This window comes from Pseudomonas sp. MWU12-3088 (assembly GCF_023242405.1).
Lineage (GTDB): Bacteria > Pseudomonadota > Gammaproteobacteria > Pseudomonadales > Pseudomonadaceae > Aquipseudomonas > Aquipseudomonas kribbensis.
In genome coordinates, this window is sequence record NZ_JALJEA010000008.1 from 1 (window position 1) to 53,698 (window position 53,698).

Consider the following 53,698-nt stretch of genomic DNA (forward strand, 5'->3'; position numbering starts at 1 on the left):
AAAAATCATCGAGTGATCTCTTTGTTGAGATAGCTTTGATGAGTTGAAAAAGCCCCCGCTTAGCGGGGGCTTTTTTATTGGGTTGACACCTATCTGGGGCGTCTATAGAATTGCGCCTCCTTTTAACGGGCGTATTGCGCCCGGTGGGAATAGCAGCCGGAGTCTGAAATCCAATGCAAAATCAGCAAATCCGTATCAGGTTGAAGGCTTTTGACCATCGCCTGATCGACCAATCAACCCAGGAAATCGTGGAAACCGCGAAACGTACTGGTGCTCAAGTGCGTGGTCCAATTCCACTGCCTACCCGTAAAGAGCGGTTCACCGTTCTGGTTTCCCCGCACGTCAACAAAGACGCGCGTGACCAGTACGAAATCCGCACTCATAAGCGCGTTCTGGACATCGTCCAGCCAACGGATAAAACCGTTGATGCTCTTATGAAGCTTGATCTTGCGGCCGGTGTGGAAGTGCAGATCAGCCTCGGCTAAGACTCGGTCTTGGTCGTGTAACGCTCTGAAATGGGCGGCCATAGCGGGTGAAAGCCCCGTACACTCATGAGGTTTACAACATGACTATTGGTGTAGTCGGTCGTAAAGCGGGTATGACCCGTATTTTCACCGAAGAAGGTGTCTCCATTCCGGTCACGGTCATTGAGATCGAGCCGAATCGCGTCACCCAGTTCAAAACTGAAGAAACCGATGGCTATCGTGCAGTGCAAGTCACTGTCGGCGAGCGTCGTGCTTCCCGTGTTACAGCTGCTCAGGCTGGCCACTTCGCCAAGGCGAACGTTGCCGCTGGTCGTACCGTAATGGAATTCCGCCTTGAAGAAGGCGAGTACCAGGCCGGCGATCTGATCAACGCTGAAATCTTCGCTGCTGGTCAACTGGTTGATGTAACCGGTCAGTCCAAAGGTAAAGGCTTCCAGGGTACGATCAAGCGTTGGAACTTCCGCGGGCAAGATAACACCCACGGTAACTCCGTATCCCACCGCGTCCCAGGCTCTATCGGCCAGTGCCAGACTCCTGGTCGTGTATTCAAGGGCAAAAAAATGTCCGGTCATATGGGCGCTGAGCGCGTGACCGTGCAGTCCCTGGAAGTAGTGCGCGTGGACGCTGAACGCAATCTGTTGTTGGTCAAGGGTGCTGTTCCTGGCGCTACTGGCGGCAACCTGGTTGTACGTCCAGCAGCCAAGGCTCGCGGTTAAGGGGAAGCTGACATGCAATTAAATGTAAATGACGCTCAAGCGATCGAAGTTTCCGAACTGACATTTGGCGGCGAGTTCAACGAGACGCTGGTTCACCAAGCAGTCGTGGCCTACATGGCTGGCGGCCGTCAAGGTAGCAAGCAGCAAAAGACCCGTTCCGACGTTCGTGGTGGCGGTAAGCGCCCATGGCGTCAGAAAGGTACTGGCCGTGCTCGTGCCGGTACCATCCGTAGCCCAATCTGGCGCGGCGGCGGCACCACTTTCGCAGCTCGTCCACAGGATCACTCCCAGAAGCTGAACAAGAAGATGTACCGCGCAGCAATGCGTTCCATCCTTGCTGAGCTGGTGCGTACTGATCGTCTGGTCGTGGTTCAGGATTTCGCAGTTGAAACTCCGAAAACCAAAGACCTGCTGGGCAAACTGAACAACATGAGCCTGACCGACGTTCTGATCGTGTCTGACGCTGTTGATCAGAACCTGTACCTGGCTGCTCGTAACCTGCCACACGTAGATGTACGTGACGTGCAAGGTTCCGATCCAGTTAGTCTGATCGCATACGACAAGGTGTTGATCACCGTGTCGGCCGTGAAGAAATTCGAGGAGCTGCTGGGATGAACCAGGAACGCGTATTTAAAGTTCTGCTTGGCCCGCACGTTTCCGAGAAGGCTACGGTTCTGGCAGACAAGAAAGGCCAGTTCGTTTTCAAGGTTGCTACCGATGCAACCAAGCTGGAAATCAAGAAGGCCGTCGAAAGCCTGTTCAGCGTGAAAGTTGAGCGTGTTACTACCCTGAACGTTCTGGGTAAGAGCAAGCGCACCGCTCGCGGTCTGGGCAAGCGTAATGACTGGAAGAAGGCAGTTATCTCCCTTCAGCCAGGCCAAGATCTCGATTTCAGCAGCAGTGCTGAGTAAGGAAGGGGTGCATCATGGCAATCGTTAAATGCAAACCGACTTCCCCTGGCCGCCGTTTTGTGGTCAAGGTGGTCAACCAGGAGCTGCATAAAGGCGCTCCTCACGCACCGCTGCTCGAGAAAAAATCGAAGTCTGGTGGTCGTAACAACAATGGCCGCATTACCACTCGTCACATCGGTGGTGGTCATAAGCAGCATTACCGTATGGTCGATTTTCGTCGCAACGACAAAGATGGCATCGTCGCCACTGTCGAGCGTATCGAATACGATCCAAACCGTACTGCTCACATCGCACTGCTGTGCTACGCAGACGGCGAACGCCGCTACATCATCGCCCCTAAAGGCGTGAGTGCTGGCGACCAGCTGATCGCAGGCGCTCTGGCTCCAATCAAGCCAGGCAACGCTCTGCAACTGCGCAACATTCCAGTCGGTTCTACCGTACACGGCATCGAACTGAAGCCAGGTAAAGGCGCACAGATCGCTCGTTCCGCTGGTGCTTCGGCTCAGCTGATCGCTCGTGAAGGTGTGTACGTTACCCTGCGTCTGCGTTCCGGTGAAATGCGTAAAGTGCTGGCTGAGTGCCGTGCGACCCTGGGCGAAGTCTCGAACTCCGAGCACAGCCTGCGTTCGCTGGGTAAAGCTGGTGCCAAGCGCTGGCGTGGCGTTCGCCCAACCGTTCGTGGTGTTGCCATGAACCCGGTTGACCACCCACATGGTGGTGGTGAAGGTCGTACCTCTGGTGGTCGTCATCCGGTATCGCCATGGGGCTTCCCGACTAAGGGCGCGAAGACTCGTGGTAATAAGCGTACCGACAAAATGATCGTCCGTCGTCGCAAGTAAATAGAGGGATACGACAGTGCCACGTTCTCTGAAAAAAGGTCCTTTTATTGATCTTCACCTACTGAAGAAGATCGAAGTGGCGGCGGAAAAGAACGATCGCAAACCAATTAAGACTTGGTCGCGCCGTTCGATGATCCTGCCACAAATGGTCGGTCTGACCATCGCAGTACACAACGGTCGTCAGCACGTCCCAGTTCTCGTTAACGAAGACATGGTCGGCCACAAACTGGGCGAGTTCGCCGGTACCCGCAACTATCGCGGGCACGTGGCAGACAAGAAAGCCAAGCGTTAAGGGGTAAGGAAATGGAAGTAGCCGCTAAGTTGTCGGGCGCTCGAATCTCCGCCCAGAAAGCCCGCTTGGTCGCCGACCAGATCCGCGGGAAGAAGGTGGGCGAAGCGCTCAACCTGTTGGCTTTCAGCAGTAAGAAAGCCGCCGAGATCATGAAAAAAGTGCTGGAGTCGGCCGTAGCCAACGCCGAGCATAACGAAGGCGCAGACGTTGATGACCTGAAAGTCAGCACCGTTTTCGTCAACGAAGGGCGTTCGCTGAAGCGCATCATGCCACGTGCCAAAGGCCGTGCTGATCGCATCGTCAAGCGGTCTTGCCATATCACTGTCAAGGTTGCTGACAAGTAACGGAGTCGAAGAGATGGGTCAGAAAGTACATCCCATTGGCATTCGCCTGGGAATCGTCAAGGAGCACACCTCCGTCTGGTACGCAGACGGTCGGACTTATGCGGACTATTTGCTCGCAGATCTGAAGGTGCGTGAGTATCTCCAAGACAAACTAAAAAGCGCGTCCGTAAGCCGTATCGATATCCATCGTCCGGCTCAAACTGCACGCATCACCATCCACACCGCTCGTCCAGGTATCGTTATCGGGAAGAAAGGTGAAGATGTTGAAAAACTGCGTCAGGACCTGACCAAGCAAATGGGTGTGCCTGTGCACATCAATATCGAAGAGATCCGCAAGCCGGAACTCGACGGTATGCTGGTTGCCCAGAGCGTAGCTCAGCAGCTGGAGCGTCGTGTGATGTTCCGTCGCGCCATGAAGCGCGCCGTACAGAACGCCATGCGCATTGGTGCCAAAGGCATCAAAATCCAAGTGAGCGGTCGTCTCGGCGGTGCTGAAATCGCACGTACTGAATGGTATCGCGAAGGTCGTGTGCCACTGCACACCCTGCGTGCCGATATCGACTATGCCACCTACGAAGCTCACACCACCTACGGTGTGATCGGTGTAAAGGTTTGGATCTTCAAAGGCGAAGTAATTGGTGGTCGCCAAGAAGAACTGAAACCACAAGCACCAGCGCCTCGTAAAAAAGCTGCTAAGTAAGGGGTACGCCAAATGTTGCAACCAAAGCGTACGAAGTTCCGCAAGCAGATGACCGGCCACAACCGTGGTCTGGCACTGCGCGGTAGCAAAGTCAGCTTCGGCGAGTTCGCGCTGAAGTCTGTTGCTCGTGGTCGTCTCACCGCTCGTCAGATCGAGTCAGCGCGTCGTGCTCTGACCCGTCACGTAAAACGTGGTGGCAAGATCTGGATCCGTGTATTCCCGGACAAGCCGATCTCCAAGAAGCCTCTCGAGGTTCGTATGGGTAAAGGTAAGGGTAACGTGGAATACTGGGTTGCCCAGATTCAGCCAGGCAAAGTCCTGTATGAAATCGAGGGTGTTTCTGAAGAGCTGGCGCGTGAGGCTTTCGCCCTGGCTGCTGCAAAGCTGCCGCTCGCCACCTCCTTTGTTAAACGGACGGTGATGTGATGAAAGCGAATGAACTTCGTGAAAAATCCGCACAGCAGCTGAACGAGCAACTGCTCGGCTTGCTGCGCGACCAGTTCAATCTGCGCATGCAGAAAGCAACTGGCCAGTTGGGGCAGTCTCATCTGCTCTCGCAAGTTAAGCGTGACATCGCTCGCGTGAAGACTGTGCTCAACCAGCAGGCAGGTAAGTGATCATGGCTGAAGCCGAAAAAACTGTCCGTACGCTGACTGGCCGTGTTGTCAGCGACAAGATGGACAAAACCATCACCGTTCTGATCGAGCGTCGCGTTAAGCACCCGATCTACGGTAAATACGTTAAGCGTTCGACTAAGCTGCACGCGCACGACGAAACCAATCAGTGCCACATCGGCGACAAAGTCACTATTCGTGAAACTCGTCCGATGGCCAAGACCAAGTCTTGGGCGCTGGTTGATGTTCTCGAACGCGCTGTGGAAGTCTAAGGGCTAGGGGTCGGAGAAATTATATGATTCAGACTCAATCCATGCTCGATGTGGCCGATAACAGCGGCGCTCGCCGTGTTATGTGCATCAAGGTGCTGGGTGGCTCCCATCGTCGTTACGCTGGTATCGGTGACATCATCAAAGTTACCGTTAAGGAAGCAATTCCTCGCGGTAAAGTGAAAAAAGGCCAAGTGATGACTGCTGTTGTAGTCCGCACTCGTCACGGCGTACGTCGTGCTGATGGCTCCATTATCCGCTTTGATGGCAACGCTGCTGTTCTTCTGAACAACAAGCAAGAGCCGATCGGCACCCGTATCTTTGGGCCAGTGACCCGTGAACTTCGTACTGAGAAGTTCATGAAGATCGTCTCGCTCGCCCCAGAAGTGCTGTAAGGAGATCCGACATGCAAAAGATTCGTCGTGACGACGAGATCATCGTGATCGCCGGCAAAGACAAAGGTAAGCGCGGTAAGGTGCTGAAGGTTCTTGCTGACAACCGTCTGGTTGTTGGTGGTCTGAACCTGGTCAAGCGTCATACCAAGCCTAACCCGATGTCGGGCGTACAGGGCGGTATCGTCGAGAAAGAAGCGCCACTGCACGCTTCCAACGTCGCCATCTTCAACGGCGAAACCAACAAGGCTGACCGCGTTGGTTTCAAAGTAGAAGACGGTAAGAAAATTCGTGTCTTCAAGTCGACCCAAAAAGCGGTTGATGCTTGAACACTGCTAGGTAGAAGACCATGGCACGACTAAAAGAGATTTACCGGAAGGAAATCGCACCGAAACTTAAGGAAGAACTTAAGCTTTCGAACGTGATGGAAGTTCCGCGCGTTACCAAAATCACCCTGAACATGGGTCTGGGCGAAGCGATCGGCGACAAAAAAGTCATCGAGCACGCTGTTGCTGACCTGGAAAAGATCACCGGCCAGAAAGTCGTTGTGACCTACGCTCGCAAATCCATCGCTGGCTTTAAAGTCCGTGAAGGTTGGCCGATCGGCGTCAAAGTGACCCTGCGCCGTGAGCGTATGTACGAGTTCCTGGATCGTCTGCTGTCGATCTCCCTGCCTCGGGTTCGCGACTTCCGCGGCCTGAATGCCAAGTCCTTCGATGGTCGTGGCAACTACAGCATGGGCGTGAAAGAGCAGATCATTTTCCCGGAAATCGACTACGACAAGATCGATGCTCTCCGCGGTCTGGACATTACCCTGACCACCACTGCCAAGAACGATGACGAAGGCCGCGCTCTGCTGCGTGCTTTCAAATTCCCGTTCCGCAACTGATTGGAGTAGGAAAATGGCCAAGAAGAGCATGAAAAACCGTGAGCTGAAGCGTCAGCTCACCGTTGCCAAGTACGCCACCAAGCGTGCAGCGCTGAAAGCTATCATCGTTGATCTGAACGCAAGTCCAGAAGCGCGTTGGGAAGCTACCGTAGCTCTGCAGAAGCAGCCACGTGACGCAAGCGCTTCGCGCATGCGTAACCGCTGCCGCCTGACTGGTCGTCCGCACGGCGTTTACCGCAAGTTCGGCCTGGGCCGTAACAAGCTGCGTGAAGCTGCAATGCGTGGTGACGTTCCAGGTCTGGTTAAAGCCAGCTGGTAATTGCTGTCAAAGTCTCGATGGTCGGGGTCGCAAGAACCTGACCATCGGTGGCCTTGAACATGAATCAAGCCCCTTTTGGGGCTTGATTCATTTCTGGGGTGTGTCTAGAATGACCGGCTCGCCTGAGCCCGTGTTTTTCTGCCCGGAATTTCTCGGCGACAAGTAGTAGCCGCAAGGCTAATTTTTCTGTATTAGGAGCGTCTAGCCCATGAGTATGCAGGACCCGTTAGCGGACATGCTAACTCGAATCCGTAATGCCCAGATGGCTGAAAAGTCCGTCGTAAGCATGCCTTCTTCCACGTTGAAGGTGGCTGTAGCTAAAGTCCTGAAGGACGAAGGTTACATCGCGGGTTATCAGATCAGCAGCGAAACCAAACCACTGCTGTCTATCGAGCTGAAATATTTCGAAGGCCGTCCGGTTATCGAAGAAGTCAAGCGCGTTAGCCGTCCAGGCCTGCGTCAGTACAAGTCCGTCGAAGAACTGCCAAAAGTACGTGGCGGTCTCGGCGTGTCTATCGTCTCCACCAACAAAGGTGTGATGACTGATCGTGCTGCGCGCGCTGCCGGTGTCGGCGGCGAAGTTCTTTGCACTGTGTTCTAAGGGGGGATAAGCATGTCTCGCGTCGCTAAGAACCCCGTTAAGCTGCCAGCCGGTGTCGAAGTAAAATTCGCAGGCCAACAGCTTTCGGTGAAGGGTGCCAAGGGTACTCTTGAACTGAACGTCCATTCGTCCGTTGAGATCGTTGAAGAAGCCGGTGAGCTGCGTTTTGCTGCTCGCAATGGCGATCAGCAGACTCGCGCAATGGCCGGTACCACTCGTGCGTTGGTAAACAACATGGTCCAGGGCGTAAGCCAAGGCTTCGAGCGCAAGCTCCAGCTGGTCGGTGTTGGTTACAAAGCGCAAGCAAAAGGTCAGGTGCTGAACCTGGCTCTTGGCTTCTCGCACCCAGTGGATTACGAACTGCCGGAAGGCATCACCGCTGAGACTCCTAGCCAGACCGATATCCTGATCAAGGGCATCGACAAGCAGCTGGTAGGTCAAGTGGCCGCCGAGATCCGCGACTTCCGTCCACCAGAGCCGTACAAAGGCAAAGGTGTGCGCTACGCGGACGAAGTCGTCCGTCGTAAAGAAGCCAAGAAGAAGTAGGGCATAGCAAATGACCGACAAAAAAGTTACTCGACTGCGTCGCGCTCGCAAAGCACGCCTGAAAATGCACGAACTCGAAGTCGTGCGTCTCTGCGTGTTCCGCTCTTCGCAGCACATCTACGCCCAGGTCATTTCGGCCGACGGCAACAAAGTCCTGGCAAGCGCCTCGACTTTGGATAAAGAACTGCGTGATGGCGCCACTGGCAACATCGACGCGGCCACTAAGGTTGGCCAGCTGGTCGCTACGCGTGCTAAGGCCGCTGGCGTCTCGCAGGTGGCTTTCGACCGCTCTGGCTTCAAGTACCACGGCCGCGTAAAAGCGCTGGCTGATGCTGCTCGTGAAGCTGGGCTGGAGTTCTAAGTTATGTCAAATAACGACCAAAAGCGCGACGAAGGCTACATCGAGAAGCTGGTTCAAGTTAACCGCGTAGCCAAAACCGTTAAAGGCGGCCGTATCTTCACTTTCACCGCGTTGACCGTGGTTGGTGATGGTAAGGGCCGTGTTGGCTTCGGCCGTGGCAAGTCGCGTGAAGTGCCTGCTGCGATCCAGAAGGCAATGGAAGCTGCTCGCCGCAACATGATCCAGGTTGATCTGAACGGCACTACCCTGCAGTACGCAATGAAGTCCGCTCACGGCGCTTCGAAGGTGTACATGCAGCCTGCTTCTGAAGGTACCGGTATCATCGCTGGCGGCGCTATGCGTGCTGTCCTCGAAGTTGCTGGCGTTCAGAACGTTCTGGCCAAGTGCTACGGCTCGACTAACCCTGTAAACGTGGTTCACGCCACTTTCAAGGGTCTGAAGGCTATGCAGTCTCCTGAGTCCATCGCAGCCAAGCGTGGCCTGCGTGTTGAGGAGATCAAGTAATCATGGCTACCGTTAAAGTTACGCTGATCAAAAGCATGACCGGCCGCATCCCTAACCACAAACTGTGCGTTAAGGGTCTGGGTCTGCGTCGCATCGGTCACACTGTAGAAGTCCAGGATACTCCCGAGAATCGCGGGATGATCAACAAGGCTTACTACATGCTGCGTGTCGAGGGTTAATCGATGAAACTCAATGATCTGAGTCCAGCGCCGGGTTCCCGTCGCGAAAAGCATCGTCCGGGCCGTGGTATCGGTAGTGGTTTGGGTAAGACTGGTGGCCGTGGTCACAAAGGTCAGACCTCCCGCTCCGGTGGCACCATTGCTCCAGGCTTTGAAGGCGGTCAACAGCCGCTGCATCGTCGCCTGCCGAAGTTCGGTTTCGTTTCCCTGAAAGCCATGGACCGCGCAGAAGTGCGTCTGTCCGAGCTGGCTAAAGTGGAAGGCGACATCGTCACCGTGCAGTCCCTGAAAGATGCCAACGTGATCAACGTCAACGTACAGCGTGTGAAAATCATGCTGTCCGGTGAAGTGACTCGCGCTGTCACTATCGGCAAGGGAATCGGCGCCACCAAAGGTGCGCGTGCGGCTATCGAAGCAGCTGGCGGCAAGTTCGAGGAATAAATGGCTAAGCAAGGTGCTCTCTCTGCGCTCGGCAAAGGCGGTATGTCTGAACTCTGGGCTCGTCTGCGTTTTCTGTTCCTGGCGATTATCGTCTACCGAATAGGCGCACACATCCCGGTTCCAGGTATCAACCCGGACCGACTCGCGGACCTGTTTCGACAGAATGAGGGGACCATTCTTAGCTTGTTCAACATGTTTTCCGGCGGCGCGCTGGAACGGATGAGCATCTTTGCACTGGGGATCATGCCGTACATTTCGGCATCGATCATCATGCAACTGATGACCGCCGTCAGCCCGCAGCTGGAGCAGTTGAAGAAGGAAGGTGAAGCTGGCCGTCGCAAGATCAGCCAGTACACCCGCTACGGCACCGTCGTCCTCGCTCTCGTTCAGGCCATTGGCATGTCCATTGGTCTGGCAGGGCAGGGCGTTGCGTTCACTGGTGACTTTGGCTTCCATTTCGTCGCGGTATCCACGTTTGTGGCTGGTGCGATGTTCATGATGTGGCTGGGTGAGCAGATTACTGAGCGTGGTGTAGGCAACGGTATCTCGATGTTGATTTTTTCGGGAATCGTCGCCGGTCTTCCGAGAGCAATCGGGCAGTCTTTCGAGTCTGCGCGTCAGGGTGATATCAACATCTTCGCCCTGGTTGCCATCGGTTTGCTGGCAGTAGCGATTATCGGTTTCGTGGTGTTCATTGAGCGTGGTCAGCGTCGTATCGCTGTTCACTACGCCAAGCGTCAGCAAGGCCGCAAGGTTTTCGCTGCGCAGACTAGCCACTTGCCGCTGAAGGTGAACATGGCCGGTGTTATTCCGGCTATTTTCGCGAGCAGCATTCTGCTGTTCCCGGCTTCGTTGGGTGCCTGGTTTGGTCAGTCTGAAGGTATGGGCTGGTTGCAGGACATCTCGCAGTCGATCGCTCCTGGTCAGCCGTTGAATATTCTGCTGTTTAGTGCAGGGATTATTTTCTTCTGCTTCTTCTATACGGCGTTGATGTTCAATCCGAAAGACGTAGCGGAAAACCTGAAGAAGTCCGGTGCCTTTATTCCGGGCATCCGTCCAGGTGAGCAGTCTGCGCGCTACATTGATGGCGTTCTGACTCGCTTGACCATGTTCGGTGCTCTTTACATGACGGCCGTGTGCCTGTTGCCCCAGTTCCTGGTGGTTGCAGCAAACGTTCCGTTCTACCTTGGCGGGACCTCGTTGCTGATCGTGGTCGTGGTTGTGATGGACTTCATGTCCCAAGTACAATCGCACCTCGTTTCGCACCAGTACGAATCCCTGATGAAGAAAGCCAACCTGAAGGGTTACGGCAGCGGCATGTTGCGCTGAGTACCCATAAGGTTCGAGGAGTTGGTGATGAAAGTTCGTGCATCGGTGAAAAAGCTGTGCCGTAACTGCAAGATTATTCGCCGCGAAGGTGTTGTTCGAGTAATTTGCAGCGCGGAACCGCGTCACAAACAGCGCCAAGGCTGAGTGTGATTGTGCTTCAAGCCCGGCAGCTAGTGCGCTGCCGGGTTGATTATTTGTTATTACAGCGATATTATCTCGCGCCCTATTTCTTGGCTTCCGGGGCGTAGGTAGCTGTCAATTGGAGTCCCACTGAATGGCCCGTATTGCAGGCGTTAACATTCCAGATAACAAGCATACTGTTATCTCGCTGACCTACATCTATGGTGTTGGTCGCACTACTGCGCAGAAAATCTGTGCAGTGACTGGGGTAAACCCAGCAGCAAAGATCAAGGATCTGAGCGACGAGCAAATTGAACAGCTGCGTGGCGAAGTGGCGAAGTTCACCACTGAAGGTGACCTGCGTCGCGAAATCAACATGAAAATCAAGCGCTTGATGGACCTCGGTTGCTATCGCGGTCTGCGTCATCGTCGTGGTCTGCCAGTACGCGGTCAGCGTACCAAGACCAACGCGCGTACCCGTAAAGGTCCGCGTAAGCCGATCCGCAAGTAATCGCCCCAGCGAATCGACAGGAATTTAATCATGGCAAAACCTGCTGCTCGTCCTCGTAAAAAAGTTAAAAAGACAGTGGTTGATGGCATCGCCCACATCCATGCCTCTTTTAACAACACCATCGTGACCATTACCGACCGTCAAGGTAACGCTCTTTCCTGGGCTACCTCCGGTGGTTCGGGTTTCCGCGGTTCCCGCAAGTCCACCCCGTTCGCTGCTCAAGTAGCTGCTGAGCGTGCTGGTCAAGCTGCGCTGGAATACGGCCTGAAAAACCTCGACGTAAACGTCAAGGGCCCAGGTCCAGGTCGTGAATCCGCAGTCCGCGCTTTGAACGGCTGTGGCTACAAGATCGCCAGCATCACCGACGTGACGCCAATCCCGCACAACGGGTGCCGTCCGCCGAAGAAGCGCCGCGTGTAATCCAGGAGATTGTAAAGAATGGCTCGTTACATTGGTCCAAAATGCAAACTCGCTCGTCGCGAAGGCACCGATCTCTTCCTGAAGAGCGGCGTGCGCGCGATCGAATCGAAGTGCAACATTGAAGCAGCACCTGGTATCCACGGCCAACGCCGCGGTCGCCAGTCCGACTACGGCACCCAACTGCGTGAAAAGCAGAAGGTCCGTCGTATCTACGGCGTTCTCGAGCGTCAGTTCAGCGGCTACTACAAAGAAGCTGCTGGCAAGAAAGGTGCAACCGGTGAAAACCTGCTGCAACTGCTCGAATGCCGTCTGGACAACGTCGTATACCGTATGGGCTTTGGTTCGACTCGTGCCGAATCCCGTCAGCTGGTATCGCACAAGTCGATCAGCGTTAACGGTCAGACCGTAAACGTTCCTTCGTACCAGGTTCGTGCTGGTGACGTGGTCGCTGTTCGCGAGAAAGCAAAAAATCAACTTCGCATTGTCCAAGCTCTCGATCTGTGTGCTCAACGTGGCCGCGTAGAGTGGGTAGAAGTAGACACTGAGAAGAAGTCGGGCGTTTTCAAGAACGTTCCTGCTCGCAGTGATCTGTCCGCCGACATCAACGAAAGCCTGATTGTCGAGCTCTACTCCAAGTAAGGGCTAGAAAATAGGTGCATCCATGCAGATTTCGGTAAATGAGTTCCTGACACCCCGCCATATTGATGTGCAGGTTGTCAGTCCAACCCGCGCCAAGATCACTCTCGAGCCTCTCGAGCGTGGTTTCGGCCACACCCTGGGCAACGCGCTGCGCCGCATCCTGTTGTCCTCAATGCCCGGCTGCGCAGTAGTCGAGGCCGAGATTGACGGTGTGCTCCACGAGTACAGCGCCATCGAAGGTGTACAGGAAGACGTAATTGAAATCCTGTTGAACCTTAAAGGTCTGGCTATCAAGCTGCACGGCCGTGACGAAGTTACGCTGACCTTGTCGAAGAAGGGTTCGGGGGTGGTTACCGCTGCCGATATTCAGCTGGATCATGATGTCGAGATCGTTAATCCCGATCACGTAATCGCTAACCTGGCGTCTAACGGCGCCCTGAACATGAAGCTCACCGTAGCTCGTGGTCGTGGTTATGAACCAGCAGACTCGCGTCAGAGCGATGAAGACGAAAGCCGCAGCATCGGTCGCTTGCAGCTTGACTCTTCGTTCAGCCCGGTTCGCCGTATCGCATACGTGGTGGAAAACGCCCGTGTCGAGCAGCGTACCAACCTGGACAAGCTGGTTATTGATCTGGAAACCAACGGTACTCTGGATCCTGAAGAGGCTATCCGTCGTGCTGCAACCATCCTGCAACAGCAGTTGGCTGCGTTCGTCGACCTCAAAGGTGACAGTGAGCCAGTGGTTGTCGAGCAGGAAGACGAGATCGATCCGATCCTGCTTCGCCCGGTTGACGATCTGGAACTGACTGTACGTTCGGCTAACTGCCTTAAGGCGGAAAACATCTATTACATCGGTGACCTGATCCAGCGCACCGAAGTAGAGCTGTTGAAGACTCCGAACCTGGGCAAGAAATCCTTGACTGAAATCAAGGACGTTCTGGCCTCCCGCGGTCTGTCCCTCGGCATGCGCCTCGACAACTGGCCGCCTGCAAGTCTTAAGAAGGACGACAAGGCGACTGCCTGATCGTCGTAATCACCGAACGTAGTGTTTGGTAAGGAATGAACCATGCGTCATCGTAAAAGTGGTCGCCACCTGAGCCGCACCAGCTCGCACCGCAAGGCCATGTTCCAAAACATGGCAGTGTCGCTGTTCGAGCACGAGCTGATCAAAACTACTCTGCCAAAAGCCAAAGAACTGCGCCGCGTTGCCGAGCCGCTGATCACTCTGGCCAAGACAGACAGCGTTGCTAACCGTCGTCTGGCTTTCGACCGTACTCGTTCGAAGGCTATCGTTGGTAAGCTCTTCAACGACCTGGGCAAGCGTTACGCTACCCGTGAGGGTGGCTACCTGCGCATCCTCAAGTGCGGTTTCCGCGCTGGCGACAACGCGCCTATGGCGTACGTCGAACTGGTTGATCGTGCTGTCGGCGGTGAAGCTGTATCCGCTGAGTAAGACGTCAGTCTGAAACAAAGAACCGGGCCTAGTGCCCGGTTTTTTGTGCCCGTAAGAAAAGCGCCGTTCGTACAAGCTTCTACCCTGTTTGGGTCTGCACTATGTGCTGGGTTTTTATTGTTAGTTATTTTCTATTGATGACCATGAGTTAATGAATTTGTGGCTGTCATATTGATGATCGATACTCCCCAACAAGCCGATTAGCCGGCAGTTCAAGACTGACAGAGGAAGAAGATCGCATGAGCCAGAACAAGACGCTTACGACTGCCAGCGGTGCGCCAGTCGCCGATAACCAGAACTCTCGCTCCGCCGGGCCGCGCGGACCGTTGCTGCTCGATGACTTTCATTTGATCGAAAAGCTTGCTCACTTCAACCGCGAAAACATTCCTGAGCGCCGTGTGCATGCCAAGGGTTCGGGCGCCTACGGCACCTTCACCGTCACTCGCGATATCACGCAATACACGAGCGCCAAGCTGTTTTCCGCTGTGGGTAAGCAGACGCCGACTTTCCTGCGGTTCTCCACGGTGGGCGGTGAGCGTGGCTCGGCTGACACCGAGCGCGACCCTCGTGGTTTCGCTCTGAAGTTCTACACCGAAGAAGGCAACTGGGACATCGTTGGTAACAACACGCCCGTGTTCTTCATTCGTGATCCGCTGAAGTTTCCTGACTTTATCCACACCCAGAAACGCTTGCCGCAGAGCAACCTGAAAAGTGCACAGATGATGTGGGACTTCTGGTCGCATTCGCCCGAGGCGCTGCATCAGGTCACCATTCTGTTCTCTGATCGTGGCATCCCGGATGGCTACCGTCATATGCACGGCTTCGGTAGCCACACTTACAGCTTGATCAGTGCTCAAGGCGAGCGTCACTGGGTGAAGTGGCACTACAAGACCAAGCAAGGGATCAAGAACCTCGCGCCGGCAGATGCGGCACGCCTGGCGGGCACTGATCCGGATTACGCTCAGCGCGACTTGTTCGAGGCCATCGAGCGTGGTGACTTCCCGAAATGGCGCGTGTGCATCCAGATCATGACCGAGGCCCAGGCCGCGGCGCATTACGAGAACCCGTTTGACGTGACCAAGACCTGGTCGCAGAAGGAGTTCCCGCTGATCGAAGTCGGTGAGCTGGAGTTGAATCGCAATCCGCTGAACTACTTTGCTGAAGTCGAGCAAGCCGCGTTCGGCCCAAGCAACATGGTGCCAGGCGTCGGACTTTCGCCGGATCGCATGCTGCAAGGTCGCGTATTCGCTTATGCCGATGCGCATCGCTATCGCGTAGGCACCAATCACCAGCAATTGCCGGTGAATGCCCCGCGCAGCCCGGTGAATACCTACCAGCGTGACGGTTCGATGGCTTTTGGCAGCAATGGTGGCGCGGCTCCGAACTACGAGCCGAACAGCTACGTGGAGTCGCCGAAACAGGCTCCGCACTACGCCGAACCGGCACTGGCCCTGAGCGGTGCGGCTGATCGCTACGATCACCGCGAAGACACCGACTACTACAGCCACGCGGGTGCGCTGTTCCGTTTGATGAGCGACGAGCAGAAAGCCTTGCTGGTCAACAATATCGCCGGTGCGATGGCCGGCGTCTCGAATGACGTGGTGGACCGCCAGTTGCAGCATTTCTACAAGGCTGACCCGGCGTACGGAGAAGCAATCGCAAAGCTGCTCAACGTACAGCTTAACGAAGTCTAAACGAGAAGCAGAACCGCCCTCATTGGGGCGGTTTTTGCGTTATTTAACCTGCTTTTCTCAGAATATCTTCGCTTTTATTGCGCGAAGTAAGTGACCTTGCGGTCATGTTGGTTCAAACTACAGGCTTTCAAGAAGGGAGATGTAGGGCGATGCAAGGCCACCCAGACGTTATCGATTACCTCAACACGTTGCTGACCGGCGAACTGGCCGCGCGTGACCAATATTTCGTTCACTCGCGGATGTATGAGGACTGGGGATTCACCAAGCTCTACGAACGAATCAACCACGAGATGGAAGAGGAAGCCGGTCACGCCGATGCGCTGATGCGCCGGATTCTGATGCTCGAGGGCACCCCGCGCATGCGTCCGGATGACCTGGATGTCGGCACCACGGTGGAGACCATGCTCGAAGCGGATCTGCGCCTGGAGTACAAGGTGCGTGCCGCACTGTGCAAAGGCATCGAGCTGTGCGAGAAGCACGGCGACTACGTAAGCCGCGATATCCTCAAGCTTCAGTTGCACGACACTGAAGAAGATCACACCTACTGGCTCGAAAAGCAGTTGGGCCTGATCAAGTTGATCGGTATCCAGAACTACCTGCAATCCCACACATCCTGATTGCAACCGATACAAAAAAGTCCCTGTCACTGAGGAAGTGACAGGGGCTTTTTCATGGCCGGCAATCAGGCCCGGTCGCGGATCAGCAGTGGTTTGAGGTAATGGCCGGTGTGAGATTGCTTCATCTCGGCCACTTCCTCAGGCGTACCGGTCGCGATGATCTGCCCACCTTTCGAGCCACCCTCGGGGCCGAGATCCACCAGCCAGTCGGCGGTCTTGATCACGTCGAGATTGTGTTCGATCACCACCACGGTGTTGCCGTGGTCGCGCAGGCGATGCAGCACATCGAGCAGTTGCTGGATGTCCGCGAAGTGCAGACCGGTGGTCGGCTCATCGAGGATGTACAGGGTCTTGCCGGTGTCACGCTTGGACAGCTCGCGGGACAGTTTGACCCGCTGCGCCTCACCACCGGACAGCGTGGTCGCCGACTGTCCGAGCTTGATGTACGACAGGCCCACATCCATCAGCGTCTGCAGCTTGCGCGCCAGCGCCGGCACCGCGTCGAAGAATTCCCGCGCTTCCTCGATCGTCATCTCGAGGGTTTCGTGGATGCTCTTGCCCTTGTATTTGATTTCCAGGGTTTCGCGGTTGTAGCGCTTGCTCTTGCACACATCGCACGGCACGTAGATATCCGGTAGGAAGTGCATTTCCACCTTGATCAGGCCGTCGCCCTGGCAAGCCTCGCAACGACCGCCTTTGACGTTGAACGAAAAGCGCCCCGGGCCATAACCACGGGAACGGGATTCCGGCACGCCGGCGAACAGTTCGCGGATCGGCGTAAACAGCCCGGTGTAGGTCGCCGGGTTGGAGCGCGGTGTGCGACCGATCGGGCTCTGGTCGATATCGACGACCTTGTCCAGATGCTCCAGGCCCTTGATGCTGTCGTGAGCTGCCGCTTCCAGAGTGGTCGCGCCGTTGAGGGCCGTGGCGCTCAGTGGAAACAGCGTGTTGTTGATCAGCGTCGATTTGCCGGAGCCGGAAACACCGGTCACGCAGGTCAGCAAGCCGATCGGGATCTCCAGGTCGACATTGCGCAGGTTGTTGCCCCGCGCGCCCTTGAGCGACAGCACCTGCTTCTTGTTGCGCGGCGTGCGCTTGGCCGGCACTTCGATCTTGACCCGACCCGACAGGTATTTACCGGTGAGCGAGTCCGGGTGCGCCATGACTTCATCCGGCGTACCTTCGGCGACGATCTGCCCGCCATGAACCCCGGCGCCCGGGCCGATATCCACAACGTAGTCGGCCAGACGGATCGCGTCTTCGTCGTGCTCGACCACAATCACCGTGTTGCCGATATCCCGCAGGTGCTTGAGGGTGCCGAGCAGACGGTCGTTGTCACGCTGGTGCAGACCGATGGACGGCTCATCGAGGATGTAAAGAACGCCAACCAGACCGGCGCCGATCTGACTGGCCAGACGAATCCGCTGGGCTTCGCCACCAGACAACGTGTCCGCGCTGCGATCCAGCGACAGGTAATCCAGCCCCACGTTGACCAGGAACTGCAGACGCTCGCGGATTTCCTTGAGAATCTTGTCGGCAATTTCACCACGGCGACCGGTCATTTTCAGCTCGCCGAAGTAGTCGCAGGCATCACCGATCGGCAGGTTGGTCACCGCCGGCAGGGTTTTCTCGCCAACCCACACGTGTCGCGCTTCGCGACGCAGGCGGGTGCCGCGGCAATCCGGGCACGACTGGGTGCTGAGAAACTTCGCCAGTTCTTCGCGCACGCTCGCCGATTCGGTTTCGCGGTAGCGACGCTCGAGGTTCGGCACGATGCCTTCGAACGGGTGCGAGCGCTTGACGATGTCGCCCCGGTCGTTGAGGTATTTGAAATCGACGTTCTGCGAGCCGCTGCCGTGCAGGATGTATTTCTGTTGATCGGCCGGCAGTTCGTTGAACGGCTGCTCGAGGCTGAAGCCGTAATGCGCGGCCAGTGAACCGAGCATCTGGAAGTAATAGACGTTGCGCCGGTCCCAGCCGCGGATCGCGCCTTCGGCCAGGGTCAGTTCACCGTTGACCAGACGCTTGATGTCGAAAAACTGCTTCACGCCCAGACCGTCACAGGTCGGGCAGGCGCCGGCCGGGTTGTTGAAGGAAAACAGCTTGGGTTCCAGCTCGCTGATCGCATGGCCGCAGATCGGGCAGGCGAAGCGCGCGGAGAAGATCATCTCTTCACCCGGCTCGTCATCCATTGGTGCCACGAGAGCGATGCCGTCCGCCAGTTTCAGTGCGGTCTCGAAGGATTCGGCCAGACGCTGCTGCAGGTCGGCGCGAACCTTGAAGCGGTCGACCACGACTTCGATCGTGTGCTTCTTCTGCTTATCCAGTTTCGGCAATTCGTCCAGCTCGCAGAGCCGGCCGTTGACCCGGGCGCGGACGAAGCCCTGGGCGCGCAACTCTTCGAACACCGACAGATGCTCGCCCTTGCGCTCGCGGATCACCGGCGCCAGCAGCATCAACTTGCTGCCTTCCGGCTGTGCCAGTACCAGATCGACCATCTGGCTGACGGTCTGCGCTTCCAGCGGGATGTCGTGATCCGGGCAACGTGGCGTACCGACGCGCGCATAGAGCAGACGCAGGTAGTCGTAGATCTCGGTGATGGTGCCGACCGTGGAGCGCGGGTTGTGCGAGGTCGACTTCTGTTCGATGGAGATCGCCGGCGACAGGCCTTCGATGGTGTCGACGTCGGGCTTTTCCATCATCGACAGGAACTGCCGGGCATAGGCCGACAGGGATTCGACATAGCGGCGCTGACCTTCGGCATAGAGCGTGTCGAAGGCCAGGGACGACTTGCCGGATCCGGACAGGCCAGTGATGACGATCAGTTTGTCCCGTGGCAGGGTCAGGTCGATGTTCTTCAGGTTGTGGGTACGGGCCCCACGTATCAGGATCTTGTCCAAAGTGGCCTCGCTCGGCGGGCGTCGAAAACACAGGAGTATACGGCCAAATACTGGATGGATGCACACTATCGAATGAAGGGTTTTCCACCTTGCATGAAGAGAGTTTCATCTATACGCGTCATAGCGTCGCGATATACCCCGTCTTTCAATGGGACTGGTAGAATCGCCGCCGGTTCACACGAGGTTTTTCCATGCACGATCCCCACAGCGAACGCATGAGTGGCAGCGAGACCCGCGCGGCGAGCGGTCTGGCCCTGGTGTTCGCCTTCCGTATGCTTGGCATGTTCATGGTGCTGCCGGTACTGGCGACTTATGGCATGGATCTGGCGGGAGCGACCCCGGCCCTCATCGGGCTGGCGATTGGCGCTTACGGCCTGACCCAGGCGATTTTCCAGATTCCGTTCGGGATCATTTCCGATCGTATCGGCCGTCGTCCGGTGATTTACCTGGGGCTGATCGTCTTCGCCCTCGGCAGCGTGCTGGCGGCCCAGGCCGACTCGATCTGGGGCGTGATTGCCGGCCGAATTCTGCAGGGCGCCGGCGCAATTTCCGCAGCGGTCATGGCATTGCTTTCCGACCTGACCCGCGAACAGCACCGTACCAAGGCCATGGCGATGATCGGGATGACCATCGGCCTGTCGTTTGCGGTGGCCATGGTGGTCGGTCCGTTGCTGACTCGCGCATTCGGTCTTTCCGGCCTGTTCCTGGCCACCGGTGGCATGGCGCTGGTGGGGATCGTGATCGTGCTGTTCATGGTGCCGAAATCCACCGGGCCGCTGAGTCATCGGGAGTCCGGCGTGGCGCGGCAGGCGTTGATGCCGACGCTCAAGCACCCGGACCTGCTGCGCCTGGATCTGGGCATTTTTGTGTTACATGCGATGTTGATGTCGAGCTTCGTCGCGCTGCCCCTGGCCCTGGTGGAGAAAGCCGGGCTGCCCAAGGAACAGCACTGGTGGGTCTACCTTACAGCCCTGTTGATCTCTTTCTTCGCCATGATCCCGTTCATCATCTACGGCGAGAAGAAACGCAAAATGAAACGAGTTTTGCTCGGCGCCGTCATGACGCTGATGCTCACTGAGCTATTCTTCTGGCAGTTCGGTGACAGCCTGCGGGCTCTGGTGATCGGAACGGTGGTGTTCTTTACCGCGTTCAATCTGCTGGAAGCCTCGCTGCCGTCGCTGATCAGCAAGGTTTCACCGGCGGGTGGCAAGGGCACGGCCATGGGCGTGTACTCCACCAGCCAGTTCCTCGGTTCGGCACTCGGCGGGATTCTCGGCGGCTGGATGTTCCAGCATGGCGGTCTGTCGGTTGTGTTCCTCGGATGTGCCGGGCTGGCTGCCATCTGGCTGGCCTTTGCTGTTACCATGCGCGAACCACCCTACGTGACGAGCCTGCGCTTGCCGTTGTCGCCCGAGGCGATCCGCGAAGCGGGTCTGGTCGAGCGCCTCAGGGCCCTCGTAGGGGTAACAGATGCAGTGATAGTCGCCGATGAAGCGGCTGTTTACATCAAACTGGATAAAGAATTAGTGGATCGCGACACCCTCGAACGCCTGGTGAACAACCCGGCCGGGGCTGCTTGCGAAGCCTAGGAGAACGTTATGGCCCGTGGGGTTAACAAAGTCATATTGGTCGGCACTTGCGGCCAGGATCCCGAAGTTCGCTACTTGCCTAACGGTAACGCCGTGACCAACCTGAGTCTGGCAACCAGCGAACAGTGGACCGACAAGCAGACCGGTCAGAAGGTCGAGAAGACCGAGTGGCACCGCGTATCGATGTTCGGCAAGGTAGCCGAAATCGCCGGCGAATACCTGCGCAAGGGTTCGCAGGTGTACATCGAAGGCAAGCTGCAGACCCGCGAGTGGGAAAAAGACGGCATCAAGCGTTACACCACCGAGATCGTGGTCGACATGCAAGGCACCATGCAACTGCTGGGTGGCCGTCCGCAACAGGGCGACCAACAAGGCGGTGGCAACAACTATCAGCAGCAGGCGCCGCGCCAACAGGCTCCACGTCCGCAGCAGTCGGCTCCTCAGCAGCGTCCGGCCCCGGCTCCACAGCAGGCCGCGCCGCAGCCAGCTCCGGATTTCGACAGCTTCGATGACGATATCCCGTTCTGATCGAAGTCGCTGAACCAGGCCCGTTCTGGATTCGAAGCCCCCGCATTGCGGGGGCTTCGTCGTTTTGGCGGTTGCACTCGGCTTTTGGATGTTCGTGAACTGACTGATCAGTCCCGGCGCTCAGGGCGGTAAAGTTTCGCGAAGAGTCTTGAAGGCAGGGGCAAGCCGATCCATGATCGGTCCCGGCGCTTTCGAGCCCGTCCATTTTGCAAGAACGGGCTCCCCGGCGTCGGGCGTCAGTTCCATCACAAGAACAAGAGAAAACAATGAGCAGTAGCAAGAACAAGGAAATCGAGTACCTGCGCGGCGTGGCGATCCTGATGACGGTGTTGGCCCACAGCGCGCTGTTGCTGCCGTTCCATGACGAGTTCATGGTAAAGCTGTTCAGCGTCTATTCCCCTTGGTCGGGGGTGGATCTGTTCTTCTGTATTTCAGGTTTTGTCGTCAGCAAGGCTTATCTCGACTACTTCGACAAGAACCGCGAGCAGAACCGGTTCGGTCTTGCCGCCACTTCATTCTGGATTCGTCGCGCCTATCGTCTGCTGCCCACGGCGTGGCTGTGGGTGCTGATCCCGTTGGCGTTTTCGATCTTTTTCAACCAGTCGAATGCCTTCCAGTCGTGGTTCGAGAACCTGCGCAGCTTCACCGCCGTCGCGACATTCACGGGGAATCTGGCAAACCAGTACGGCGTACTGTTGGGGCCGAACTCGGTGTACTGGAGCCTGGCGCTGGAGGAGCAGTTCTACTTCATTTTCCCGCTGTTCCTGTTGCTGATCACCTCCACGCGCTGGCGGGTGATTACCCTGATCGCGCTGATTGCTTTGCAATTCCCCTTCAATCGCTATGCGTTTGGCGGACCATTGGCCGGCATGCTGTTCTCGTTCCGTCTGGATGCGATGATGTGGGGCATCTTGCTGTGCCTGTTCACGCGCACATCGCTGTACAAGGACATTGAACCCACGGCATTGGGTGCCAGCCTGTTCAAGCGGCTGGCACTCACGCTGTTCCTGCTTTACATGCTCGGTGCCATTGCCGGTCAGATGATCGCCATGCCGATCGCGGTGGGACTGATCGCAATCAATGCGTTGATTCTCGTGTGGCTTTCCAGCTACCAGAAGGGTTACATCTACTGCCCGGCGATTTTGAGCGGGATCGGACAATGGCTAGGGTCGCGCTCATATGCCTTGTACGTTGTGCATATGTTCGCCTACCACCTGAGCACCGAGATCTGGAGCCGGGTGGCCAGCGAACGGGGTGTCACGTTGGGCGCAGAGTTCACCGTGCCGATGTTGCTGACCTCGTTTGCAATCATGTTGTTGTGCAGCGAGTTGAACTATCGTTTTGTCGAAACCCCATTGCGTCGTCGCGGTGCGGAAATCGCGCGCCGGAGAATGGCCGGGGTCAGCACTGTCGAGCCGGTCAAGGAAAAGCCAGCGTCCGAGGTGCCGGCGCGTACGACCGAATTGTCTTGACTGACGCCGGAAACGAAAAACCCGTAGCGCGCAAACGCTACGGGTTTAATGAGATGGTCAGCCTCGAATCAGTCAAGAATCAGGTGCGGTAAAAACCGGCTCGAGTCCTTGGTGATCAGGCTGTTGTCCTCCCGCACGCCAATCCCCGCCGCCTGATCGCCGATGACCCAGGAACCGATCAGCGTGTAGCTGTCATCGAATTTCGGCAGAGGTGCGAATTCCTGCAGGATGAAGGGCGCATCCGTGTAGGGACCATCCTCTTTGACGATCAGACCGTCAGCAGTTTGCAGTTCGATGTTGGCACCTTCCCGGGAGAAGTACGGTTTGCGCACCCAGCCTTTCGGCACTGCGCTGGCCGGATTCGGATCGAGATGAGCGGCCAGCAGATTCGGATGGCCCTTGTGCAATTCCCAGAGCAGGGGCAGGGCGCCTTTATTGGAGAGAATGGCTTTCCATGCCGGTTCAAAAAACTGCGTATCGCAATCGGCAATGGCTGCACCGAACGGCTCGTGGAAGATGAACTCCCAGGCGTGCAGCTTGAACAGGTGCGGGATCCAGCGATCTTCGAGATCGACGAAACGTCCATCCGTTGTCAGGCCGATGTCTTCGATATCGATGTGCCGCGATTCGATGCCGACCTTTTCCGCAATCAGTCGCAGGTAGTCCGTGGTGCCTTTGTCCTCGACCGAGCCTTTCATTGAGGCGAAGTAGAACGGGCGCTTGAGTTTCAGCGCAGCAAAGGCTTCGTGCAGGCGGGTGTCGATGCTGTTGAACTGGTCGGCATGGCGCGGCAGCATCCCGCGCTCGATGCATTGCTCAAGCCAGCCCCACTGGAATGCCGAGGCTTCGTACAGGCTGGTGGGCGTGTCGTAGTTGAGCTCCAGCAGTTTCGCCGGGCCGTTGCCGCTGTAGGAGAAGTCCATGCGTCCGTACAGATGCGGATGACCTTCCAGCCAGGACGTTCGGATCATGTCGTAGTACGACGCAGGAATGCTCAGGCGATCGAGCAGTTCCTCACTGCGCACGACCCGGTCCACCAGATCCATGCACATCTCGTGCAGTTCGGTGGTCGGATCCTCGAGATCGTTTTCGATCTGCGCGAGCGTGAACTGGTAGTACGCGCGCTCGTCCCAGTAGGGCTCGTCGTCGATGGTGTGAAACAGAAAACCAAGGCTTTCGGCCGTCTGTTTCCAGTCGTGGCGCTCGGCGCAATGGATCTTCTTCATCAGCTGCTCGAACTGCCCCAGCCGCCCCAACCGCTGCGTGCGCTGGACTGGCTGCCGAAACCGCCACGGGAAGTGGAAGACGCCACGTTGACCGATTTACTACGGGAGCTGGTGTAGTCCGAATTGCTGCGAGTGGTCGGAGCCGATTCGATCCGCCGGTTCAGCGTCGAAGTGTCGTACGTCTGGCGCGTATCGCGGTCGCGATACACCGTCCGCGAGTTGTTGCTCATGGCATTGCCGATCAGCCATCCGGTCAGCCAGCCGTTGCTCGACCCTCCACCGCTGGAGACGTGGGTCGTGTTCTGGGTGGTCTGCACTGGCTCGGCATTGCCTTCCGGCATCTGCGCATTGGCAATCGCATCGAGGTTCTGTGCCGGCTCGGTATTTTGCGGCACCTTGAAACCACCGAGCTTCGGCACAAAGCGGCCGTCGGAATTCTTCTGACACCAGCCGGTGGCGAAGTCCGCGTCGCATTTGGTTTTGTCGTCATAAGCCGGGGCGATGCGCCGGTGTTCGGCCAGGGCCGCGACGTAGGCATTCGAGCAGGCATCGGCTGCCACTTCGGCGTCGACACACTGTTCCACGTTCTGGAAGGTGCGCTGTTGTTCCTGGGCGGCCGCTTCACCGGAAATCGCCAGGGCCACCGAAGCGGCGAGGGACAGTTGAACGTACTTGCTTCGTTTCATCTCGGGCTTCCTGCCGATCAGTAGGACGGGGTCATGCACGCGGCGTTGAGCATGCCGACGCTGATCGCCACCGCTGCCACGTAGATGCCGGCGGCAACTTCACCGTTGGCGATGCGCTGGGACGTGCCTTTGAGTACCAGCCCGGTGGCCAGGAATGCCAGCAGTTGCACCGCAGCGGCGATCACGGCCCAGAGGACGAAATCGAGGACGTTGATCGAGTGGGCGATGATGTTGCTCGCCGGAATCGCGAAACCGATGATCGCACCCGACAGGGCGATGGCAGCAGCATTGTTACCGCCGCGAATCAGTTCGAATTCCTTGTGCGGCGTGATGCGGGTGTAGACGAACTGAAACAGCATGAACAGCAGCACGGCGCCAATCAGATAGGCGGCGAAACCGACCAGCGCGGCCTTGTTCAGGGAAACGGACAGCACTTCCAGCATGGGGAACTTCCTTTTAAATGGTGCTCAGATCGGTGGTGTACAACGAGATGCCCAGCGATGTGCTCAGGCTGACGGTGCCTTCTTCGTCCTGTTCGACAGAGAACAGCAGCAGTTCGCGGCGGTCGGTCAGGCCGGTTTCCCGGGCGTACAGCATCGAATGGTGTTCGATGGTGTAGGACTCGTCGGGATTGGCCACTTGTTCGGTGAGCGGGACCAGTTCGGTCTGGCCGCGTTCGGTGCCCCATTCACGGGTGAAGGACACGCCGTCATGGGTGTAGGCCGGCAGGCCGATCAGGCTGTTAGGGCCCGCCAGACGCTGCAGTTCGGCGTCACTGTTGACCGTGACATAGCTGACGTAATTGAACAGCGTCACCGATTCGATCTGATCGTCGCCGGTGACGTGGACTTGCAGCCAGAAATCTTCGTTGTCCAGGTAGTAGCGATACAGCTTGTTCGACTGGCCGAGGTCGATCCAGCCGGCGCTCCAGATGGCCTGGGCATCGGGGACCCGTACCGAGGTGCTGCCGTCGAGCAACAGGGCGAGGGTCGTATCGAACCGGATCCCCTTGCCCTGCGCCAGGCCCAACGGGCCGCTGGCCGCCTCGCGTGCAGGTGCAGGTGCCGAACCGGTGCCGAGCAAGTTCTTTAACCATCCCATGGGTACATTCCTTGAAGCGGGTGGAGGTGTTCGTTGGCAAAACGCCGCTAGTGTACCGGCCTCGTGACAAACGAGCAGGCAAAAAAGAAGGGCACCCGGTGCCCTTCTTTTCTCTGGCGGCCCTTACTGGGCCGACTTCTGCTTCAGTCGCTCGAGGATCGCGTTGGCGCTGCCCTCGTTCGGCGTGATGCCGGCGTCGCGCAGTTTGCGCTCCAGATCGTTGCCGGTCGTGGCATCGGCCAATTCGTCCTGAGCGTTCAGCTCGGCGGCGCGCTGCTTTTGCTTTTCTTGCAGACGGTTCAGGGTGCCGACTGCAGTTTCCAGTTTGCCATTGGCACCGCCGCTGGCGATGGATGCGCTGACCTGCGCTTTCTGCACGCTTTCACGGGCCTTGGCCATGTCCACTTGCTGACGCAGGCTTTTGATCCGCGCTTCGGCCTTGTTGATGTCCTTGCGCATGTTGTCGGCGTAGGTGCCGAATTCGTCGCTCTGGGCTTTCTCGGTGCTCAGGTCGTTGGTCAGGGTCGAAATCGCTTCGGCCACTTCCATCGCCAGATCTTCACGGCCGGCGTTCAGGGCGGAGACTGCCTTGGCTTCCAGGTCCTTGATCTTGGCGTCGTACTCGCTCACGCGGTCGGCGGACAGCTTGTGCTTGGCCATGATGGTGACCAGTTCGCGACGGGCGTTGGACAGGGCGCTGTCGGCATCACGGATTTCCTGGTCGAGGATGCGCAGGGCCTGTTGGTCGACGATCGCTTCGCCGACTTCATTGGCGCCGCCGCGCAGTGCGGTGAACAACTTGCTCCAGATGGACTGAGTCATTGGATTTTCCCTGTTGATTACTTGAAGAAGTGTTCGAAGGCTTCGCTGGCGCGCTGCACGTTGTCGACCAGGGTTTTCACCTCGGTGACCACGTTGGTCAGGCTCGAATCCGCACTCAGCGCGCCGAACATGTTGTAAACGGTCTGGCCGTTGGGCATGGTCTCGATGCCGATCGATGACAGCGGGAACATTTCCCGGCTGCGCAGCACCGCGTCGTTGAAGGTGCGCACGTCGGTAATCGAATCGATGTCCACCAGCACGGTATCGACGATGATCTGCTGACCGGCGATGGCGATGTGAATCGGCAGGCCGCCGAATTCGTTCATTTCCAGCTTGAGGCTGGGTTCGGCGCTCTGGATCAGGGACAGCGTGATTTCGTGGGAAGCCACCTCGTCCAGTGCCTTGAAAGCGTTGTAGAGGCTATCGATGTTCCAGTTGTTGCCTGCGCTCATGTAATTCTCCGACATGAAAGAGCCAGCCAGAATCGGTTGGCGTAGCTGTTGCTCCATTTGCTTGAGCAAGCTTCGGTTTTCGGGAAGCACCCAAGTTTCGTGTTTCACATAACCGGCGGCAGCCAGGCCCGCGCGCATCTGCTTCATATAGAAGCTCGACGGTTTTTTCGCGGACGTTGTCGAGCGCACTCCCTTCGGGCTCTCCGATTTTGTTGCAGGGGAGTTGCTTTTCATGGCGATGACTCCGTTATGAACATCTCACGCGTGAGCCACACTACAACCAATTCAAAGTGCCATCAATGGCTCACGCGTGAGATTTTTTTCAGCGCACGAAAAAAGGCCCGCAACGGGGCGGGCCGGTCTTTCTTGCGGACGTTCGTGTATGAGGGTTAATGGGTGGCCGCGAGGAACTCGTCTGCCGAGACCACACTGGCGTAGGCGAAACCCAGCGAAGACATGAACGCCGCATGCACCTGGGCTGCCGGCACGATCAAACCATTGAATTCCAGGTCGCGGGTGGCGCAGGCATCGTGGATCACCGTGACGGTGTAGCCCAGATCCGCTGCTGCCCGGACCACGCCGTCGATGCACATGTGGCTCATGCTGCCGACCACCACCAGTTGCTTGATGTCTTGCTCATCGAGGATCGACTGCAATTCGGTTTCGCGGAACGCGTTGACGAAGTGTTTGAGCACCACCGGTTCATCGGCGCGGTTGAGCACCTTGGAATGCAATTTTGCGCCCTCGGAGCCGGGGGTGAAAAACGGCGCATCGGCCGAGGTGAATTCGTGGCGGATATGGATCACCGGATCACCCGCTTCACGGAACGCGGCGATTAGTCGGGCGGCGTTGTCGGCGGCGGCGTCGACGCCAGCCAGCGGCCACTTGCCTTGGGGGAAGTAGTCGTTCTGGATATCGACTACGATGAGCGCTTGCCTGGCCATGGGTGTTTCCTCGAAGTGTTTGTTGGGAGTGGAATCAGTATCGGCGCCCGCTACGTCTTCGAGGATTGGCCGCACCGACAATAGACAGGGGAAAACTGACAATGGGGGCTGAAAGGGCCGTTGCCGAGCTGGGCGTGCTGATTTATCCCGGCGCGCAACTGGCGGCGGTGCATGGTTTGACCGACCTGTTCGGCGTGGCCGACCGGATCGCGGTCGAACATCAGGCCGCGCAATTGCCGCGACTGCGGGTGAGTCACTGGCAGGTCGAGAACGAGCGGGCACCGGTCAGGGTTTACGACAGTCATCCTGCTGCCGAAACGGGTTTGCTGGCGGTGCTGATTCCGCCGTCGATCGCTGGATTCAGTGCAGAGCAGGCATCGCCGGGATTGCTGCAATGGCTGCGCGACCAGCATGGCCGTGGCGCGACGCTGGGCGGCGTCTGCGTAGGCTCGTGGCTGCTGGCCGAAAGCGGTCTGCTCAACGGTCGCAGCGCCACCACCCACTGGACCTCGGCCAAGGCCTTTGCCGAGCGTTATCCGCAGATCAGACTCAAGGCCGACACGCCGATTGTCGACGACGGCGACCTGATCACCACGGCCGGGCTCATGGCCTGGTCGGAGCTGGGGCTGCGGCTGGTTGATCGTTTGTTGGGCCCAAGCATCGCCAGCGCCACAGCACGGTTTCTGGTGATGGAACACAGCGACAGCGCCAGTGCCTGCGGCAGTAATTTCGCGCCGATCCTCGGCCATGGCGATGCAGCGATTCTCAAGGTCCAGCACTGGCTGCAAAGCACCGGCGCGACGGACGTTTCGCTGGCCTCGATGGCCGAGCGATCAGGACTGGAGGAGCGCACATTCCTGCGTCGTTTCCGGGCCGCCACCGGCCTGAAACCCACCGAATACTGTCAGCACCTGCGGGTTGGCAAGGCGCGGGAAATGCTCGAGTTCAGCAACAGCACCATCGATCACATTGCGTGGACGGTGGGTTATCAGGATCCGGGAGCCTTTCGCGCCATCTTCAAGAAAATCACCGGGCTGGCGCCGAGTGACTACCGCAATCGGTTCGGCGTGACCCCGCCGGCGGCGCTGACTAGATAACACCACGCGGTCGTGCAAAATGCCGTGGCCGTGGCGGCCATCGTGCAGATTGAAACGGGCGCAACGCCAGTACGAAAAGGCTAATCGACTGATCCGCAAAGGTTTTGGCGACGCCATCGTTTGGCCTGATCTCTGCACTCTTTGACCTACATTCACCGAGCCGCTGGAAGGGGGACGCATGACCCCGACACCCCGCAACAGGATAGTGGTCGCTCATTCCGTACGCCCCGACGCGCCGCAACACGAAGTGCAGACCAACAAGGCGCTGGCCCGCTGGCTGGCGCAGATTCTCGGACTGAAATTCGGCGGCAGCTACGACGCGCAAAAGCACCACGGTCGCGACCTGTATCTGTTGCCGACCCAAACCATCGTCGGCGCCGCCAAGGCCCATGAGCTGGGCATCAAGGGCCCCGAGGATCTGTGGGGCGGTTTCGTCGAGCACGATTTCATCTGCACCAAAGCCATCAGCCATGGTTTGCGCAGCCATCAGGCCCACGCGCCGCAAGGCTGGTCGCCGCTGTTTTCCGAACGCACGCGCAATGTCGTGCTCGACGGGCTCAGCGTGTTTGATCTGAAAGATGCACGACCTGCCGCCGAACATCTGTTGTACAGCGGCCCGATCCGTCTCAAACCGATTCATGCGTGTGCTGGTCGCGGTCAGGAAGTGATCAAGAGCCTCGACGCTTTCGACGAAATCCTCGCGCGTCCCGATATAGCCAGACAGTTCAGCGAAGGCGTGGTGCTCGAACAGGACCTGAGCCAGGTGATCACCCATAGCGTCGGTCAGTCGTTCATCGGCGACCGGGTGCTCAGTTACTGCGGTGATCAATACTTGACCGGAGACGCCCACGGCGAAGAAGTCTATGGCGGTTCGAACCTGCTGGTGGTGCAGGGCGGCTACGAGGAACTGCTGAAACTGGATCTGTCGGACGACGTGCAGCTCGCCATTGAACAGGCGCAGGTTTTCGACAGCGCAGCGGATGAAGCCTATCCACGGTTCTACGCTTCGCGACGCAACTATGACATCGCTCAAGGGCTGGACAGCAACGGCCAACGGCGTAGCGGCGTACTCGAACAATCCTGGCGCATGGGCGGCGCCAGCAGCGCGGAAGTGGCGGCGTTGCAGAGTTTCGTCAACGACCCGTCGATGCGCGCGATCCGCGTGTCGTCGGTGGAAACCTACATCGACCGGGCCCTGCCGGCGGATGCCATCGAGGTCTATCGTGGCCCGGCCGAGAACAGCGACTTTCTCCTCAAATACGTGACGGTCAAATCCTATGACGGCTAGAAGCGAAAGCATTCAAATCGACATTGATGACGAACAGATGAGCGGGACGTTCCTCAGTCCCAAATCGAAAGTCCCCGGCGTGTTGTTCGTGCATGGTTGGGGCGGCAGTCAGGAGCGGGACCTGGAACGGGCCAAAGGCATCGCCGGTCTGGGTTGCGTCTGTCTGACATTCGACCTGCGCGGGCATACCGGCGGCACCGGCATTCCGCTGAGCCGGGTGACCCGTGAAGACAACCTGCGCGACCTGCTCGCAGCTTACGACCGATTGCTCGCCCACCCGGCGCTGGACACTTCGGCCATCGCGGTGGTCGGTACCAGCTACGGTGGTTATCTCGCCTCGATCCTCACCTCATTGCGCCCGGTGCGCTGGCTGGCGCTGCGGGTGCCGGCGCTGTATCGCGACGAACAATGGCATACGCCCAAGCGCGATCTGGACAAGGCTGACCTGCGCGATTATCGCGGCACACTGGTACGGGCCGACAGCAACCGGGCGCTGCATGCCTGCTCGCAATTCACCGGTGACGTGCTGCTGGTGCAATCGGAAACCGACGACTATGTGCCTCACGCGACGATCATGAGTTACCGCGCCGCGTGCCAGCAGACCCACTCGCTGACCCACCGCATCATCGACGGCGCCGACCATGCCCTGAGCGATCCGACGTCGCAGCAGGCCTATACCTCGATCCTGGTCGACTGGATCACCGAAATGGTGGTGGGCGAACGCTTGAGCATCATTCAGTCGCGCTGATCAGGGCTTGGGCTTTTTCTCGATCCGCAACGCCTTGGCCTTGGCTTCCACCACCAGGTACATCACCACGGTGATCAACAGCGGCAGCAGAAAATAGATCGCCCGATAGGCCAGCAACCCCGCCACCAGACTGCCCCGGGAAGCCTCGTATTGCAGCAGGGCGACGAACACCGCTTCCAGCACCCCGAGCCCGGCGGGGATGTGAGTGATGACCCCGGCAATCGCGCTGATCAGCAGCACGCCGAGCACCAGCGGATAGTCGAGCTTGCTCGGCAGCAGGGTGAAAATCACCGCCGCCATCAACGACCAGTTCAGCGCGCCGAGCAGCAGCTGCAGGACCGCCATGCGCAGCGAGGGCAGATTGATTTCCACTCCGCGAATCGACCACTCGCGCCGTCGGGAAAAGCGGCAGGCGATCAGGTAACCGAGGCTGATCAACAGCAGCAACACGCCAATGCCCTGCAACGCTTCGCTGCTGACTTTCCAGCCCGGCGGCATGCTGACCAGGCCACTGCTGAACACCGCGCCGGCGATGGTCATGTAGCCGAACCAGTTGGTCGCCAGGCTCAGGCCAAGGATCTTGGCGATGTTGCCTTTGCTCACTCCGAGCCGTGAATACAGCCGATAACGCATGGCGATCCCGCCGACCCAGGCGCTCAGATTGAGGTTGAACGCGTAGCTGATGATGCCCACCGGCAGGATCTGTTTCCACGTCAGGTCCTGACGGATGTAAGTGCGGCCGATAAGGTCGAAACTGGCGTACACCAGAAAGCTCAACAGCGTCAGGCTGGAAGCGATGATCAGCGTGCGCACCTTGAAGTCGGCGAGGGTCTGCAGCACCTCGGTCCATTCGATGCGGCTGGCGAACATCGTCAGCAGGACGATCAGCGCGAGGAAAAACAGCAACGTCAGCGGGCGCTTCCAGCGGCTCCAGCGAGACGTTGCGGCTGGCAGCGAATGCGTTGCGGACTGAGCGTCGGAACGACTCATGACGGATCGCTCCCTCTCTTGCCGATGAAGGGTTTCAAACGAGGCTTATGCGCGGGCAGCCAACCGGCCATCGCTGGAAAGTGGCGCAGGAAGTGAAACACCAGAAAGCCCACGGTCATGTGCCAGATGCGCCCGCGCGGGGACTTGCTGGCATCCATCGCTTTGCAGTGGTTGTTGCTCAGATCTTCGAGACGTTCAAACAGATGAGCATTGAAGGCCCGGTCACGGATCAGCACGTTGGCCTCCAGATTCAGCGACAGGCTCAGCGGATCGAGATTGCTCGACCCGACGGTGCTCCATTCCTCATCCACCAGCGCGACCTTGCCGTGCAGCGGCCGTTGGCAATATTCGTGGATCTGTACCCCGGCCTTGAGCAGGTAGTCGTAGGTCATGCGCGCCGCGAGTTTGGCCACCAGCATGTCCGGCTGGCCCTGCAGGATCAGTCGCACATCGATGCCGCGCCGGGCCGCGTTGCGCATCTCGCGCAGCAAGCGATAACCGGGGAAGAAATAGGCATTGGCGATCACCACCCGGCGTTTCGCCCGGCGCAGGACCTGCAAGTAAACGTCTTCGATATCGGTGTGGTGCCGGTCGTTATCGCGGAATACCAGGCGCACCTGACCGTCGTGCTCGGTGAACGCCATCTCCGCCCGACGCTGGCGCCGGCGTTGCCACCAGAAGCGTGCCCGGCCGGGGCGACCGCTTTGTAGCAGGGCAAAGTGATGGATGTCGGCCACCGCCGGGCCCTGAACTTCCACGGCGTAATCCTGCTTCGCCTCGGGGCCGAAATCCGCCAGGTGATCGCCGGAAAAATTGATCCCGCCGATGAACGCAATCAGCCCGTCGACCACCACGATCTTGCGGTGCAGGCGGCGGAACCAGTTGGTGCGAAACCCCAGGCGTTTCGGTGCCGGGTCGAAGATTTGCAGATGCACACCGGCCTCGCTCAACGCGGTGAGATACCCGGTGCTCAATTCGCCACAACCGAAGCCGTCGAGGCTGACGGTGGTACGCACGCCACGCCGGGCGGCGTCGATCAGGATCTGCTGCAACTCGTTGCCGACCTTGTCTTCGAAAACAATGAAGGTCTCCAGCAGGATTTCACACTTCGCCGCACGCATCGCATCGAAGACTCGGGGGAAGTATTCCTCACCGTTTTCCAGCAGATCCACGCGGTTGCTGCCCTGCCAGCCATAGTCGACATCGACGTGGCCGGGTTCGCGAATCGGCGGGGTGATGGTGATCGGTTCCACAGCGGATTTTTCCAGCGGCGCGCTGCTCATAGTTCGATCTCCACGGACAGCGGCACGTGGTCGGAAAGGTGCGACCAGGGCCGGTTGGCAAGGACCTTCGGCTCGCTGGCCTTGAGGTTACGCACGTAGATCCGGTCCAGCCGCAACGCCGGCCAGCGCGCCGGAAAACTGCGCGCCGGTTTGCCCTGATGTTCGGCAAACACTTCCCGCAGACCGCAAGGTTCCAGCAGCGCATCGGCACGCTGGCGCCAGTCGTTGAAGTCGCCGGCAACGATCACCGGCACATCGTCGGGCAGATCGGCGAGGCGTTTGCGGAGCAGTTTCAGCTGTGCGTTGCGATGACTTTCGCGCAGGCCCAGGTGCACGCAGATCGCGTGCAGTTCGCGATCGTCTCCCGGCAGGCGCAGGACGCAGTGCAAGAGGCCACGGTTTTCGTGGCCGCTGATGGACACGTCGAGGTTGTCGTGGCGCACGATCTGGAATTTCGACAGCAGCGCGTTGCCGTGATCGCCCTCCGGGTACACCGCGTTGCGCCCGTAGGCGAACTGCGGCCACAGGCTGTCGGCGAGGAACTCGTACTGCGGCATGGTCGGCCAATTGTTGTAGCGCTTGGGATGGTGTTCGTGGGTGCCGTGCACTTCCTGCAGAAACACCACGTCGGCGGACACACTGCGCACCGCTTCGCGCAGTTCGGGGAGGATGAAGCGGCGGTTCAGCGCGGTGAACCCCTTGTGGGTGTTGACCGTCAGCACCGTGAAGCGGCGCACCGTCGTGATGACGGTGGCCTGTTCGTCGGTGACGCCGACCGGCTCGGGAATGCTCATGACGGCATGCCTGCCGAGGTGTGGCGCTTGCTGCGCCCAGGTGGGCCATCGATGTGAATCGCTGTCATGCCGTTCTCCCGTCGAAAGTCCTCGTACCGCCTCTGTCTGTTGGTGACTGCGGGCGGTTCGAGAAAGTTTCGACGGGACTACGGACGGTCGGTATTCGCCGGATCAGTGGCCGGCAACGATGCGGGTGGAGCCTTCAGCGGGTTCGGCATACACCCGGCCCAGTCGGTCGAGGCGACCGCTCAAGGTTGTCAGGGCCAATGCCACCAGCACCACCAGCCCGCCGATCCACGCGGTATGGATCAGGCCGATGTGTTCGACGATCAGCCCGCCGCCCCAGGCACCGCCGGCAATCCCGAGGTTGAACGCAGCAATGTTCAGTCCCGACGCCACATCCACCGCTTGCGGCGTGTGATGTTCAGCCTGGCGCACCACATACACCTGCAGGCCCGGCACGTTGCCGAAGGCGACCGCACCCCAGACCAGCACGGTGGCCAGCGCCAGCCACGGATTTCCTGCGGTGAAAGTGAGCACGAACAGCACGGCGGCGAGCAGGGCGAAGATGATTTTCAGCGCGCTGATCGGCCCGCGCTTGTCCGCCAGTCTGCCGCCCCAGATGTTGCCGGCGGCCACCGACACGCCGTACACCAGCAGCACCAGGCTGACCGTGCCGGCGCTGAAACCCGAGATGTCCTGAAGAATCGGCGCCAGGTAAGTGAAGGCGATGAACGAGCCGCCGTAACCGATGGCGGTCATGGCGTACACCAGCAGCAGGCGCGGTTGCTTGAGCACCTGCAGCTGTTGCAGCAGCGAAGCCGGTTTGCTGTGGGCGATGTTTTTCGGCACGTAGAGCAAGCTGCCGATGAACGCGATAACACCCAGCGCCGATACGGCGAGGAAGGTTTCACGCCAGCCGAAATGCTGACCGATGAAGGTGCCCAGCGGTACGCCGGTGACCAGCGCCACGGTCAGGCCGGTGAACATGATCGCAATCGCGCTCGCGGCTTTTTCCTTGGGTACCAGGCTGGTGGCGATGGTCGAGCCGATGGAGAAGAACACGCCGTGGGCCAGACCGGTGACGATCCGCGCCAGTACCAGCGATTCATAACTCGGCGCCAGCCACGCCAGCAGGTTGCCGAGGGTAAACAGCACCATCAGCGACAGCAGCAACAGTTTGCGCGGGACTTTGCCGGTGAGGGCGGTCAGCACCGGCGCACCGATGGCCACGCCCAAGGCGTAGAGACTGACCAGCAGCCCGGCGGACGGCAGACTGACGCCGAGATCGGCGCCGATGGTGGGAAGCAGGCCAACGATGACGAACTCGGTCGTCCCGATGGCGAATGCGCTGAGGGTCAGCGCGAGCAAGGCAATGGGCATGACGGCACTCCGGTAGAGGATTGAATGGAGCGCAGTGTCGGGGTTTGGTTGGGGTGGAAAAATACAGGGATGGGCATTTGATATTTGATCTGAGCGCAAAGATCAAAAGCCACCGTCAACGCGCTCTTGAACTTTGCCGAGCAAAAAACGCTCAGTTCCTTACAGGTTCAACCAAGGGAGCTCTGCGTTTTGACCAGGTTCAGGATCGCAATTCTATTGGGGGCGCTGCTGTTCTCCGGCGGCCAGATGCTGCAGGCCGCTACATTGCCAGGCGTCCCGGCGGCCACCACAAAAGCCGCCGAACCCGAGCCATTGGTGCAGGGCGGACTGCTCGGCGCCATCAGTTCCAGCATCGACGACGTGCAGGACAAACTCGACCTCAACGAGCATCTGGTCGATGCCTGGCGCCTGCGGGCCGACCGGGCGGCGGATGAAGTCGACAGGCTGGTCAATCAGCCGTCGGATCGCTCGGGGTGGAGAGTGGCCGGGGACTTCATGATGTTGTCCGGCGTATGGCTCGGCACCTTTGCCGTGTTGACCGTACTTGGCAGCGTTCTGGCCAAGCGGATGCGCGAGGGCCGCTGGCTGCGCACCCGCCAGCGCAGTCAGGACCTGATCGGTTATTTGCTGCCCTACACATTGCCTGCATTGATCTGCCTGCCGTTGACCCTGTACGTCAGCCACTTCCTGCCGGCCTCGGTCGGTCGGGCGCTGGCGCTGTGTTTTGCCTACGCCACCAGCAGCGGTATTTTTTCCACCTCGATGCTGTTGTGTGTGGTGGTGATGTTCAACACCGGCCACAAGCGACGCGCGGCGCAGATCATTCGCGACTACTGCCCGAAACCGCTGTTCCTGATCGGCTTTCTCGCCGCGTTGAGTGACGCGCTGACCAGTCCGCAGATCGCCCGGCAACTGGGTGGCAACATCACCAGCAGCATCGCGGTGTTTACCGGTCTGCTGGCGTCGATCATCTTTGGTCTGTTGGTAATTCGCTTGCGCCGGCCGGTGGCGCACCTGATCCGCAATCGCTCGCTGGCCCAACGTCTGAAACAACCTTCACTGCAGGAATCGCTGCGGATCTTTTCCGGGCTCTGGTACTGGCCGATCGTGTTGATGGTGCTGGTCTCGGCAGTCAATCTGATCGGCATCGGCGAGGACAATCAAAAGGCTCTGCGCTGCGCGCTGTTCACCACGGTGCTGCTGATCGGCACGGTGTTTCTCAGCACGGTTCTGCAACACCTGTTCAAGTCGCGGCGGGCCGAGGCGATCCAGCGCAGCAGCGCCTACAAGGAGCGTTTTCTCAGCCTGCTGCATGCGTTGCTGCGGATCGTCATCGCGATTGCGTTCATCGATATCCTCGGGCGGATCTGGGGCGTATCGCTGATCGATTTTGCGCAAAGCAGCACGGTCGGCCGGGCGATCAGCAATGCCTTGAGCAGCATCGGCCTGATCTTCCTCGTGACATGGCTGCTGTGGGTGGTGCTCGACACGGCGATTCAGGAAGCGCTGAAACCACCGGTCAGCAAACGCTCGGCGCGCCAGCCGAGTACCCGGGTGAAAACCATCCTGCCGCTGTTGCGCAACGCGATCAAAATCATCCTGGTGGTGATCTGCGCAATCACCACCATGGCCAATCTCGGGATCAACGTCGCGCCACTGCTGGCCGGTGCCGGGGTGGTCGGTCTGGCCATCGGTTTCGGTTCGCAGCAACTGGTGCAGGACGTGATCACCGGGCTGTTCATCATCATTGAAGACACGCTGTCGATCGGCGATTGGGTGGTGCTCGATTCCGGGCATGCCGGTACGGTCGAAGGCCTGACCATTCGCACCCTGCGCCTGCGCGACGGCAAGGGCTTCGTGCACTCGGTGCCGTTCGGTCAGATCAAGGCTGTGACCAACCAATCGCGGCAGTTTGCGTTCGCGTTCTTCTCGGTGCAGTTCACCTACGACACCGATGTCGAAAAAGCCATCGAGCTGATCCGCGAGACCGGGGATTCGATCCGCGAAGACCCGTTCCTCAAGTACAACCTGCAAGGACCGCTGGATGTGTTCGGCGTGGACAAGATGGACCTGAACGGCGTGGTGCTGACGGCGCAATTCCGTACGGTGTCGGGCGGGCAATATGCGGTGAGCCGCGCGTTCAATCAGCGTTTGAAAAAGCTTGTGGATAACAGCCTGTGGGTGCATTTCGCGCAGACTTATCCACAGCAGGTTTTACTGCCCAAACGACAGGAAGATGAGGTGGCGGCGCATTCGTCGGTGGTGTTGCCGGAGCAGGCGCGGACTCAGTGACGGGTCAGTTTGCTGCGGATTTCGCCCATGGCGGGTTGCTCCAGCTCCACCCAGAACAGCTGCTTGCCGGCAATCTCGGCGGCCACCGGCAAGCCGTCGCGATACACCAGGCGATTGCTCGCCAGCGCCGGTACTTTATCGCCGGGCAGCAAGGTGCCGGCGAGGTTCAGCGGATCGACCCCGCACACCGCGATCAGGCTGCCGTCATGAGGGCGGCGGCGCACTTCGCGCAGCAGCGGAATTGCCTCGGGCAGGGCGAACTGTTCGCCGGCCAGGCCACTGACAAACCGCCCGCCACGAATCTCGCCCCGTGCCTCCAGTCGATGGAAAGTGCGCAGCAATTCGCGCCAGCTCGGCAGCCAGTCGGCTTCGCGTTCCAGCAGGCGCCAGAACACCACGCCGTAACGGCGCAATAAGGTCATGGCGATGTGTTCGAGGGTTTCGGGCGACGCTGTCTGACTGTTCTCCACAACCGGCCTGCGACGCAGAAGCGCCCACCGACCGGCATCGTCCATACCTCCGACAAACGCCCCGCGCCCACGTCGACTGCTGCGTTGCTGGCGCTTGCTCGCCGGGGTGATCAGCGCGCGCAACCCGGCAAAGCTGTCGGCGTTCACCAGACCGGCGCCGACCAGTTCCTGCAAGGCGATTTCCAGTTCGGTGCGCAGCAGATGCGCTTCATGAATCAGCTCATCGAAAAACAGCGCGCCGTGTTGGCTGAGGGCCTCGAAGACTTTCAGCGTCTTGGGCGACAGTTCACTGATCGGCGTCTGTTCGGCCAGCGAACTCCACAACCCGACCTGACTGCGCGGCAATAGCACAACGGGCGTACTGCGCAGCGCCGTGCCGCTGGTTTTCTGCCGGGCGCTGAGGCGCGTCCACACCAGTTTTCCGCTGCGGCACAGATCATCCAGCCAGCTCGGTGAATAGTCCTTGAGCCGCGCCGGGAGGATGTCGCTGTCCCACGCCGAAGCGGCTGCCGGATAGCCTTCGAACTGACCGACAATCGCCGGCAACACGGCACTGCCCTGACCCCGGGTGGATGGAGACAGATGCTGCCAGTCGAACAGAAAACGCATGAAATCCTGCAACGCCACCGGTTCGATTTCCCGGCGCAGACGCTTGACCGTGTAGCGATGAATACGCGCCAGCAGATGCCGCTCGCACCATTCTTCAATCGTCAGCCCCGGGGTGAACCGACCGCGCAGCACGTAGCCTTCACGCTCCAGTCGGGCGAGAGCTTGATGGACCGGTGCAGCTGGCAATGACAGCGGCCGGGCAATGGCCTCCAGCGGCAGCGGGCCGAATGCACTCAGCCGTGCGCGGATGACTTCCACCAAGGCATCGTCGGTGGTCCAGACCTCATCGAAACCCGGTAGCGCTGGCAGTGCCGAATGCGCCTGTGGATAAAGCGCTTGCAGGCAGGTCAGGCGTTCCCGTGCCAGCCACAGCGAGTGCTCGGGATCGATCTGCAATCGGCAGGCTCGACCCGTGTCGGCCAGGGCATTCAGCCAATCGCGCCAATGCGGATTGGCCTCGACTTCGCGGTCGCTGATGCAGGCCAGACTCATCAGCGCTTCGTGCATTTCATCGGCGCTGTTTGGTGTCGGCCACGCCTCTTCGCGCACGGCGTTGATCGCGTCGGCGTCCAGCGCACCGAGGTCATCGGTGGATTGCGGATCGCTCCAGCGTCGGTTGAGCACGGCCTGGGTGCGACGCTCTTCCAGCGGTGCATCGTCGAGAAAGGTGTAGGGGCGGGCGCTGAGAATTTCCGCGGCCAGCGGCGAAGGGGCCGGAAGGTCACGGGCGATCAGCCGCACTTCGCCGCGCTCCATGCGCCGCAGCAGTTGCAGCCAGCCTTCGCTGTCCATCGCCTCGTGCAGGCAATCGTCGAGGGTCTGTTCCACCAGCGGATGCTCGGGAATTTCCCGTTCACCGGCGAGATTTTCCAGGCAGGCGATCTGATCGGGAAACACACTGGCGATCAGGTCTTCGCTTTTCATCCGCTGCAATTGCGGCGCGACTTTGCGCCCGCCCGTGTAGCGCGGCAGGGCCAGCGCCACCCCGGCGTTCCAGCGCCAGCGCACACCGAACAACGGCGCATCCAGCACGGCTTGAATCAGGATGTGTTCGGCGCTGTTGCTGTGCAAGTAACGCCAGACTTCGTCGAGCTCGAAACTGTGGCTGGTGGACAGCGACAGCACGATGGCGTCTTCGCTGGCGGCGGCCTGCAATTCGAAGTTGAAGGTGCGGCAGAAGCGCTTGCGCAGAGCCAGGCCCCAAGCACGGTTGATGCGGCTGCCGAACGGCGAATGGATGATCAGTTGGGTGCCGCCGGACTCGTCGAAAAACCGTTCCATCAGCAGCGTGTCCTGGGACGGCAAGGCGCCGAGGGCGAGGCGGGCGCGGGCCAGATAATCCACAAGCTGTTCGGCGCTGGCCAGATCCAGTCCCAGGGTTGCGGTCAGCCAGTGGAGGGCCGGTTGCAGATTGCCGGGGCTGGCGCTCAACAGTTGATCGAGCTGTGCCTGCAGGCGGGCCACAGCCATCGACAATTCGGCGCTGCGTCCGGGCGCTTCGCCAAGCCAGAACGGAATGGTCGGCGGCTGGCCCTGGGCATCTTCGACCCGCACCTTGCCGGTTTCTACCCGCAGGATTCGGTAGGAGGTATTGCCGAGCTGGAACACATCGCCGGCAATGCTTTCCACCGCGAAGTCTTCGTTGACGCTGCCGATGTTCAGCCCCTGGGGTTCCAGAAGCACGCTGTAGTCGGCGTTGTCCGGGATGGTGCCGCCGCTGGTGACCGCTGTCAGTCGCGCACCGCGCCGTCCACGCAGGGTTCGGCTGACGGCGTCGCGATGGAGGTAGGCACTGCGGATGCCCTGACGACCGTTGTAGCCCTCGGCGAGCATGGTCAGCAGCGCCTGATAATGTTTTTCGTCGAGGCGAGCGTAGGGCTCGGCCCGGCGGAACAGTGCGAGCAAATCGTCTTCCGCCCACTCCTGACAACTGACCTCGGCGATGATCTGCTGGGCCAGCACATCCAGCGGCGCTTCGGGGATGTGCAGGGTGTCGAGTTCGCCCCGGCGTACGCAGTCGAGCAGGGCGGCGCATTCGATCAGATCGTCGCGGGTGGTGGCGAACAGGCGTCCCTTTGGCGTGCCGCCGACCTGGTGCCCGGAACGGCCGACCCGTTGCAGGAATCCGGCAATCGAACGCGGCGAGGCGATCTGGCACACGAGGTCGACTTCGCCGATGTCGATCCCCAGTTCCAGCGACGCGGTGGCGATCAGCACTTGCAGTTCGCCGCGCTTGAGTCGTTGTTCCGCATCAAGGCGAAACTCCTTGGCGAGGCTGCCGTGGTGCGCGGCTACGGCGTGTTTGCCGAGGCGTTCGCTCAGGTGCCGGCTCAGGCGTTCGGCCAGACGCCGGGTGTTGACGAAAATCAGCGTCGTGCGGTGTTCCCGGGCCAGTGCGGCGAGGCGGTCGTAAACCAGTTCCCAGACGTCATTGGCCATGACCGCCGACAACGGCACCGGCGGCACTTCGATGCCCAGATCCCGTGGGCGCGCATGGCCGATGTCGATGATTTCGCAGGGGCGCTCATGGCCCACCAGAAAGCGTGCGACGGCTTCGATCGGCTTCTGCGTGGCCGACAGACCGATGCGGGTCAGCGGCTCGGCGCACAAGGCCTGCAGGCGTTCGAGGCTCAAGGCCAGGTGGCTGCCGCGTTTGCCGGCAGCGATGGCGTGGATTTCATCGACGATCACCGTGCGCGTGGTGCCGAGCATCTTGCGGCCGGACTCGGAACCGAGCAGCACGTAGAGCGATTCCGGGGTGGTCACCAGAATGTGCGGCGCGCTTTTGCGCATGGCGGCGCGGTCTTTTTGCGGAGTGTCACCGGTGCGCACGGCGGTGGTGATTTCCAGCGGCGGCAGATCCATCTGGCGCAACTGCTCGGTGATTCCCGCCAGCGGGTTCTGCAGGTTGATGCGGATGTCGTTGGACAGCGCCTTGAGCGGCGAGACATAGACCACCAGCGTCTCGTCCGGCAGGCCGTCCGGGGTTTCCAGGCCACGGTGGACCAGATCGTCGAGCACCGCGAGGAATGCGGTAAGGGTCTTGCCGGAGCCGGTGGGCGCGGCGATCAGCGTCGAGCGGCGCTGGCGGATCAACGGCCATGCGCGGGCCTGGGCGGCGGTGACCGTCGCGAATGTGCGGCTGAACCAGGCGCTGACGGCGGGGTGAAAGCCTGCCAGGGCCACGTCCTTGGGGATGGGCAGATTCATGTCTGCAGTTATGCGGGCGGGCGGGCGAAGTTGCAAGTACCGCCGGGGATCTACACTTTACGGGTGACGGTTGCGCACTAAACCCGCAAAATGCAACGATTCCGGCAATTATCGACGACGGTGCCCCGAGCATCGTCGCTAAAGCCATCGTTCCAATCAGACTGGGCCTGCTGACTCTATGCGAATGCGCCTTATGTTACTGGGCGGCGGAAATGCCCTTGGGCAGGCGCTGATTCGCCTCGGTGCGGAGGAAGACATCGGTTTCCTCGCCCCCCGCCCGCCCGAAGACGGCTGGGATGCCGCGAGCCTGACTCAACTGCTCGACGACACCCGTCCCGATGCATTGATCAACCTTGCCTACTATTTCGACTGGTTCCAGGCCGAGACCGTCAGCGAAAGCCGTCTGTCGGGGCAGGAACGCGCCATCGAGCGTCTGGCCGAACTGTGCCAGCACCACAACATTGTGCTGGTGCAGCCGTCCAGCTACCGGGTATTCGACGGTTCCCGCGCCACCGCCTACAGCGAAAAGGACGAGCCTGTGCCGTTGGGCCTGCGCGGTCAGGCGCTGTGGCGGATCGAGCAGAGCGTGCGGGCCACTTGCCCGCAGCACGTGCTGCTGCGCTTCGGCTGGCTGCTCGACGACAGCCCGGAAGGCACCCTCGGACGCTTCCTCGCTCGCGCGGAAAAGCCGGACGAATTGCTGCTGGCCGACGACCGTCGCGGTAATCCGACGCCTGTCGACGATGCGGCCCGGGTGATCATCTCGGTGCTCAAGCAACTCGATTGCGCGGCGCCGCTGTGGGGCACTTACCATTACGCCGGCCACGAGGCGACCACACCGCTGGCGCTGGGGCAGGCGATTCTCACCGAGGCCCGCAGCCTGCATCCGCTTGCGATCGAAGAGCCGACCGCCCAGGCCCACGCCGCGCGTGAGGATGCCGCCGAAGAACCGCAACACGCGGTACTGGCCTGCAAGAAAATTCTGCACACTTTCGGGATCAAGCCGCGCGCCTGGCGTGCCGCGCTCCCGGGCTTACTGGATAGGTTTTATCGTCATGGCTGAAGGCCCTGTTTTAATCACTGGCGGCGCCGGTTTCATCGGTTCGCACCTGACGGACGCGTTGCTCGCCAACGGCCATTCGGTACGGATCCTCGATGACCTGTCGACCGGCAAACGCAGCAACCTGCCGCTGGACAATCCCAAGGTCGAACTGATCGTCGGCGACGTTGCCGATGCCGCGCTGGTCGCCCGGGCGATGCAAGGTTGCAGCGCCGTCGCGCACCTGGCCGCCGTGGCTTCGGTGCAGGCGTCGGTGGATGATCCGGTGAAGACTCACCAGAGCAATTTCATCGGTACGCTCAACGTCTGCGAAGCCATGCGCGAGGCCGGCGTGAAGCGCGTGCTGTTCGCTTCCAGCGCAGCGGTCTACGGCAACAATGGCGAGGGCGAGTCGATCAGCGAAGACACGCCGAAAGCGCCGCTGACGCCGTATGCATCGGACAAACTGGCCGGTGAGCAGTACTTCGATTTCTATCGTCGCCAGCACGGTCTGGAACCGGCGATCTTCCGTTTCTTCAACATATTCGGCCCGCGCCAGGATCCGTCCTCGCCGTACTCCGGCGTGATCAGCATCTTCAGCGAACGCGCGCAGAAAGGCCTGCCGATCACCGTGTTCGGCGATGGCGAGCAGACCCGGGATTTCATGTACGTCGAAGACCTGGTCGACGTGCTGGTGCAGGCCCTGGAAAAACCTGAAGTGCAAGTCGGCGCGGTGAACGTCGGTTGGAATCAGGCGACCAACCTCAAGCAGATGCTGGCCGCGCTGGAAGCGGTGGTCGGTGAGCTGCCGCCCGTCAGCTACGGCCCGGCACGCTCCGGTGACATCCGTCATTCGCGGGCGAACAACAGTCGGTTGCTTGAGCGATTCAAGTGCCCGACGCCAACACCGATGAACGTCGGCCTGGCGCGTCTGCTCGGTCGCTGAGCTTCTCGCGGACATGAAAAAGGCGCCTTTTGACAGGCGCCTTTTTCACGGCCGGAAATCGGATTTCAAACACATTTCCTGTAGCGAGGGAGCTTGCTCCCCGGTCGATTGCGTAACATCGCCGTCAGTTCTGAGTCTGCCCGCCACCAAGCCTCATTCACCACCACGTGAACGTTCTTTGATTGCTCGCTTAGAACTTGTAGCCCAGACCGACCATGTACACAAATGGATCGACGTCGACATTCACTTTTGCGCGAGTACCCGGGGCCACGGCGTTGTTCTCGACGGTGGCGCGGGTGTCGATGTCGATGTAGCGCACCTGGGCGTTGAGCATGATGTTGTCGGTCAGCATGTAGTCGGCGCCGACCTGCCAGGCCAGGCCCCAGGAGTTTTTCGCCTTGAAGTTGCTGAAGCCGTTGGACTGGGCTTCGCTGCCGACGTGCTCGTCGTAGATCCAGGTGTAGTTGATGCCGCCGCCGATGTACGGCTGGAAGGCCGACTTCGAATCCAGCGGGTAGTAGACGACGCTCAGGGTCGGCGGCAGGTGTTTCAGGGTGCCGAGCTTGCCGTTGGCGGCCGGCAGGGCAGTGCCCTTGATCTTCACGTCATGCTCGAACGGCGATGCGGCCAACAGCTCGATACCGATGTTGTTGGTCAGCATGTAGGCGAAGTTCAGACCCAGTTGGGTGTCGCTGCTCATGGTCGCCTTGCCGCCCAGGTTGGTGCCGCTCAGCGGACCCTGATCGACCTTGACGCTGGAGCTGTCGGCCTTCGGGTTGACGGTGATCGCACCGGCACGAACGATGATGTCGCCGGCTTCGTGGGCGTGGGCGAGCGGGGCTGCGAGCGCGAGGGCAAACAGCGAAGCGCTGAGCAAGGACTTGTTCATGGAAGCTCCCAAAGGACGTTAAAAATGTTTGATGTCCTATGGTACGAATCCGTCTGATACGGTCTTTTGACTCAGCTCAATGAAACAGTGATGGGCGTTTTTTTTGTGGAACCTTTGCTCGCGAAGCCGATTGGCCGGGCTATAACTGATTGCCGGAATTACTCCGGCAGCTCATAGACGTAAATCTTGTCCGCCTCCATCTGATAGCCGGCATCCGCCAGCTCGCTGGTGGACGGTTTGACCTGCAACGGCCCTTCGACCCAGTACGGCTGATACAGCTCGTCGAGTTTCACGCCGACTTCACTTTTCACATGCACGATCTGGTTCGACGGCGGTGGCGGCACGTGGATGCAGGCACCGAAATACGGCACCAGCAGGAAGTCCGTGGTGCGGCCTTCCTCGCTGACTTCCAGCGGCACGATGTAGCCCGGCAGGCGGATGTTCTGCCCGTCGAGGCTCTGCACCACCGGCGCGTTGGGCATGTCCTGCTTGGCTGCCGGCGCCGATTCGGCGGACAGCGCATCGCTCATCTTCGACAGGTCATGCAACGGCGTCATGTTCGGCACTTCGGGCGCCGCGTCCGGCGGAATCATCTCCGACCAGGTCAGGTCTTTCGGTGCCGCTGCCCACACGGGCAGGGCGACCAGCATCAGCAGCGCAAGGACAGCGCGGGGCATGGTGAACATCCTCATAAACGGATCGACAGGCCATCGGCCAATGATTGGCGATACGCGCGCCAGGCCGGCACGCTGCCCATCAGCAGCGCGGCAGCCAGAATGCCACCGAGCAGCGTCCATTCATACTCGCTTGGCCATGCCAGCGGCAGATACAAGCCGTAATTGGCCTGCACATAACCCTGTGCCGCAGCGATGCCGATGTACAGCAACGCCAGCCCGGCGATCACCCCGGTCAGCGCCAGGGCGAAGGCTTCCAGCACCAGCAGGCTTGCGATGTGCCACGGCCGCGCGCCCACCGAGCGCAGAATCGCCATTTCGCGCCGACGCTCGTTGAGGCTGGTGAGAATCGCCGTGAGCATGCCAATCAACCCTGTCAGCACCACGAACAGCGAGACTACGAACAGCGCTTTTTCAGCGGTGCTCATCAGGCTCCACAGTTCCTGCAAGGCCACGCCCGGCAGGATCGCCAGCATCGGCTCGCCACGGAATTCGTTGATTTCCCGTTGCAGCGCGAAGGTGGAAATCTTGCTGTTGAGGCCGAGCATGAACGCGGTGATCGCCTGCGGCGTCAGGTCCATGTTGCGCGCCTGATCGGCGCTGATCCGCCCGTTGCCACGGGCCGGCACACCGTTGTGCCAGTCGATGTGGATCGCCTCCATGCCGCCGAGGCTGATGTGCAGCGTGCGGTCCACTGGGGTGCCGGTGCGCTTGAGAATGCCGACCACGGTGAACGGTTTGTCATCGTGCTTGACCAGACTGATCGCCGCCACGCCGTGGGCCAGTACCAGTTTGTCGCCGAGCTTGTAATGAAGCGCCTCGGCCACCTCGGCCCCGAGCACCACTTCAAACGGATCGGTAGCAAAGGCACGGCCGTCGGCCAGTTCCAGATGCTGCTGGCGGCCGTACTGGTAATGCTCGAAATAGGCTTCGGTGGTGCCCATCACCCGGTAGCCACGATGGGAATCGCCGAGGGACATCGGAATCGCCCACTTCACTTTCGGATTGCTGGCGAAGTGTTCGAAGCTGTCCCAACGGATGTTGTTGGTGGCGTTGCCGATGCGGAACACCGAATACAACAGCAGGTTCACCGAACCGGAACGGGCGCCGACGATCAGGTCGGTGCCGCTGATGGTGCTGGCGAAACTCGCTTTGGCTTCAGTGCGCACCCGTTCCACTGCCAGCAGCAGGCAGACGGAGAGGGCGATGGCGAATGCAGTAAGCAGGGCGGTGAAACGGCGGTTGGCGAGGCTGGCCATGGCCAGACGGAACAGATACATCTCAGACCTCGGCAGACGTGGCGGCGCGATTGAGTTCGGCCAGGGACAGGTGACGGTCGAACAGCGGCGCCAGGCTCTGGTCGTGGCTGACGAACAACAGGCTCGAACCGGCCTCACGGCATTCGGCGAATAACAGGCGAATGAAATTTTCCCGGGCGTCGTAGTCCAGCGCCGAGGTCGGCTCGTCGGCGATCACCAGTTCCGGCTGACCGATCAATGCGCGCGCAGCGGCAACCCGTTGCTGCTGACCGATCGACAGCGAATCGGCGCGGCGCCCGAGAATGCCTTCGTCCTTCAGACCCAGGTGGGCGAGCAGGGTGGCGGCGGCCTGATCGACGCTGCCATGACGTTGCTTCGCACGGTCTGCCCGCAGCTTCGAAAAGTGGCAGGGCAGCTCGACGTTCTCGCGCACCGAGAGAAATGGCAGCAGGTTGAATTGCTGAAAGATGTAGCCGGTGTGATCGACGCGAAAACGGTCGCGAGCGCCGGCACCCAGTTCGGTCAGTTCCTGGCCGAGCAGGCGAATGCTGCCGCGACCGGGCTTCTGCACCCCGCCGAGCAGGCCGAGCAGGGTGGTCTTGCCGCTGCCGCTGGGGCCCTTGAGGAACAGGGTTTCACCCGGTTCCAGACGAAACGCCGGGATGTCCAGCAGCGGCGGGTGACCGGGCCAGTTGAAGCCCAGGTCGGACAGTTCGATGAGTGCTTGGGTCATGGTGCCGGTTCGTGATCAGAATTTCAGGGCGGCGGATTTGGCCGTCACTTCCGTGCCTTGCTGGCCGTTCGGGCTGATCAGTTGTACCTGAATTTTCTGGGTCGCCGGGAAGGTATTGAAAATGTTCGCCAGATCCAGAGTCGTCAAGGCGCCCGGAGCTGCGCAGGTGAACTGGTAGTGAGCGTGGATTTCGCTGTGGTCGTGGTGATGCGCTTCGCCGCCCTTGGCGTCTTCGTCGTGGTCATCGTCGTCGTGATCGTCGGCATCCGGCTTGTCACCGAACAGCGGGCTTTCCAGTTTCTGACTGGCGACTTTGCAACCGGCGGCGGGCGGCAGGCTGAACAGCGCCAAAGGTTTTTCCAGCTGTGCACGGGCGGCAGCGACCTTGGCCTTGTCGGCATCGCTGGTGGCGACGTGCTCGAAGCCGACCAGGTTCATCGCCGGGCTTTCCAGCTCCAGCTCCAGGGTCTGGCCGTCGAGCGCAGCGTTCAGGCGACCGACGCCATGCTCGTGGGCACCGAGGCTGCCATGTTCGTGATCATGATCGTGCTCATCGGCGGCCTGGGCGATGGCCAGCGGCAACAGGGCAAACGGCAAAGCGAGCAGCAGACGACGCATGGCGGACTCCGGGAAGTAAAGTGAAGAGTTTGTTATGTAATCTTATAACGAAAGTGCGCAGAGTTTGCCCGCCCGCTTGGCGTTACACAAGTCCCATGGGAGCATGCAGGTCAGAAATGTGCGGGAGCGAAGTTATGTTGCGGATACGCGGAACCGTCGGTGAGTTGCCGGTGGATTTGACCCTGGAACTGGATGAAAGCGACTGGGCGCGGCTCGGTGCGCAGTTTGGCGTGCAGGTGCAAACGGCCCAGCCGCAAGCTGCCGCGGCGCCTGTGGCGAAGCCGGTCAATCAGGATGACGCGGTGTGGCAGGTCGCCAGGGATTTGCTGCGCAAGGCCGGGCAACTCAGCGGGCCGGAGCTGCTGGATCAGCTCGAAGGACTGACCGGCAGCGCGGCGGCGGGCAAGCGCTTGCTGGTGCGCCTGCGGCATTCGTCGGACGTGAAAGTGGCGAGCGGCGGGGACACGCCGCTCTACAGCTGGATCGAGTAAGCGCTTAGTAAAGCGCGGCAAACACCTTGCGCCGGTAAGCGGTCACCAGCGGGTGATCGTTGCCCAGCAGTTCGAACACTTGCAGCAAGGTCTTGTGCGGCAGGCCTTCACCGTAGCTGCGATTGCGGATGAACAGCTTGAGCAGCGCGTCCAGCGCCGCTTCGTATTGCTGGCGGGCCAGTTGCTGGATCGCCAGTTGATACACCGCTTCGTCGTCTTGCGGGTTTTGCGCCAGACGGCTTTTCAGGTCGGCGGCATCCGGCAGGTCGCGGGCCAGGCCGAGGAACTTGATCTGCGCCTTGGCACCGGCCAGCGCGGCTTTGTGTTCGTCGCTCTTGACCGCGTCGAGCACGGTTTGCGCTTCACCCAGTTCACCGCGTTCGGTCAGGCAACGAGCGTAGAGAATCAGCGCCTTGGCGTTGGTGTTGTCTTCGTTGAGCATCACCACCAGCGCGGCTTCGGCATCGGCGTAACGGCCTTCGTCGAACAGCGTCTGGGCTTGCTCGAACGGATCAGCCGCTGCCGGCGGTGGCATTTTTACGTGAGGTTCAAGCAGGGCACGCACGGCGGATTCCGGCTGGGCGCCGGCAAAACCGTCCACCGGTTGACCGTCCTTGAACAGCACCACGGTCGGCAGGCTGCGGATACCGAAGCGGGCAACGATGTCCTGCTCGACGTCGCAGTCGACCTTGGCCAGCAGCAACTCGCCCTGATAGCTCTCGGCGATGCCTTGCAGCATCGGCATCAGCGCCTTGCACGGCGCACACCATTCGGCCCAGAAATCCACCAGCACCGGTTTTTGAAAGGAAGCCTCGATCACCGACTGGTCGAAGTCGGCCGTCGTGGCGTCGAAAATGTACGGCGTTTGCTGACTCATGGGGTATCTCGTAAAAGCGTGAATGGGGCAACTATACGGTCAGGCGCGGGCCGCGTGGTAGAGGCTGACATGGCGAAACTCTTCGGGCTCGGCCAGATCCGGCAGGGTCATGGCTTCGAGCATTTCAATGCGCCGGTACAGCGGGTGACGGAAATCCCTGACCCGGGAATCCGCCACCAGCGCCTCCCGGCCGCGACTGAGAAAGGCGTCGAGCAGCGGCAGGTTCTCGCGGTCGTACAGAACGTCGGCCACCAGGATCAGATCGAAGCGATCCGCCTCGGCGAAGAAGTCCGTGGAATAGCTCATCTGCACATCATTGAGTTCGGCGTTGGCCCGGCACGCGGCAATCGCCAGCGGATCAAGGTCGCAGGCCACCACTTCCAGCGCGCCGGCCTTCACGGCGGCAATCCCGGCGATCCCGGAACCGGCACCGAAATCCAGTACGCGTTTGCCACGCACCCACTCGGGAAATTCCGCCAGATAACGCGCCACCGCCAGACCACTGGCCCAGCAGAAACTCCAGTACGGCGGCTCGTGCAGGATCCGCCGGGTTTCGTCCGGGCTGAACTCCCGGGCCATGTTGTCGCCGTCGATAAGCCACAGTTTCAGGTCAGTGTCCGGCAGCGGGCAGGCCATCAGCCGGGCATCACCAAGCAGCTCGCCCAGCGCCTGTTGCAGGTCCAGCGGTGCATTCATGGCGCTTTTACAAACTGCAGCTGGCCCAGGGCCTGGGTGGTCGGCTGGCTGATGGTCTGCGACGGCAGGTGCAGGATCAACTGACCGGATTGCGTGGCGCGGCCACGCAGTTCGACCCGTGCGCCGACCGGGAAGGCGTCAGGATTGAAGCGCAGGCGAAATGGCAGAACCTGGTTGTTGCCGATCAGGCTGGAACTGGCGAGCAACTGCTGCGGGCGACCTTTCTCGTCGATCACCAGCAGCGCCAGTTCAACTTCGGCGCCCGCCGGCACACCCTGCAAGGTGCCGCTCAGTTCCCGTTGATACGCGGGCAACGGGCCGAGGTCGGCTGCTTCCCTGGCCTTTTTCTGTGCCTGTTGCGGCGCCGGCCCCGGCGTTGGTGGCTGCGGCTTTGGCTTATCGCTGCCACAGGCCACCAGCAGGGCGAAAACACTGAGCAAAACGAGCGGTCGTAGCGACATTGGTGGCTCCGTCAAAATGAAATCCATGGATCAAACGATCATGGCAGTCTGTATACCGCAAAGCCTATGGCTTGTCTTGCCACCGGGATGCGCTACCATGGCCCTCCCTTTTTTTGTTGCCAGCCACCATGCACTGTCCCTTCTGCGGTGCCAACGACACCAAGGTCATCGACTCGCGTCTGGTCGCCGAGGGCGAACAGGTGCGCCGCCGGCGTGAATGCCTGGCCTGCGGCGAACGTTTCACGACGTTCGAGACGGCCGAACTGGTGTTGCCGCGCCTGATCAAAACCGACGGCAGCCGCCAACCGTTCGACGAAGAAAAACTCCGCGCCGGCATGCAGCGCGCCCTGGAGAAACGTCCGGTGAGCGTCGAGCGTCTCGAGTCCTCGCTGGTGCACATCAAACACAAGCTGCGCGCCACCGGCGAACGCGAGGTCAAATCCCTCGTGGTCGGCGAACTGGTGATGGCCGAGCTGCAAAAGCTCGATGAAGTCGCCTACATCCGTTTCGCTTCCGTGTACCGCCGCTTCCAGGACCTCAACGAGTTCCGCGAAGAGATCGACCGTCTCGCCCGTGAGCCGGTGAAAGAATGACCGCCGCCGAACAGGCCATCCTCGACGCCCGTTTCATGGCCCGGGCCCTGGAACTGGCGCGCAAGGGGCATTACACGACCCATCCCAATCCACGGGTCGGCTGTGTGATCGTGCGCGACGGGCAGATTGTCGGCGAAGGCTGGCATGAGCGTGCCGGCGAACCCCACGCCGAAGTCCACGCTCTGCGCGCCGCCGGTGAACTGGCCCGGGGCGCCACGGCTTACGTGACCCTCGAACCTTGCAGCCACCACGGCCGTACACCGCCCTGCGCCGATGCGCTGGTGAATGCCGGTGTCGGTCGGGTGGTCGCGGCGATGCGCGATCCCAATCCGCAAGTCGCCGGGCGCGGTCTGCAGCGTCTGGCCGATGCCGGCATCGCCACTGAAAGCGGCGTGCTGGAAAGCGAGGCGCGCAAGCTCAATCAAGGCTTTCTGAAACGCATGGAGCACGGCTTGCCGTTCGTGCGGGTGAAGTTGGCCATGAGCCTCGACGGTCGCACCGCGATGGAAAGCGGCGAGAGCCAATGGATCACCGGCCCTGCCGCGCGTTCGGCGGTGCAGCGGTTGCGTGCCCAGGCCAGTGTGGTGCTGACCGGGGCCGACACAGTGCTGGCTGACGGCGCACGGTTGACCGTGCGCGGCGATGAGCTGGGGCTGGATGCCGAACAAACCGCGCTGGCCCTGAGCCGTCCACCGCTGCGGGTGCTGATCGACGGACGTCTGCGAGTGCCGCTGGATGCACCGTTCTTCAAGGCCGGCCCGGCGCTGGTTGCCACCTGTGTGGCCATCGAAGAACAGTACGCCCATGGCCCGGAATGCCTGATCGTGCCGGGTGATGACGGTCAGGTCGATCTACGCCAATTGCTGATCGAGCTGGCCAGTCGCGGCGTCAACGAAGTGCTGGTCGAGGCCGGCCCGCGACTGGCCGGCGCGTTTGCCCGGCTTGGTCTGGTCGACGAGTTCGTGATCTTCATCGCCGGCAAGTTTCTCGGCTCCACGGCGCGTCCGTTGCTGGACTGGCCGCTAGCCTATATGAAGGATGCGCCGGAGCTGAAAATCACTGAAATTCGCGCGGTTGGCGATGACTGGCGAGTCACTGCAATCCCTGTCTCATCGGCGAGCGTATAATTCCCGGCCATCGCGTTAGCGCTGGCTTCGTTCTCAAGGAGAACCCCATGTTTACCGGCATCATCGAATCCATCGGCAGTATCCGCGCACTGACCCCAAAGGGCGGCGATGTGCGGGTGCATGTCGAAACCGGCAAGCTCGACCTGAGCGACGTCAAACTCGGCGACAGCATCGCAGTCAACGGCGTGTGCCTGACCGCCGTGGAACTGCCGGGTGACGGCTTTGCCGCCGACGTCAGTCGCGAAACCCTCGACTGCACCGCCATGAATGACCTGAAAAGCGGCAGCCCGGTCAACCTGGAAAAAGCCCTGACCCCGACCACCCGTCTCGGCGGGCATCTGGTCAGCGGTCACGTCGACGGTGTCGGCGAAGTGGTCTCGCGCAGCGACAATGCCCGCGCCGTGGAATTTCGCATCCGCGCGCCGAAGGAGCTGGCCAAGTACATCGCCCACAAAGGCTCGATCACCGTCGACGGCACCAGCCTGACCGTGAACGCGGTCGATGGCGCCGAATTCCTGCTGACGATCATTCCGCACACCCTGAGCGAAACCATCATGGCGTCCTACAAGCCAGGTCGCCGGGTGAACCTGGAAGTCGACTTGCTGGCGCGTTATCTGGAGCGCCTGCTACTGGGTGACAAGGCCGCAGAGCCAACGTCCGGTGGCATCACCGAAAGCTTTCTGGCCGCCAACGGCTACCTCAAATCCTGACTGAAGGGGGTGCCTTGTGGCGCTCAATAGCATCGAAGAACTGGTTGAAGACATCCGCCAAGGCAAGATGGTCATCCTCATGGATGACGAAGACCGCGAGAACGAAGGCGACCTGATCATGGCCGCCGAATGCTGCAAGGCCGAGCACATCAACTTCATGGCCAAGCACGCCCGTGGCCTGATCTGCATGCCGATGAGCCGCGAGCGCTGCGAAACCCTGAAGCTGCCGCTGATGGCGCCGCGCAACGGTTCCGGTTTCGGCACCAAGTTCACCGTATCGATCGAAGCTGCCGAAGGCGTGACCACCGGCATCTCCGCCGCTGACCGCGCGCGCACCGTGCAAGCGGCTGCGGCAAAAGACGCGAAAGCCGAAGACATCGTCAGCCCCGGCCACATCTTCCCGCTGATGGCCCAGGCCGGCGGCACCCTGGCGCGTGCCGGTCACACCGAAGCGGCTTGCGACCTGGCGCGCATGGCCGGTTTCGAGCCGAGCGGCGTGATCTGCGAAGTGATGAA

At 60.1% G+C, this 53,698-nt stretch carries 65 protein-coding genes (1 of these 65 cut by a window edge); 44 read left to right on the plus strand and 21 right to left on the minus strand.

Annotated features, from left to right (window positions below; translation table 11 throughout):
• Positions 1–173 precede the first annotated feature (173 nt).
• The 30 genes from rpsJ to bfr all read left to right on the plus strand — a co-directional run bounded on the left by rpsJ (position 174) and on the right by bfr (position 16,185).
• Complete coding sequence (rpsJ, locus tag M5B98_RS18730) at positions 174–485, plus strand: 30S ribosomal protein S10 (protein WP_003186070.1); 312 nt, start codon at positions 174–176, stop codon at positions 483–485.
• A gap of 80 nt (positions 486–565) precedes the next feature.
• Positions 566–1,201, plus strand: a complete 636-nt coding sequence (gene rplC / locus M5B98_RS18735) for a 50S ribosomal protein L3 (protein WP_007955641.1) — start codon at positions 566–568, stop codon at positions 1,199–1,201.
• Positions 1,202–1,213: 12 nt separating this feature from the next.
• Positions 1,214–1,816, plus strand: coding sequence for a 50S ribosomal protein L4 (gene rplD, locus M5B98_RS18740; protein WP_003228735.1), 603 nt, complete (start codon positions 1,214–1,216; stop codon positions 1,814–1,816).
• On the plus strand, positions 1,813–2,112 hold the full coding sequence (gene rplW / locus M5B98_RS18745; RefSeq protein ID WP_002555488.1) for a 50S ribosomal protein L23: 300 nt from the start codon (positions 1,813–1,815) through the stop codon (positions 2,110–2,112). The genes rplD and rplW overlap by 4 nt, the downstream gene beginning before the upstream one ends.
• A gap of 14 nt (positions 2,113–2,126) precedes the next feature.
• Positions 2,127–2,951, plus strand: coding sequence for a 50S ribosomal protein L2 (gene rplB / locus M5B98_RS18750; protein ID WP_016772943.1), 825 nt, complete (start codon positions 2,127–2,129; stop codon positions 2,949–2,951).
• 16 nt (positions 2,952–2,967) lie between these two features.
• On the plus strand, positions 2,968–3,243 hold the full coding sequence (rpsS, locus tag M5B98_RS18755) for a 30S ribosomal protein S19 (protein ID WP_011336172.1): 276 nt from the start codon (positions 2,968–2,970) through the stop codon (positions 3,241–3,243).
• Positions 3,244–3,254: 11 nt separating this feature from the next.
• A complete protein-coding gene (gene rplV, locus M5B98_RS18760; protein WP_003103908.1) occupies positions 3,255–3,587 on the plus strand; it encodes a 50S ribosomal protein L22 in 333 nt (110 codons plus the stop codon).
• A 13-nt stretch (positions 3,588–3,600) separates the two neighbouring features.
• A complete protein-coding gene (gene rpsC, locus M5B98_RS18765) occupies positions 3,601–4,287 on the plus strand; it encodes a 30S ribosomal protein S3 (protein WP_085688068.1) in 687 nt (228 codons plus the stop codon).
• 12 nt (positions 4,288–4,299) lie between these two features.
• The gene (gene rplP / locus M5B98_RS18770) at positions 4,300–4,713 is read left to right on the plus strand and encodes a 50S ribosomal protein L16 (RefSeq protein ID WP_003228729.1); all 414 of its coding nucleotides are present in this window, start codon (positions 4,300–4,302) and stop codon (positions 4,711–4,713) included.
• Positions 4,713–4,904, plus strand: a complete 192-nt coding sequence (gene rpmC / locus M5B98_RS18775; protein ID WP_002555481.1) for a 50S ribosomal protein L29 — start codon at positions 4,713–4,715, stop codon at positions 4,902–4,904. Before rplP ends, rpmC begins: the two co-directional genes overlap by 1 nt.
• Before the next feature lie 2 nt (positions 4,905–4,906).
• The gene (rpsQ, locus tag M5B98_RS18780) at positions 4,907–5,173 is read left to right on the plus strand and encodes a 30S ribosomal protein S17 (RefSeq protein WP_003194644.1); all 267 of its coding nucleotides are present in this window, start codon (positions 4,907–4,909) and stop codon (positions 5,171–5,173) included.
• A 23-nt stretch (positions 5,174–5,196) separates the two neighbouring features.
• Positions 5,197–5,565: a 50S ribosomal protein L14 gene (gene rplN / locus M5B98_RS18785; RefSeq protein ID WP_002555479.1), complete on the plus strand. Its 369-nt coding sequence runs from the start codon at positions 5,197–5,199 to the stop codon at positions 5,563–5,565.
• 11 nt (positions 5,566–5,576) lie between these two features.
• On the plus strand, positions 5,577–5,891 hold the full coding sequence (gene rplX / locus M5B98_RS18790; protein ID WP_003186046.1) for a 50S ribosomal protein L24: 315 nt from the start codon (positions 5,577–5,579) through the stop codon (positions 5,889–5,891).
• Positions 5,892–5,911: 20 nt separating this feature from the next.
• Positions 5,912–6,451 carry a 50S ribosomal protein L5 gene (gene rplE, locus M5B98_RS18795; protein ID WP_003210069.1) on the plus strand — a complete coding sequence of 180 codons (540 nt, stop codon included), beginning with the start codon at positions 5,912–5,914 and terminating at the stop codon, positions 6,449–6,451.
• Positions 6,452–6,464: 13 nt separating this feature from the next.
• Positions 6,465–6,770, plus strand: a complete 306-nt coding sequence (rpsN, locus tag M5B98_RS18800; protein ID WP_003228726.1) for a 30S ribosomal protein S14 — start codon at positions 6,465–6,467, stop codon at positions 6,768–6,770.
• 208 nt (positions 6,771–6,978) lie between these two features.
• Entirely contained in the window at positions 6,979–7,371 is a 393-nt protein-coding gene (rpsH, locus tag M5B98_RS18805) for a 30S ribosomal protein S8 (protein ID WP_011336171.1), read from the plus strand.
• A 12-nt stretch (positions 7,372–7,383) separates the two neighbouring features.
• On the plus strand, positions 7,384–7,917 hold the full coding sequence (gene rplF, locus M5B98_RS18810; RefSeq protein ID WP_065259511.1) for a 50S ribosomal protein L6: 534 nt from the start codon (positions 7,384–7,386) through the stop codon (positions 7,915–7,917).
• A gap of 10 nt (positions 7,918–7,927) precedes the next feature.
• The gene (gene rplR / locus M5B98_RS18815; protein WP_003186037.1) at positions 7,928–8,278 is read left to right on the plus strand and encodes a 50S ribosomal protein L18; all 351 of its coding nucleotides are present in this window, start codon (positions 7,928–7,930) and stop codon (positions 8,276–8,278) included.
• A 3-nt stretch (positions 8,279–8,281) separates the two neighbouring features.
• Entirely contained in the window at positions 8,282–8,782 is a 501-nt protein-coding gene (gene rpsE, locus M5B98_RS18820; protein WP_007955637.1) for a 30S ribosomal protein S5, read from the plus strand.
• 2 nt (positions 8,783–8,784) lie between these two features.
• A complete protein-coding gene (gene rpmD, locus M5B98_RS18825) occupies positions 8,785–8,961 on the plus strand; it encodes a 50S ribosomal protein L30 (RefSeq protein ID WP_003176408.1) in 177 nt (58 codons plus the stop codon).
• A 3-nt stretch (positions 8,962–8,964) separates the two neighbouring features.
• Entirely contained in the window at positions 8,965–9,402 is a 438-nt protein-coding gene (gene rplO, locus M5B98_RS18830; protein ID WP_003228720.1) for a 50S ribosomal protein L15, read from the plus strand.
• Positions 9,403–10,731 carry a preprotein translocase subunit SecY gene (gene secY / locus M5B98_RS18835; RefSeq protein ID WP_003228718.1) on the plus strand — a complete coding sequence of 443 codons (1,329 nt, stop codon included), beginning with the start codon at positions 9,403–9,405 and terminating at the stop codon, positions 10,729–10,731.
• 27 nt (positions 10,732–10,758) lie between these two features.
• Positions 10,759–10,875, plus strand: coding sequence for a 50S ribosomal protein L36 (gene rpmJ / locus M5B98_RS18840; RefSeq protein ID WP_002555468.1), 117 nt, complete (start codon positions 10,759–10,761; stop codon positions 10,873–10,875).
• 130 nt (positions 10,876–11,005) lie between these two features.
• Entirely contained in the window at positions 11,006–11,362 is a 357-nt protein-coding gene (gene rpsM / locus M5B98_RS18845; RefSeq protein ID WP_003186020.1) for a 30S ribosomal protein S13, read from the plus strand.
• 30 nt (positions 11,363–11,392) lie between these two features.
• Positions 11,393–11,782 carry a 30S ribosomal protein S11 gene (rpsK, locus tag M5B98_RS18850; RefSeq protein WP_002555466.1) on the plus strand — a complete coding sequence of 130 codons (390 nt, stop codon included), beginning with the start codon at positions 11,393–11,395 and terminating at the stop codon, positions 11,780–11,782.
• Between the two features lie 18 nt (positions 11,783–11,800).
• On the plus strand, positions 11,801–12,421 hold the full coding sequence (rpsD, locus tag M5B98_RS18855) for a 30S ribosomal protein S4 (RefSeq protein ID WP_003176404.1): 621 nt from the start codon (positions 11,801–11,803) through the stop codon (positions 12,419–12,421).
• 22 nt (positions 12,422–12,443) lie between these two features.
• Positions 12,444–13,445 (plus strand): DNA-directed RNA polymerase subunit alpha, encoded by a 1,002-nt coding sequence (locus M5B98_RS18860; protein ID WP_003186012.1) that lies wholly within the window; start codon positions 12,444–12,446, stop codon positions 13,443–13,445.
• Between the two features lie 42 nt (positions 13,446–13,487).
• Positions 13,488–13,874 carry a 50S ribosomal protein L17 gene (gene rplQ, locus M5B98_RS18865; RefSeq protein WP_007955635.1) on the plus strand — a complete coding sequence of 129 codons (387 nt, stop codon included), beginning with the start codon at positions 13,488–13,490 and terminating at the stop codon, positions 13,872–13,874.
• Between the two features lie 239 nt (positions 13,875–14,113).
• Complete coding sequence (locus M5B98_RS18870; RefSeq protein ID WP_248743611.1) at positions 14,114–15,568, plus strand: catalase; 1,455 nt, start codon at positions 14,114–14,116, stop codon at positions 15,566–15,568.
• Between the two features lie 149 nt (positions 15,569–15,717).
• Positions 15,718–16,185 (plus strand): bacterioferritin, encoded by a 468-nt coding sequence (bfr, locus tag M5B98_RS18875; RefSeq protein WP_065259514.1) that lies wholly within the window; start codon positions 15,718–15,720, stop codon positions 16,183–16,185.
• Between the two features lie 65 nt (positions 16,186–16,250).
• On the opposite strand, the gene uvrA is transcribed toward bfr, so the two are convergent.
• Positions 16,251–19,085, minus strand: coding sequence for an excinuclease ABC subunit UvrA (gene uvrA, locus M5B98_RS18880; protein ID WP_114885841.1), 2,835 nt, complete (start codon positions 19,083–19,085; stop codon positions 16,251–16,253).
• 191 nt (positions 19,086–19,276) lie between these two features.
• Here uvrA and M5B98_RS18885 point away from each other — a divergent pair, with 191 nt between their 5' ends.
• From M5B98_RS18885 to M5B98_RS18895, 3 genes are all read left to right on the plus strand, one after another.
• Entirely contained in the window at positions 19,277–20,674 is a 1,398-nt protein-coding gene (locus tag M5B98_RS18885) for an MFS transporter (RefSeq protein ID WP_119428952.1), read from the plus strand.
• Between the two features lie 9 nt (positions 20,675–20,683).
• On the plus strand, positions 20,684–21,202 hold the full coding sequence (locus M5B98_RS18890; protein ID WP_007966163.1) for a single-stranded DNA-binding protein: 519 nt from the start codon (positions 20,684–20,686) through the stop codon (positions 21,200–21,202).
• Positions 21,203–21,468: 266 nt separating this feature from the next.
• On the plus strand, positions 21,469–22,674 hold the full coding sequence (locus tag M5B98_RS18895; protein ID WP_248743612.1) for an acyltransferase family protein: 1,206 nt from the start codon (positions 21,469–21,471) through the stop codon (positions 22,672–22,674).
• A 68-nt stretch (positions 22,675–22,742) separates the two neighbouring features.
• Here the strand turns inward: M5B98_RS18895 and M5B98_RS18900 are convergent, their stop codons facing one another.
• From M5B98_RS18900 to M5B98_RS18930, 7 genes are all read right to left on the minus strand, one after another.
• Positions 22,743–23,900, minus strand: coding sequence for a glutathionylspermidine synthase family protein (locus M5B98_RS18900; RefSeq protein ID WP_248743613.1), 1,158 nt, complete (start codon positions 23,898–23,900; stop codon positions 22,743–22,745).
• Entirely contained in the window at positions 23,900–24,586 is a 687-nt protein-coding gene (locus M5B98_RS18905; RefSeq protein WP_248743614.1) for a DUF1190 domain-containing protein, read from the minus strand. The genes M5B98_RS18900 and M5B98_RS18905 overlap by 1 nt, the downstream gene beginning before the upstream one ends.
• 17 nt (positions 24,587–24,603) lie before the next feature.
• Complete coding sequence (locus M5B98_RS18910; protein WP_085712345.1) at positions 24,604–25,029, minus strand: DUF350 domain-containing protein; 426 nt, start codon at positions 25,027–25,029, stop codon at positions 24,604–24,606.
• 13 nt (positions 25,030–25,042) lie between these two features.
• Positions 25,043–25,687, minus strand: coding sequence for a DUF2491 family protein (locus M5B98_RS18915; RefSeq protein WP_248743615.1), 645 nt, complete (start codon positions 25,685–25,687; stop codon positions 25,043–25,045).
• A gap of 123 nt (positions 25,688–25,810) precedes the next feature.
• Positions 25,811–26,509: a PspA/IM30 family protein gene (locus M5B98_RS18920; protein ID WP_114885831.1), complete on the minus strand. Its 699-nt coding sequence runs from the start codon at positions 26,507–26,509 to the stop codon at positions 25,811–25,813.
• Positions 26,510–26,526: 17 nt separating this feature from the next.
• Entirely contained in the window at positions 26,527–27,195 is a 669-nt protein-coding gene (locus M5B98_RS18925) for a YjfI family protein (protein ID WP_085712342.1), read from the minus strand.
• A 155-nt stretch (positions 27,196–27,350) separates the two neighbouring features.
• Positions 27,351–27,905, minus strand: a complete 555-nt coding sequence (locus M5B98_RS18930) for a cysteine hydrolase family protein (protein ID WP_248743616.1) — start codon at positions 27,903–27,905, stop codon at positions 27,351–27,353.
• 101 nt (positions 27,906–28,006) lie between these two features.
• Between M5B98_RS18930 and M5B98_RS18935 the strand changes: the two genes are divergently transcribed.
• The 3 genes from M5B98_RS18935 (at position 28,007) to M5B98_RS18945 (ending at position 31,038) form a co-directional block, all read left to right on the plus strand.
• Positions 28,007–29,002, plus strand: coding sequence for a GlxA family transcriptional regulator (locus M5B98_RS18935; RefSeq protein WP_248743617.1), 996 nt, complete (start codon positions 28,007–28,009; stop codon positions 29,000–29,002).
• Positions 29,003–29,180: 178 nt separating this feature from the next.
• Entirely contained in the window at positions 29,181–30,290 is a 1,110-nt protein-coding gene (locus M5B98_RS18940; RefSeq protein WP_248743618.1) for a DUF3182 family protein, read from the plus strand.
• Entirely contained in the window at positions 30,280–31,038 is a 759-nt protein-coding gene (locus tag M5B98_RS18945; RefSeq protein WP_007955615.1) for an alpha/beta hydrolase family protein, read from the plus strand. The genes M5B98_RS18940 and M5B98_RS18945 overlap by 11 nt, the downstream gene beginning before the upstream one ends.
• Here the strand turns inward: M5B98_RS18945 and M5B98_RS18950 are convergent, their stop codons facing one another.
• The 4 genes from M5B98_RS18950 to M5B98_RS18965 form a co-directional block, all read right to left on the minus strand.
• Positions 31,039–32,028 carry a lysylphosphatidylglycerol synthase domain-containing protein gene (locus M5B98_RS18950; protein ID WP_248743619.1) on the minus strand — a complete coding sequence of 330 codons (990 nt, stop codon included), beginning with the start codon at positions 32,026–32,028 and terminating at the stop codon, positions 31,039–31,041.
• On the minus strand, positions 32,025–33,311 hold the full coding sequence (clsB, locus tag M5B98_RS18955) for a cardiolipin synthase ClsB (RefSeq protein WP_248743620.1): 1,287 nt from the start codon (positions 33,309–33,311) through the stop codon (positions 32,025–32,027). The genes M5B98_RS18950 and clsB overlap by 4 nt, the downstream gene beginning before the upstream one ends.
• Positions 33,308–34,105: an endonuclease/exonuclease/phosphatase family protein gene (locus tag M5B98_RS18960; protein ID WP_248743621.1), complete on the minus strand. Its 798-nt coding sequence runs from the start codon at positions 34,103–34,105 to the stop codon at positions 33,308–33,310. The genes clsB and M5B98_RS18960 overlap by 4 nt, the downstream gene beginning before the upstream one ends.
• 171 nt (positions 34,106–34,276) lie before the next feature.
• A complete protein-coding gene (locus M5B98_RS18965; protein ID WP_248743622.1) occupies positions 34,277–35,488 on the minus strand; it encodes an MFS transporter in 1,212 nt (403 codons plus the stop codon).
• Positions 35,489–35,677: 189 nt separating this feature from the next.
• Between M5B98_RS18965 and M5B98_RS18970 the strand changes: the two genes are divergently transcribed.
• Positions 35,678–37,780 (plus strand): mechanosensitive ion channel family protein, encoded by a 2,103-nt coding sequence (locus M5B98_RS18970; protein ID WP_248743623.1) that lies wholly within the window; start codon positions 35,678–35,680, stop codon positions 37,778–37,780.
• Here the strand turns inward: M5B98_RS18970 and M5B98_RS18975 are convergent.
• Positions 37,774–42,069 (minus strand): DEAD/DEAH box helicase, encoded by a 4,296-nt coding sequence (locus M5B98_RS18975; protein ID WP_248743624.1) that lies wholly within the window; start codon positions 42,067–42,069, stop codon positions 37,774–37,776. The two genes, M5B98_RS18970 and M5B98_RS18975, sit on opposite strands and share 7 nt — an antisense overlap.
• 178 nt (positions 42,070–42,247) lie before the next feature.
• On the opposite strand from M5B98_RS18975, the gene M5B98_RS18980 reads away from it, so the two are divergent.
• Complete coding sequence (locus M5B98_RS18980) at positions 42,248–43,132, plus strand: sugar nucleotide-binding protein (RefSeq protein ID WP_085712332.1); 885 nt, start codon at positions 42,248–42,250, stop codon at positions 43,130–43,132.
• The gene (locus tag M5B98_RS18985; protein ID WP_248743625.1) at positions 43,125–44,054 is read left to right on the plus strand and encodes an NAD-dependent epimerase/dehydratase family protein; all 930 of its coding nucleotides are present in this window, start codon (positions 43,125–43,127) and stop codon (positions 44,052–44,054) included. The genes M5B98_RS18980 and M5B98_RS18985 overlap by 8 nt, the downstream gene beginning before the upstream one ends.
• A 190-nt stretch (positions 44,055–44,244) precedes the next feature.
• On the opposite strand, the gene M5B98_RS18990 is transcribed toward M5B98_RS18985, so the two are convergent.
• From M5B98_RS18990 to M5B98_RS19010, 5 genes are all read right to left on the minus strand, one after another.
• Positions 44,245–44,943 (minus strand): OmpW/AlkL family protein, encoded by a 699-nt coding sequence (locus M5B98_RS18990; RefSeq protein WP_114885812.1) that lies wholly within the window; start codon positions 44,941–44,943, stop codon positions 44,245–44,247.
• Between the two features lie 158 nt (positions 44,944–45,101).
• Complete coding sequence (locus M5B98_RS18995; RefSeq protein ID WP_248743626.1) at positions 45,102–45,620, minus strand: DUF3299 domain-containing protein; 519 nt, start codon at positions 45,618–45,620, stop codon at positions 45,102–45,104.
• Positions 45,621–45,631: 11 nt separating this feature from the next.
• Positions 45,632–46,897, minus strand: coding sequence for an ABC transporter permease (locus M5B98_RS19000; RefSeq protein WP_064599744.1), 1,266 nt, complete (start codon positions 46,895–46,897; stop codon positions 45,632–45,634).
• Position 46,898: 1 nt separating this feature from the next.
• A complete protein-coding gene (locus M5B98_RS19005) occupies positions 46,899–47,609 on the minus strand; it encodes an ABC transporter ATP-binding protein (protein ID WP_085712329.1) in 711 nt (236 codons plus the stop codon).
• A gap of 15 nt (positions 47,610–47,624) precedes the next feature.
• Positions 47,625–48,227: a DUF2796 domain-containing protein gene (locus M5B98_RS19010; protein ID WP_248743627.1), complete on the minus strand. Its 603-nt coding sequence runs from the start codon at positions 48,225–48,227 to the stop codon at positions 47,625–47,627.
• A 134-nt stretch (positions 48,228–48,361) separates the two neighbouring features.
• Between M5B98_RS19010 and M5B98_RS19015 the strand changes: the two genes are divergently transcribed.
• Positions 48,362–48,718, plus strand: coding sequence for a hypothetical protein (locus M5B98_RS19015; protein WP_248743628.1), 357 nt, complete (start codon positions 48,362–48,364; stop codon positions 48,716–48,718).
• A 4-nt stretch (positions 48,719–48,722) separates the two neighbouring features.
• On the opposite strand, the gene trxA is transcribed toward M5B98_RS19015, so the two are convergent.
• The 3 genes from trxA to M5B98_RS19030 are packed head-to-tail and all read right to left on the minus strand — an operon-like array spanning position 48,723 to position 50,752.
• The gene (trxA, locus tag M5B98_RS19020) at positions 48,723–49,595 is read right to left on the minus strand and encodes a thioredoxin (RefSeq protein WP_248743629.1); all 873 of its coding nucleotides are present in this window, start codon (positions 49,593–49,595) and stop codon (positions 48,723–48,725) included.
• A 39-nt stretch (positions 49,596–49,634) separates the two neighbouring features.
• Positions 49,635–50,291 carry a class I SAM-dependent methyltransferase gene (locus tag M5B98_RS19025; RefSeq protein WP_248743630.1) on the minus strand — a complete coding sequence of 219 codons (657 nt, stop codon included), beginning with the start codon at positions 50,289–50,291 and terminating at the stop codon, positions 49,635–49,637.
• Complete coding sequence (locus M5B98_RS19030; RefSeq protein WP_134828247.1) at positions 50,288–50,752, minus strand: hypothetical protein; 465 nt, start codon at positions 50,750–50,752, stop codon at positions 50,288–50,290. The genes M5B98_RS19025 and M5B98_RS19030 overlap by 4 nt, the downstream gene beginning before the upstream one ends.
• A gap of 128 nt (positions 50,753–50,880) precedes the next feature.
• Between M5B98_RS19030 and nrdR the strand changes: the two genes are divergently transcribed.
• The 4 genes in view from nrdR to ribBA are tightly spaced (at most 47 nt apart) and all read left to right on the plus strand, a layout consistent with a single transcriptional unit that may run on beyond the window.
• Positions 50,881–51,345: a transcriptional regulator NrdR gene (gene nrdR, locus M5B98_RS19035; RefSeq protein ID WP_003228656.1), complete on the plus strand. Its 465-nt coding sequence runs from the start codon at positions 50,881–50,883 to the stop codon at positions 51,343–51,345.
• On the plus strand, positions 51,342–52,472 hold the full coding sequence (gene ribD, locus M5B98_RS19040; protein WP_248743631.1) for a bifunctional diaminohydroxyphosphoribosylaminopyrimidine deaminase/5-amino-6-(5-phosphoribosylamino)uracil reductase RibD: 1,131 nt from the start codon (positions 51,342–51,344) through the stop codon (positions 52,470–52,472). Before nrdR ends, ribD begins: the two co-directional genes overlap by 4 nt.
• A gap of 47 nt (positions 52,473–52,519) precedes the next feature.
• Positions 52,520–53,182 carry a riboflavin synthase gene (locus M5B98_RS19045; protein WP_085712322.1) on the plus strand — a complete coding sequence of 221 codons (663 nt, stop codon included), beginning with the start codon at positions 52,520–52,522 and terminating at the stop codon, positions 53,180–53,182.
• 16 nt (positions 53,183–53,198) lie between these two features.
• Positions 53,199–53,698 carry the start of a bifunctional 3,4-dihydroxy-2-butanone-4-phosphate synthase/GTP cyclohydrolase II gene (ribBA, locus tag M5B98_RS19050; RefSeq protein ID WP_065259547.1) on the plus strand. 592 nt of this gene lie beyond the right edge of the window, so the window shows 500 of its 1,092 coding nt (coding positions 1–500); the start codon lies at positions 53,199–53,201; its stop codon lies off the right edge, out of view.

Coding starts and splice junctions, on each gene's coding strand:
- rpsK (WP_002555466.1), top strand. CDS start 11,393: ATGGCAAAACCTGCTGCTCGTCCTCGTAAAAAAGTTAAAAAGACAGTG.
- rplO (WP_003228720.1), top strand. CDS start 8,965: ATGAAACTCAATGATCTGAGTCCAGCGCCGGGTTCCCGTCGCGAAAAG.
- rpmD (WP_003176408.1), top strand. CDS start 8,785: ATGGCTACCGTTAAAGTTACGCTGATCAAAAGCATGACCGGCCGCATC.
- rpsQ (WP_003194644.1), top strand. CDS start 4,907: ATGGCTGAAGCCGAAAAAACTGTCCGTACGCTGACTGGCCGTGTTGTC.
- M5B98_RS18860 (WP_003186012.1), top strand. CDS start 12,444: ATGCAGATTTCGGTAAATGAGTTCCTGACACCCCGCCATATTGATGTG.
- rpsH (WP_011336171.1), top strand. CDS start 6,979: ATGAGTATGCAGGACCCGTTAGCGGACATGCTAACTCGAATCCGTAAT.
- rplE (WP_003210069.1), top strand. CDS start 5,912: ATGGCACGACTAAAAGAGATTTACCGGAAGGAAATCGCACCGAAACTT.
- M5B98_RS18890 (WP_007966163.1), top strand. CDS start 20,684: ATGGCCCGTGGGGTTAACAAAGTCATATTGGTCGGCACTTGCGGCCAG.
- rpsN (WP_003228726.1), top strand. CDS start 6,465: ATGGCCAAGAAGAGCATGAAAAACCGTGAGCTGAAGCGTCAGCTCACC.
- rpmJ (WP_002555468.1), top strand. CDS start 10,759: ATGAAAGTTCGTGCATCGGTGAAAAAGCTGTGCCGTAACTGCAAGATT.
- rplD (WP_003228735.1), top strand. CDS start 1,214: ATGCAATTAAATGTAAATGACGCTCAAGCGATCGAAGTTTCCGAACTG.
- bfr (WP_065259514.1), top strand. CDS start 15,718: ATGCAAGGCCACCCAGACGTTATCGATTACCTCAACACGTTGCTGACC.
- M5B98_RS19015 (WP_248743628.1), top strand. CDS start 48,362: ATGTTGCGGATACGCGGAACCGTCGGTGAGTTGCCGGTGGATTTGACC.
- trxA (WP_248743629.1), bottom strand. CDS start 49,595: ATGAGTCAGCAAACGCCGTACATTTTCGACGCCACGACGGCCGACTTC.
- M5B98_RS18945 (WP_007955615.1), top strand. CDS start 30,280: ATGACGGCTAGAAGCGAAAGCATTCAAATCGACATTGATGACGAACAG.
- nrdR (WP_003228656.1), top strand. CDS start 50,881: ATGCACTGTCCCTTCTGCGGTGCCAACGACACCAAGGTCATCGACTCG.
- rpmC (WP_002555481.1), top strand. CDS start 4,713: ATGAAAGCGAATGAACTTCGTGAAAAATCCGCACAGCAGCTGAACGAG.
- rplN (WP_002555479.1), top strand. CDS start 5,197: ATGATTCAGACTCAATCCATGCTCGATGTGGCCGATAACAGCGGCGCT.
- rplV (WP_003103908.1), top strand. CDS start 3,255: ATGGAAGTAGCCGCTAAGTTGTCGGGCGCTCGAATCTCCGCCCAGAAA.
- M5B98_RS19000 (WP_064599744.1), bottom strand. CDS start 46,897: ATGTATCTGTTCCGTCTGGCCATGGCCAGCCTCGCCAACCGCCGTTTC.
- M5B98_RS18990 (WP_114885812.1), bottom strand. CDS start 44,943: ATGAACAAGTCCTTGCTCAGCGCTTCGCTGTTTGCCCTCGCGCTCGCA.
- M5B98_RS19005 (WP_085712329.1), bottom strand. CDS start 47,609: ATGACCCAAGCACTCATCGAACTGTCCGACCTGGGCTTCAACTGGCCC.
- rplF (WP_065259511.1), top strand. CDS start 7,384: ATGTCTCGCGTCGCTAAGAACCCCGTTAAGCTGCCAGCCGGTGTCGAA.
- M5B98_RS18905 (WP_248743614.1), bottom strand. CDS start 24,586: ATGAAACGAAGCAAGTACGTTCAACTGTCCCTCGCCGCTTCGGTGGCC.
- rpsJ (WP_003186070.1), top strand. CDS start 174: ATGCAAAATCAGCAAATCCGTATCAGGTTGAAGGCTTTTGACCATCGC.
- ribD (WP_248743631.1), top strand. CDS start 51,342: ATGACCGCCGCCGAACAGGCCATCCTCGACGCCCGTTTCATGGCCCGG.
- M5B98_RS18995 (WP_248743626.1), bottom strand. CDS start 45,620: ATGCCCCGCGCTGTCCTTGCGCTGCTGATGCTGGTCGCCCTGCCCGTG.
- M5B98_RS18915 (WP_248743615.1), bottom strand. CDS start 25,687: ATGGGATGGTTAAAGAACTTGCTCGGCACCGGTTCGGCACCTGCACCT.
- clsB (WP_248743620.1), bottom strand. CDS start 33,311: ATGAGCAGCGCGCCGCTGGAAAAATCCGCTGTGGAACCGATCACCATC.
- M5B98_RS18950 (WP_248743619.1), bottom strand. CDS start 32,028: ATGAGTCGTTCCGACGCTCAGTCCGCAACGCATTCGCTGCCAGCCGCA.
- rplQ (WP_007955635.1), top strand. CDS start 13,488: ATGCGTCATCGTAAAAGTGGTCGCCACCTGAGCCGCACCAGCTCGCAC.
- M5B98_RS18965 (WP_248743622.1), bottom strand. CDS start 35,488: ATGCCCATTGCCTTGCTCGCGCTGACCCTCAGCGCATTCGCCATCGGG.
- M5B98_RS19045 (WP_085712322.1), top strand. CDS start 52,520: ATGTTTACCGGCATCATCGAATCCATCGGCAGTATCCGCGCACTGACC.
- secY (WP_003228718.1), top strand. CDS start 9,403: ATGGCTAAGCAAGGTGCTCTCTCTGCGCTCGGCAAAGGCGGTATGTCT.
- M5B98_RS18985 (WP_248743625.1), top strand. CDS start 43,125: ATGGCTGAAGGCCCTGTTTTAATCACTGGCGGCGCCGGTTTCATCGGT.
- M5B98_RS18895 (WP_248743612.1), top strand. CDS start 21,469: ATGAGCAGTAGCAAGAACAAGGAAATCGAGTACCTGCGCGGCGTGGCG.
- M5B98_RS18900 (WP_248743613.1), bottom strand. CDS start 23,900: ATGAAGAAGATCCATTGCGCCGAGCGCCACGACTGGAAACAGACGGCC.
- rplC (WP_007955641.1), top strand. CDS start 566: ATGACTATTGGTGTAGTCGGTCGTAAAGCGGGTATGACCCGTATTTTC.
- M5B98_RS18935 (WP_248743617.1), top strand. CDS start 28,007: ATGGGGGCTGAAAGGGCCGTTGCCGAGCTGGGCGTGCTGATTTATCCC.
- M5B98_RS18920 (WP_114885831.1), bottom strand. CDS start 26,509: ATGACTCAGTCCATCTGGAGCAAGTTGTTCACCGCACTGCGCGGCGGC.
- M5B98_RS18870 (WP_248743611.1), top strand. CDS start 14,114: ATGAGCCAGAACAAGACGCTTACGACTGCCAGCGGTGCGCCAGTCGCC.
- M5B98_RS19030 (WP_134828247.1), bottom strand. CDS start 50,752: ATGTCGCTACGACCGCTCGTTTTGCTCAGTGTTTTCGCCCTGCTGGTG.
- rpsC (WP_085688068.1), top strand. CDS start 3,601: ATGGGTCAGAAAGTACATCCCATTGGCATTCGCCTGGGAATCGTCAAG.
- rpsD (WP_003176404.1), top strand. CDS start 11,801: ATGGCTCGTTACATTGGTCCAAAATGCAAACTCGCTCGTCGCGAAGGC.
- M5B98_RS18975 (WP_248743624.1), bottom strand. CDS start 42,069: ATGAATCTGCCCATCCCCAAGGACGTGGCCCTGGCAGGCTTTCACCCC.
- rpsM (WP_003186020.1), top strand. CDS start 11,006: ATGGCCCGTATTGCAGGCGTTAACATTCCAGATAACAAGCATACTGTT.
- M5B98_RS18960 (WP_248743621.1), bottom strand. CDS start 34,105: ATGAGCATTCCCGAGCCGGTCGGCGTCACCGACGAACAGGCCACCGTC.
- M5B98_RS18980 (WP_085712332.1), top strand. CDS start 42,248: ATGCGAATGCGCCTTATGTTACTGGGCGGCGGAAATGCCCTTGGGCAG.
- M5B98_RS18910 (WP_085712345.1), bottom strand. CDS start 25,029: ATGCTGGAAGTGCTGTCCGTTTCCCTGAACAAGGCCGCGCTGGTCGGT.
- rplW (WP_002555488.1), top strand. CDS start 1,813: ATGAACCAGGAACGCGTATTTAAAGTTCTGCTTGGCCCGCACGTTTCC.
- rplX (WP_003186046.1), top strand. CDS start 5,577: ATGCAAAAGATTCGTCGTGACGACGAGATCATCGTGATCGCCGGCAAA.
- rpsE (WP_007955637.1), top strand. CDS start 8,282: ATGTCAAATAACGACCAAAAGCGCGACGAAGGCTACATCGAGAAGCTG.
- M5B98_RS19010 (WP_248743627.1), bottom strand. CDS start 48,227: ATGCGTCGTCTGCTGCTCGCTTTGCCGTTTGCCCTGTTGCCGCTGGCC.
- rplR (WP_003186037.1), top strand. CDS start 7,928: ATGACCGACAAAAAAGTTACTCGACTGCGTCGCGCTCGCAAAGCACGC.
- rplB (WP_016772943.1), top strand. CDS start 2,127: ATGGCAATCGTTAAATGCAAACCGACTTCCCCTGGCCGCCGTTTTGTG.
- M5B98_RS18925 (WP_085712342.1), bottom strand. CDS start 27,195: ATGAAAAGCAACTCCCCTGCAACAAAATCGGAGAGCCCGAAGGGAGTG.
- rplP (WP_003228729.1), top strand. CDS start 4,300: ATGTTGCAACCAAAGCGTACGAAGTTCCGCAAGCAGATGACCGGCCAC.
- M5B98_RS18930 (WP_248743616.1), bottom strand. CDS start 27,905: ATGGCCAGGCAAGCGCTCATCGTAGTCGATATCCAGAACGACTACTTC.
- M5B98_RS19025 (WP_248743630.1), bottom strand. CDS start 50,291: ATGAATGCACCGCTGGACCTGCAACAGGCGCTGGGCGAGCTGCTTGGT.
- M5B98_RS18885 (WP_119428952.1), top strand. CDS start 19,277: ATGCACGATCCCCACAGCGAACGCATGAGTGGCAGCGAGACCCGCGCG.
- M5B98_RS18940 (WP_248743618.1), top strand. CDS start 29,181: ATGACCCCGACACCCCGCAACAGGATAGTGGTCGCTCATTCCGTACGC.